The 57,671-nt window shown below is 51.3% G+C and carries 55 protein-coding genes (2 of these 55 cut by a window edge); 16 read left to right on the top strand and 39 right to left on the bottom strand.

Annotated features, from left to right (window positions below):
- The 6 genes from NST69_RS15630 to NST69_RS15655 form a co-directional block, all read right to left on the bottom strand.
- Positions 1-199: the beginning of a class I adenylate-forming enzyme family protein gene (locus NST69_RS15630; protein ID WP_342550002.1), read on the bottom strand. 1,265 nt of this gene lie to the left of the window's left edge; only the first 199 of its 1,464 coding nucleotides appear in the window; the start codon lies at positions 197-199; the stop codon falls past the left edge of the window.
- Positions 196-1,572 carry a radical SAM protein gene (locus NST69_RS15635; protein WP_342550003.1) on the bottom strand — a complete coding sequence of 459 codons (1,377 nt, stop codon included), beginning with the start codon at positions 1,570-1,572 and terminating at the stop codon, positions 196-198. Before NST69_RS15635 ends, NST69_RS15630 begins: the two co-directional genes overlap by 4 nt.
- Positions 1,554-2,435, bottom strand: a complete 882-nt coding sequence (locus NST69_RS15640; RefSeq protein WP_340952605.1) for a hypothetical protein — start codon at positions 2,433-2,435, stop codon at positions 1,554-1,556. Before NST69_RS15640 ends, NST69_RS15635 begins: the two co-directional genes overlap by 19 nt.
- Before the next feature lie 93 nt (positions 2,436-2,528).
- Positions 2,529-2,795 carry a hypothetical protein gene (locus tag NST69_RS15645; RefSeq protein WP_342550004.1) on the bottom strand — a complete coding sequence of 89 codons (267 nt, stop codon included), beginning with the start codon at positions 2,793-2,795 and terminating at the stop codon, positions 2,529-2,531.
- Positions 2,796-3,382: 587 nt separating this feature from the next.
- Complete coding sequence (locus NST69_RS15650; protein WP_342550006.1) at positions 3,383-4,570, bottom strand: hypothetical protein; 1,188 nt, start codon at positions 4,568-4,570, stop codon at positions 3,383-3,385.
- Positions 4,571-4,647: 77 nt separating this feature from the next.
- A complete protein-coding gene (locus NST69_RS15655) occupies positions 4,648-5,538 on the bottom strand; it encodes a LysR family transcriptional regulator (protein WP_342550184.1) in 891 nt (296 codons plus the stop codon).
- 127 nt (positions 5,539-5,665) lie between these two features.
- Between NST69_RS15655 and NST69_RS15660 the strand changes: the two genes are divergently transcribed.
- Positions 5,666-6,709, top strand: coding sequence for a YeiH family protein (locus NST69_RS15660; RefSeq protein WP_342550007.1), 1,044 nt, complete (start codon positions 5,666-5,668; stop codon positions 6,707-6,709).
- Positions 6,710-7,365: 656 nt separating this feature from the next.
- Here NST69_RS15660 and NST69_RS15665 read toward each other — a convergent pair.
- The 4 genes from NST69_RS15665 to NST69_RS15680 form a co-directional block, all read right to left on the bottom strand.
- Positions 7,366-8,748 carry an MFS transporter gene (locus NST69_RS15665; protein WP_342550009.1) on the bottom strand — a complete coding sequence of 461 codons (1,383 nt, stop codon included), beginning with the start codon at positions 8,746-8,748 and terminating at the stop codon, positions 7,366-7,368.
- A 122-nt stretch (positions 8,749-8,870) separates the two neighbouring features.
- Positions 8,871-9,296, bottom strand: coding sequence for a MarR family transcriptional regulator (locus NST69_RS15670; RefSeq protein WP_036726721.1), 426 nt, complete (start codon positions 9,294-9,296; stop codon positions 8,871-8,873).
- Between the two features lie 124 nt (positions 9,297-9,420).
- Positions 9,421-9,894: a C40 family peptidase gene (locus tag NST69_RS15675; protein ID WP_342550011.1), complete on the bottom strand. Its 474-nt coding sequence runs from the start codon at positions 9,892-9,894 to the stop codon at positions 9,421-9,423.
- Positions 9,895-10,019: 125 nt separating this feature from the next.
- Entirely contained in the window at positions 10,020-11,810 is a 1,791-nt protein-coding gene (locus NST69_RS15680; RefSeq protein ID WP_342550012.1) for a sugar-binding domain-containing protein, read from the bottom strand.
- A 135-nt stretch (positions 11,811-11,945) separates the two neighbouring features.
- Here NST69_RS15680 and NST69_RS15685 point away from each other — a divergent pair, with 135 nt between their 5' ends.
- Positions 11,946-12,725: an AraC family transcriptional regulator gene (locus NST69_RS15685; protein ID WP_342550013.1), complete on the top strand. Its 780-nt coding sequence runs from the start codon at positions 11,946-11,948 to the stop codon at positions 12,723-12,725.
- A gap of 108 nt (positions 12,726-12,833) precedes the next feature.
- On the opposite strand, the gene NST69_RS15690 is transcribed toward NST69_RS15685, so the two are convergent.
- Positions 12,834-13,025 carry a hypothetical protein gene (locus tag NST69_RS15690; RefSeq protein ID WP_342550014.1) on the bottom strand — a complete coding sequence of 64 codons (192 nt, stop codon included), beginning with the start codon at positions 13,023-13,025 and terminating at the stop codon, positions 12,834-12,836.
- A 153-nt stretch (positions 13,026-13,178) separates the two neighbouring features.
- Here NST69_RS15690 and NST69_RS15695 point away from each other — a divergent pair, with 153 nt between their 5' ends.
- The gene (locus tag NST69_RS15695) at positions 13,179-13,781 is read left to right on the top strand and encodes a TetR/AcrR family transcriptional regulator C-terminal domain-containing protein (RefSeq protein ID WP_342550015.1); all 603 of its coding nucleotides are present in this window, start codon (positions 13,179-13,181) and stop codon (positions 13,779-13,781) included.
- Here NST69_RS15695 and NST69_RS15700 read toward each other — a convergent pair.
- Positions 13,778-14,731, bottom strand: a complete 954-nt coding sequence (locus NST69_RS15700) for an NADP-dependent oxidoreductase (RefSeq protein ID WP_342550016.1) — start codon at positions 14,729-14,731, stop codon at positions 13,778-13,780. The genes NST69_RS15695 and NST69_RS15700 overlap by 4 nt on opposite strands.
- A gap of 203 nt (positions 14,732-14,934) precedes the next feature.
- Here NST69_RS15700 and NST69_RS15705 point away from each other — a divergent pair, with 203 nt between their 5' ends.
- On the top strand, positions 14,935-15,297 hold the full coding sequence (locus NST69_RS15705; RefSeq protein ID WP_342550018.1) for a ribosomal protein L7/L12: 363 nt from the start codon (positions 14,935-14,937) through the stop codon (positions 15,295-15,297).
- Positions 15,298-15,394: 97 nt separating this feature from the next.
- Here NST69_RS15705 and NST69_RS15710 read toward each other — a convergent pair whose 3' ends face one another.
- The 5 genes from NST69_RS15710 to NST69_RS15730 all read right to left on the bottom strand — a co-directional run bounded on the left by NST69_RS15710 (position 15,395) and on the right by NST69_RS15730 (position 20,869).
- Positions 15,395-16,033: an ABC-2 transporter permease gene (locus tag NST69_RS15710; protein ID WP_339314505.1), complete on the bottom strand. Its 639-nt coding sequence runs from the start codon at positions 16,031-16,033 to the stop codon at positions 15,395-15,397.
- A complete protein-coding gene (locus NST69_RS15715) occupies positions 16,026-16,895 on the bottom strand; it encodes an ABC transporter ATP-binding protein (RefSeq protein ID WP_342550019.1) in 870 nt (289 codons plus the stop codon). The genes NST69_RS15710 and NST69_RS15715 overlap by 8 nt, the downstream gene beginning before the upstream one ends.
- Positions 16,892-17,272 carry a GntR family transcriptional regulator gene (locus NST69_RS15720; protein WP_209873956.1) on the bottom strand — a complete coding sequence of 127 codons (381 nt, stop codon included), beginning with the start codon at positions 17,270-17,272 and terminating at the stop codon, positions 16,892-16,894. Before NST69_RS15720 ends, NST69_RS15715 begins: the two co-directional genes overlap by 4 nt.
- Positions 17,273-17,371: 99 nt before the next feature.
- Positions 17,372-18,052: a succinylglutamate desuccinylase/aspartoacylase family protein gene (locus NST69_RS15725; protein ID WP_339314509.1), complete on the bottom strand. Its 681-nt coding sequence runs from the start codon at positions 18,050-18,052 to the stop codon at positions 17,372-17,374.
- A 270-nt stretch (positions 18,053-18,322) separates the two neighbouring features.
- Positions 18,323-20,869: a diguanylate cyclase gene (locus tag NST69_RS15730; protein ID WP_342550020.1), complete on the bottom strand. Its 2,547-nt coding sequence runs from the start codon at positions 20,867-20,869 to the stop codon at positions 18,323-18,325.
- A 211-nt stretch (positions 20,870-21,080) separates the two neighbouring features.
- On the opposite strand from NST69_RS15730, the gene NST69_RS15735 reads away from it, so the two are divergent.
- Positions 21,081-21,203: a hypothetical protein gene (locus tag NST69_RS15735; protein ID WP_268748454.1), complete on the top strand. Its 123-nt coding sequence runs from the start codon at positions 21,081-21,083 to the stop codon at positions 21,201-21,203.
- Positions 21,204-21,510: 307 nt separating this feature from the next.
- Positions 21,511-22,671 carry a C45 family peptidase gene (locus NST69_RS15740; RefSeq protein WP_342550021.1) on the top strand — a complete coding sequence of 387 codons (1,161 nt, stop codon included), beginning with the start codon at positions 21,511-21,513 and terminating at the stop codon, positions 22,669-22,671.
- Positions 22,672-22,679: 8 nt separating this feature from the next.
- Here NST69_RS15740 and NST69_RS15745 read toward each other — a convergent pair whose 3' ends face one another.
- The gene (locus NST69_RS15745; RefSeq protein ID WP_342550022.1) at positions 22,680-23,207 is read right to left on the bottom strand and encodes a GrpB family protein; all 528 of its coding nucleotides are present in this window, start codon (positions 23,205-23,207) and stop codon (positions 22,680-22,682) included.
- 96 nt (positions 23,208-23,303) lie between these two features.
- Between NST69_RS15745 and NST69_RS15750 the strand changes: the two genes are divergently transcribed.
- The 4 genes from NST69_RS15750 (at position 23,304) to NST69_RS15765 (ending at position 26,406) form a co-directional block, all read left to right on the top strand.
- Positions 23,304-23,474, top strand: a complete 171-nt coding sequence (locus NST69_RS15750; protein WP_200869561.1) for a hypothetical protein — start codon at positions 23,304-23,306, stop codon at positions 23,472-23,474.
- Positions 23,475-23,824: 350 nt separating this feature from the next.
- Positions 23,825-24,640: a glutamate racemase gene (gene murI, locus NST69_RS15755; RefSeq protein ID WP_342550023.1), complete on the top strand. Its 816-nt coding sequence runs from the start codon at positions 23,825-23,827 to the stop codon at positions 24,638-24,640.
- Complete coding sequence (locus NST69_RS15760) at positions 24,637-25,410, top strand: GNAT family N-acetyltransferase (protein WP_342550024.1); 774 nt, start codon at positions 24,637-24,639, stop codon at positions 25,408-25,410. The genes murI and NST69_RS15760 overlap by 4 nt, the downstream gene beginning before the upstream one ends.
- 399 nt (positions 25,411-25,809) lie before the next feature.
- Positions 25,810-26,406 carry a DUF2441 domain-containing protein gene (locus tag NST69_RS15765; protein ID WP_339314525.1) on the top strand — a complete coding sequence of 199 codons (597 nt, stop codon included), beginning with the start codon at positions 25,810-25,812 and terminating at the stop codon, positions 26,404-26,406.
- On the opposite strand, the gene NST69_RS15770 is transcribed toward NST69_RS15765, so the two are convergent.
- The 10 genes from NST69_RS15770 to NST69_RS15815 all read right to left on the bottom strand — a co-directional run bounded on the left by NST69_RS15770 (position 26,384) and on the right by NST69_RS15815 (position 39,875).
- Positions 26,384-27,586 (bottom strand): response regulator, encoded by a 1,203-nt coding sequence (locus NST69_RS15770; protein WP_342550026.1) that lies wholly within the window; start codon positions 27,584-27,586, stop codon positions 26,384-26,386. The two genes, NST69_RS15765 and NST69_RS15770, sit on opposite strands and share 23 nt — an antisense overlap.
- Positions 27,583-29,370, bottom strand: coding sequence for a sensor histidine kinase (locus NST69_RS15775; RefSeq protein ID WP_342550028.1), 1,788 nt, complete (start codon positions 29,368-29,370; stop codon positions 27,583-27,585). The genes NST69_RS15770 and NST69_RS15775 overlap by 4 nt, the downstream gene beginning before the upstream one ends.
- 90 nt (positions 29,371-29,460) lie before the next feature.
- Complete coding sequence (locus NST69_RS15780; RefSeq protein WP_036726674.1) at positions 29,461-30,285, bottom strand: carbohydrate ABC transporter permease; 825 nt, start codon at positions 30,283-30,285, stop codon at positions 29,461-29,463.
- A gap of 18 nt (positions 30,286-30,303) precedes the next feature.
- Positions 30,304-31,194 (bottom strand): sugar ABC transporter permease, encoded by an 891-nt coding sequence (locus NST69_RS15785; RefSeq protein ID WP_036726672.1) that lies wholly within the window; start codon positions 31,192-31,194, stop codon positions 30,304-30,306.
- A gap of 220 nt (positions 31,195-31,414) precedes the next feature.
- Complete coding sequence (locus NST69_RS15790) at positions 31,415-32,791, bottom strand: extracellular solute-binding protein (protein ID WP_342550030.1); 1,377 nt, start codon at positions 32,789-32,791, stop codon at positions 31,415-31,417.
- A 490-nt stretch (positions 32,792-33,281) separates the two neighbouring features.
- Positions 33,282-33,923: a hypothetical protein gene (locus NST69_RS15795; RefSeq protein WP_339314531.1), complete on the bottom strand. Its 642-nt coding sequence runs from the start codon at positions 33,921-33,923 to the stop codon at positions 33,282-33,284.
- Positions 33,924-34,178: 255 nt separating this feature from the next.
- Positions 34,179-34,505: an antibiotic biosynthesis monooxygenase gene (locus tag NST69_RS15800; RefSeq protein WP_342550031.1), complete on the bottom strand. Its 327-nt coding sequence runs from the start codon at positions 34,503-34,505 to the stop codon at positions 34,179-34,181.
- Between the two features lie 36 nt (positions 34,506-34,541).
- Positions 34,542-36,746, bottom strand: a complete 2,205-nt coding sequence (locus NST69_RS15805) for a DEAD/DEAH box helicase (protein ID WP_342550032.1) — start codon at positions 36,744-36,746, stop codon at positions 34,542-34,544.
- A complete protein-coding gene (locus NST69_RS15810; RefSeq protein ID WP_340952540.1) occupies positions 36,743-38,062 on the bottom strand; it encodes an ATP-binding protein in 1,320 nt (439 codons plus the stop codon). The genes NST69_RS15805 and NST69_RS15810 overlap by 4 nt, the downstream gene beginning before the upstream one ends.
- Positions 38,063-38,072: 10 nt before the next feature.
- Complete coding sequence (locus tag NST69_RS15815; protein WP_342550033.1) at positions 38,073-39,875, bottom strand: TerB N-terminal domain-containing protein; 1,803 nt, start codon at positions 39,873-39,875, stop codon at positions 38,073-38,075.
- A 437-nt stretch (positions 39,876-40,312) separates the two neighbouring features.
- Here NST69_RS15815 and NST69_RS15820 point away from each other — a divergent pair, with 437 nt between their 5' ends.
- Together NST69_RS15820 and NST69_RS15825 are read left to right on the top strand one after the other, a co-directional pair.
- Positions 40,313-40,630, top strand: coding sequence for a transposase (locus tag NST69_RS15820; protein WP_036725045.1), 318 nt, complete (start codon positions 40,313-40,315; stop codon positions 40,628-40,630).
- Between the two features lie 11 nt (positions 40,631-40,641).
- The gene (locus NST69_RS15825; protein WP_342550034.1) at positions 40,642-41,505 is read left to right on the top strand and encodes an IS3 family transposase; all 864 of its coding nucleotides are present in this window, start codon (positions 40,642-40,644) and stop codon (positions 41,503-41,505) included.
- A gap of 406 nt (positions 41,506-41,911) precedes the next feature.
- On the opposite strand, the gene NST69_RS15830 is transcribed toward NST69_RS15825, so the two are convergent.
- The 7 genes from NST69_RS15830 to NST69_RS15860 all read right to left on the bottom strand — a co-directional run bounded on the left by NST69_RS15830 (position 41,912) and on the right by NST69_RS15860 (position 50,794).
- Positions 41,912-43,531 (bottom strand): response regulator, encoded by a 1,620-nt coding sequence (locus tag NST69_RS15830; protein WP_342550035.1) that lies wholly within the window; start codon positions 43,529-43,531, stop codon positions 41,912-41,914.
- The gene (locus NST69_RS15835; RefSeq protein WP_342550036.1) at positions 43,528-45,342 is read right to left on the bottom strand and encodes a sensor histidine kinase; all 1,815 of its coding nucleotides are present in this window, start codon (positions 45,340-45,342) and stop codon (positions 43,528-43,530) included. The genes NST69_RS15830 and NST69_RS15835 overlap by 4 nt, the downstream gene beginning before the upstream one ends.
- 30 nt (positions 45,343-45,372) lie before the next feature.
- Positions 45,373-46,221, bottom strand: coding sequence for a carbohydrate ABC transporter permease (locus tag NST69_RS15840; protein ID WP_076086200.1), 849 nt, complete (start codon positions 46,219-46,221; stop codon positions 45,373-45,375).
- Between the two features lie 4 nt (positions 46,222-46,225).
- The gene (locus NST69_RS15845; protein ID WP_339257505.1) at positions 46,226-47,134 is read right to left on the bottom strand and encodes a sugar ABC transporter permease; all 909 of its coding nucleotides are present in this window, start codon (positions 47,132-47,134) and stop codon (positions 46,226-46,228) included.
- A gap of 61 nt (positions 47,135-47,195) precedes the next feature.
- Entirely contained in the window at positions 47,196-48,539 is a 1,344-nt protein-coding gene (locus NST69_RS15850; protein ID WP_342550037.1) for an extracellular solute-binding protein, read from the bottom strand.
- 187 nt (positions 48,540-48,726) lie between these two features.
- Positions 48,727-49,944, bottom strand: coding sequence for an MFS transporter (locus tag NST69_RS15855; RefSeq protein ID WP_036726620.1), 1,218 nt, complete (start codon positions 49,942-49,944; stop codon positions 48,727-48,729).
- 82 nt (positions 49,945-50,026) lie between these two features.
- Entirely contained in the window at positions 50,027-50,794 is a 768-nt protein-coding gene (locus NST69_RS15860; RefSeq protein ID WP_339257187.1) for a DUF1836 domain-containing protein, read from the bottom strand.
- A gap of 115 nt (positions 50,795-50,909) precedes the next feature.
- Between NST69_RS15860 and NST69_RS15865 the strand changes: the two genes are divergently transcribed.
- Positions 50,910-52,232, top strand: a complete 1,323-nt coding sequence (locus NST69_RS15865) for a hemolysin family protein (RefSeq protein ID WP_342550038.1) — start codon at positions 50,910-50,912, stop codon at positions 52,230-52,232.
- Between the two features lie 538 nt (positions 52,233-52,770).
- On the opposite strand, the gene NST69_RS15870 is transcribed toward NST69_RS15865, so the two are convergent.
- The 3 genes from NST69_RS15870 to NST69_RS15880 are packed head-to-tail and all read right to left on the bottom strand — an operon-like array spanning position 52,771 to position 54,156.
- The gene (locus tag NST69_RS15870) at positions 52,771-53,277 is read right to left on the bottom strand and encodes a GNAT family N-acetyltransferase (RefSeq protein ID WP_036726610.1); all 507 of its coding nucleotides are present in this window, start codon (positions 53,275-53,277) and stop codon (positions 52,771-52,773) included.
- A gap of 6 nt (positions 53,278-53,283) precedes the next feature.
- Positions 53,284-53,736 carry a GNAT family N-acetyltransferase gene (locus NST69_RS15875; protein WP_342550039.1) on the bottom strand — a complete coding sequence of 151 codons (453 nt, stop codon included), beginning with the start codon at positions 53,734-53,736 and terminating at the stop codon, positions 53,284-53,286.
- A gap of 60 nt (positions 53,737-53,796) precedes the next feature.
- Positions 53,797-54,156, bottom strand: a complete 360-nt coding sequence (locus NST69_RS15880) for a VOC family protein (protein WP_036726607.1) — start codon at positions 54,154-54,156, stop codon at positions 53,797-53,799.
- A gap of 148 nt (positions 54,157-54,304) precedes the next feature.
- On the opposite strand from NST69_RS15880, the gene NST69_RS15885 reads away from it, so the two are divergent.
- Entirely contained in the window at positions 54,305-55,657 is a 1,353-nt protein-coding gene (locus tag NST69_RS15885) for a TrkH family potassium uptake protein (RefSeq protein WP_340979518.1), read from the top strand.
- 84 nt (positions 55,658-55,741) lie between these two features.
- Here NST69_RS15885 and NST69_RS15890 read toward each other — a convergent pair whose 3' ends face one another.
- On the bottom strand, positions 55,742-56,023 hold the full coding sequence (locus NST69_RS15890) for a hypothetical protein (RefSeq protein WP_036726604.1): 282 nt from the start codon (positions 56,021-56,023) through the stop codon (positions 55,742-55,744).
- 162 nt (positions 56,024-56,185) lie between these two features.
- Between NST69_RS15890 and NST69_RS15895 the strand changes: the two genes are divergently transcribed.
- Both NST69_RS15895 and NST69_RS15900 read left to right on the top strand, forming a co-directional pair.
- Positions 56,186-57,430 (top strand): aminopeptidase, encoded by a 1,245-nt coding sequence (locus NST69_RS15895; protein WP_340827171.1) that lies wholly within the window; start codon positions 56,186-56,188, stop codon positions 57,428-57,430.
- Positions 57,431-57,482: 52 nt separating this feature from the next.
- Positions 57,483-57,671, top strand: partial view of an aminopeptidase gene (locus NST69_RS15900; protein ID WP_339314883.1) — the beginning only. It continues 1,041 nt past the right edge of the window; 189 of the gene's 1,230 nt are visible here — the first part of the coding sequence; its start codon is at positions 57,483-57,485; its stop codon lies beyond the right edge, outside the window.

Consider the following 57,671-nt stretch of genomic DNA (forward strand, 5'->3'; position numbering starts at 1 on the left):
ACACACAGCGGGGGCTGGATATACCGACCGTATCGCCTGTACGTAGCCCAATCTCTTCATAGAAATATCCTTGCAAGCTCCGTACCCGGTTCAGCAGCTCCCTAAAAGTCAGCTCACCCTCTGCATCGGCTAAGGCAACCAGCTTACTTCTATGTAAGGCCCAATGCTCCAGATAGTCATTGAACGTATAATTAATCATAAAATCTCCTCTTTAACCGGGGCTGAAACTTCAGCATGCACAACTGACAGATGGGGATGATTGGTTTTCTTGTAATGCATTTTTTTATAGGAGGCGCGCCATTTGCTGATTTTAAGCAGTAGATTCATAGATACGAATCTTCCATCCAAATAGGTTAGGACATAGTCAAAGATTCGGTCGTCAAAGCTCAAGAAATGAGGAATGACCAGTTCCGTTCTGGACTGTCCCAGCAAGACCTCCAGCCCGCTTCCAGGTGAAATCCGTATGCCGAAGGAGAAAAACAGCTGCCCCGGCTCAAGATAGCGGTTGGCGAACTCGCAGGTCTCCCGGATCGTCAGCTGGGTCTCCTCCGGGCCGCCAAACAGCAGTAGGCCGACAACAGGCAATTCATATTTCTTGCACAGCTCCAGAAATTTCTGAACAGCCTCCAGCGTGAAGCCTTTCTTCAGACTAATCAGCATGCTAGGGGAGAAGGTATCAAAGGATACACTGAGCATCCTGCACCCAGAACGAGCAGCCAACCTGATAAATTCTTCATTCCCTGTAGGTCTTGCATAGGCAGACCATCTGAGGCCCGGAAGGTTCAATTCAATTAGCAGCTTGCAAATGTCTCTGGCGTGGCCCAGTGAAATATTAATCAGAGAATCTGTAAAGAACAGCTCTCTGACGCCGGTCTTGTACAAACTCAGAATTTCACTGCGGATATGCTCCAGTGATCTTGTATAATTAGTATTCTGATCAAGCAGACCATAAGAGCAATAGATACATTGCATAGGGCAACGCCCGCCGCAGCGAGTTGGGATGCCGATCTGTGTGGCCCCAATTCTCAAATAAGCCTGGACAAGCGCCTCGTCATAACCGATTTCGAAGGAAAAGCGGAAAGGACAGGGACTCAGCATCTGAACAGCCTGCCCTTCATCCTGCAGCTCATGAATATGTGCGCTAATGAAGCTGAACAACTGCTGTTCAGTATCATTCTCTATTACAGCATCAAAGGGAAACTTCTCGGTGAACCCCTCGGGATAGGCGGTTATGGCGCTGCCTCCCAGCAGAATCTTTACTGCTGGATTATGTTTCTTGGCCCGGGCAATTATGACTTTTGTAATTTCTAGATAGTACTCGAACAAATACTCGCCATCCAATTCCATAGAGTCCAGGTTGCGTATAGAGAAAGCAATACAGTCGAATTCCCAGCTGCAAAATTCCAGACTTTCAAACAGATCAGGACGCTCTACAAAATCGATAAAAGCTGCTTCAGTGTTCATCTCCAGGAGCAATGATCGGACATAGTTGCCACCGACCGGAAATACCGGACTGAAGCCCAGATTGGGTAGAGAATTCAGATTGACTACGGTCAGTTTGTATTTTCGCATGGAAGAGTTCCTTTGATTATTTTGGAGAGATAGCCTGTTTCATGACCACGTTCATTGGTATATGGTGAATATCCTGACAAACGCAGAAGTGTCATTTTACGCTGATATTCCAGATTCACTCTGTAAGTGTTGATATTATCCAAATTGACCAGACTCAGCAATTTAATTACTGCAGGAGTAATGTCCAGTTCGGGGACTACTGAGAGACTGAACATTAGGAATAAGGTGTCTCCGTAAATGAACCATCTGATGGCAGCAGCCACCTCCCTGCCATTCTCTCCAACTAACCAGCCGGAGCGGCTATCAAAGTCGCGGAAATCAGCATGGGCAACAATCGAATTGACAAAAGAGCTATTATATCGCCCCAGGTCTTCAATAAAAGGACAGTCCTGGGGTACCGCCATCCGCCAGTGCAGTGATTCTTCCTTCGATTCGGACCGCAGCAGATTCTGAAGTCCCTTATCTTGGAAGAAAATCCTGTATACCGGGGACGGAGAAGCTGTAAAATCCAATCTTTTCATCATTACTGATTTCCAGGAAGGCTGATCGTCAATCCATGTTATGAAGCCTTCCGTTATTTGGCCGGACAGATCTCCCACAGTATGCTGAACTAGCTTATAGCAGGTCCAGATATTACTGTCTGAAGGACGAACATACACTCCGTACAAAAACCCCCAACCTGACAGCAGTACTGTACGGTGGCAACCTGTAATTACACCATCGTCCTTAAGCACATCCCACCGTATAAGCCCGGAACGCTGTGCTTCAATTTCCGCATTCAATTCCTTCATAAACGGAACATTCAGCAGGGACATTTCTTCCAGATCAGATTGCGAAGCTATACTGAGCATTTCCTCATTCATTGGTTCCCGGTCTCCTTAACTGCCTCTACAAATTTATTAAAAGCTGAGTACGGCTTGGGGGCGCATACTCAGCTTGCTGGTTAAGTATTTAGATCATTTAGGCGTATCACATGAACTCAATGCCATATTCGATCTGTTAATGAACTCCACATTGTTGGACAATTTATCAACTACAGCTGAAAATAATTGCTGGTCTTGTCCTAACTGCTGGGTCAATTCGGCCAGACTGATTTCCAGGCCGGCTTCTCTCAACGCTGCATCAGGATTACTGGCAAATTGCTTGACAAAGTCAATATTATCCATACGTTCAAGCAAGTCGGCGAACAGGTATTCCGATTGTACTGAAGCAGTTGCTCTCATAACTATCACCTCCTTCCTTATATTAAATATAAAGAAATTGAGTGTCTGTCTATGCTAGTCCCTTTATTTTACATATACCTATTTAAAATGTCAATTGTTGCTAATTATTTTTATTTTTAGATAAATTTCAACAAAATAAAATATTAGCTTTCTTTACTCTATTAAAAAAGAAAATAAGATTGCGGCTGTCCAGATCGTCTTCGAAGTAAGCGTCAAATAGCCCACACCTTGTAATCAGATGCAGGCAGGAACTCCTATGAAATTAAGAAGTCTGGACGCGGCAGTGCGGAGGAAGATCGGCAGACCAAGGCAAGAAGGGAGTCACGGTCTGGGGATCGTTCACATTCTTCAGTTGCGGAAGCTGCTCGAATAAAAACGTCAATATGTTATGTCACAATATATACAGATCAACATTTAATTGAATAAATCAAGAGTTTATTTGAACTAAAAGAAATACGGGTTTTGTGAAGAAGTTATAAGATAACTTTATAATTGACTACAAAAATAACTACCGCTGCATCATCAGCGGTAGTTTCATTAATGGCTATTAATATTAACTTTTAACGATAAAAATGCTCTCCATTTAGCTACTTTGAATTTGTTACCTTGTCTAATTTAAACTGAAATAATTGGTAACCATTTTTTAATAAATAAAGATATCCATCTCCGGCATAATAATACGTCATTTGTTTCTCATCATACGGAATATGATACATAATGTTAAGTGTAATTGGATCAAGAATGTCCATCCAATTTTCAGAGTGAATTCTAATCTTATTATCTGTAGTTTTTAAGACCAAATTCATAGGATCACCTAATTGAATTGGCTTTTTTACAATGAGTCCTTTTGCTCCAAAAACACTTAACTCATTATTCTCATATACTGCATAATTCTCGCCTATGGATTGAACCGAAGCGTCTCCAGCTATATTTTTTCCCCACAACGTCTTGCCTTTTGAATCTATTGCGATTAACCGGTTTCCTGTTTTTGGTAAGTTCATTCGCAGAAGAATATCACTTTTATTTATACGCCAGGACATTTCGTCAACGTATAACACTGCTCCTGCAGGAGGCGTATAAGTAAACAATCGATTTAACGTTGGGCCAAACACTTCAAGTTTGGATTTTCCAAATGGCCCGGTTTGCGTGACAAGATATTGTCCGTCTATAACCGAGTACATTTGTGTTAGTGATTTCTCCCCCATCTTTTTTCCGTTTTGACTATATGCATAAGCCCATGGTGTGCGGTTACCTTTTGAATCTACTTTATCGGAGTTTATTAACAACACTGTACCATTGTTCATTGCGTATAGGTCCTGGGCATCCGGAACGTTTATCACCCAATTCTGCTTTCCGGAGGAGTTAACAGAATATAATCTTGATCCACCCCCGTCTTTCACCAATGCATAAATAGAACCGCTTTGACTGTATGCGAAGTCAGAAGTCGTCCATGGATAAGGCATCCCTTTTTTATAAAACTCAAATGACCATTTTTTCTTACCTGTAGTCTTATCTACCGCTGAAACTACACTAACTATCCAGCTTTTTGTCTCCGAATTAACCGAAGTGTTGGTGTGAAGATAAACTATATTGGTATTTGGCACATGGTAAGGTGCTTGTAGGAACATATCCAGTTCAGATTCATTTGAGATGTTCCATAATGGTTTGAAGTCACTACTTGGTGAGATGCTGTTAGCAGCCGATACTCCACTAAATAAATAGAATACTGCAAAAATAGTGATTAAAAAGGTGCTGGTTACTCTCCGTTTACGCAATTGCTTTTCCCCCAATTAATTTGATAAAGTTAACTTTCTCATTATTATCCATCTTTTCTCTTGTTTCAATCTTTTATTTAAAATGTACTATCCAGCTTAACCAATCTCTCCACGAACACCTCGTTCGCCCGGCTGGGAACATGACCGGGCAGCCGCACAATTGAGAAGTCTCTTACAAGGCTCAGGCCTTGCACAGGAATTTCTATGAGCTTACCGGTCTCGATCTCCCTGCGGACCACCCACTTAGAGAGAATGGAAATCCCAAGTCCGGCTGCGACAGCCTCCTTCACGCCCTGACTGCTGTTGATCTCATACGAGCGCTTCATTCTTAGAGCAGCCTGTGCCACAAAATGATTGCTGAACGAACGCGTCCCTGAACCGCTCTCACGCAGCACCCATATCTGATCCTGGAGTACGCCCACCTCCACCGCACCCGTTCGTGAGAGCGGGTGATTCTCAGCAGCGATGATAATCAGTTCGTCTTTCATAAAATGAACAACCTGCAGATCCGCCGCCTCGATGCTTCCTTCGATCAAACCCACTTCAATCTTATTCTCCCGCAAGGCAGAGACAATCTCTGTTGAATTCGCAATCGTCATCTCCATGTCTACATCGGGATATTGCTTGGCGAAGGATGAGAACAGCCGGGGCAACACATATTCGCCAATTGTAAAGCTAGCCCCAATATGTAAGCTTCCACTGACGGTATCATGCAGCCGGGCCAGATCGAGCTTAACAGACTCATAGAGATTCAGCATTTCCTTCGCCCGTCTATAGAACAGCTCGCCTGCTTCCGTTAGCTTCACCCATTTGGGCGAACGGTTCATGAGCTTCACACCGAGTTCCTTCTCCAGATTACGGATCTGCAGACTGACTCCAGGCTGTGACAGATGCAGAAGCTCTGCCGCTCTGGAAAAGTTCCGCTGCTCCACAACCGTTACATACACCACCAGGGATTCAAGCATGATCGATCGCACGCCCCTTTTAAAATAACAATTTATTATGATATAGATTTAAAATCCGTATTTCCCTAATCAATCATAACTTACTATAGTGGTTAAAGGAACTAAATCCAACCTATTGGACGTGACTTCGATGAATCCACAACTCGCGGTACACATGGAGGAAAAGAAAAAACTGGGGTTTGCGCTCGGTATCGCTTTGCCTCTAATGCTGGCCCTGTTCGCCAAATACGTATCTATCTTCCCTTTCCTGAGCATTATGGGGCAATTAGTAATAGCCATCCTGCTCGGAATGATCTGGAGAGCAACGCTAGGCGTTCCAAGTTATTTAACACCCGGCATCTCCTTTACCTCCAAAAAGCTCCTGCGGTATGGCATCATTTTGCTGGGCATGCGGCTTAGCCTGAAGGATATCCTTCAGGCTGGCCCCAAGGTGCTGCTGATCGCCATGGTTTGTATTGGGTTTACAATCTGTACGGTGCTTGTGCTTGCGAGACTGTTCAGGGTAGAAAACAGACTGGGACTGCTGACGGCCTGCGGCACGGCGATCTGCGGAGCGGCAGCGGTAGTAGCCATCGCCCCGCAGCTCAAAGCAAGTGACGAGGAGACGGCGGTCAGCGCGGCAACCGTTGCGATTTTAGGCACCCTTTTTACACTGGCGTATACCCTTCTTTACCCTTTCCTTAACTTGACTCCACTGGGCTACGGCATCTTCTCAGGGGCCACCCTCCATGAAATTGCTCATGTCATTGCAGCAACCGGGCCAGCCGGCAAGCAGGCAGTTGATCTGGCAGTCATCGTCAAATTAACGCGTGTCACCATGCTGGTGCCGATCGCTGTAATCATCGGAATCTGGGCCAACCGCAAGGAGCGGCAGGCGAACCCGGAGACCGGACCATCCAATTGGAGATCTGTACCGGTTCCTTGGTTTATCCTGGGGTTCCTGCTAATGAGCACCGTCAATACTTTGCAGATCATCCCTGAAGCAATCACGGATAAGCTTATACTTGCTGCGTACTTCCTCATTGCAATGGCTATGGCGGGCCTCGGCCTGAACGTAGATTTAGCTGCTTTTAGACGCATGGGCCTCAAGGCCTTCGGAGCCGGCTTGATCGGATCGGTCCTGCTATCCGGGTTAGGTTTCCTGCTTGTGAAGGTTTTGAACTTATGTTATTAAAAGAGATGCTTACGAGGAATTCCTGCTGGATGAGATCGTTATAAAGCATCCGGAGGATTATTTGGTGCGGGTGATGGTGCATATCGAGGAGCCAGGGCACACTATGAGCTACACACCCTAACAAAAACGGCGACTCCCCCCGGTGGATTCCAGGGCAACGTCGCCGTCTGATTATAGAGTAGAGATCAGGCTAATTCCCGGTCATCTACATGCCCATGGGATCAGTCGCATTGGACTTAGGCGGGATGCAGTATGTTGGGTTAGTTCTGACAGGTTCATAGTTGTGTCCTTTCGGAAAACACACCCAGCCACCTCATGAAGGGTGGCCGGGCGGTTCTAGATTCCCCCTGTAAATGATTAGTTAACAGTAGGGGATACTCTGATTCTGCTTGCATGAAATGTCCAGGTTGCCGGCATCTGCATACACCACCTTAGATGGATTCCATTGTATTATCTCAGTCTACAGGAAAGATGTCCAATCCATGCCGCAGCTGTTCGACACTGGTAATGAAGGAGTCCACGCCACCGGAAGGAGTAAACTACTCTCCATGGAATCCGAAGATGATCATTGAATCGGCTGCGATGATGCGCCGTATTTCTTTCAGGTATTTTTATAAGAAATACTTATATCGATCTGGAGTTTGTTAATCTTTCTGTTAGAAGAAGCCCTTCGCCTGCTTAATACGGAAGGAAAGCATAAAACTTAAAAGAACGAAAAACAATTGAAGAGACAGAGCCAATATAATCCCAGTCAACAACCCCAAATCCAGTGATTGACTGACGGCGATAAGGCCTCCGCCGATTCCAATGCTTAACCCCGGACTAAATGCGTCTGTAAACTGAAGGCTGGCGGCTATCTCTCCTTCCTCACCTGTTGTGGTATGCTGCAGTGCAATCGCTCCGGTCGTAGGATGTGCCAAACCGATGCCGAAGCCAGTGAAAAGCTGTGAAATCACTGCAAATGCGATCCCTCCTTCGGGAAGGCCAACAGCGAGAATGACCGCAGCCACTCCAATAATCATAAATCCAATACCAACGGTTACCCGCTTCTTCCGTCCCGTCCCATGATCCTTGGCATCTAACTTGGACTGGATCCAGGCTGCCGCTGACCAGCTTAATGCACCTGCGGCTACAATTAATCCCGCCATATCCGCAGGAAGCTTTTTCACATCTGTCAAAGCCAGGACAACATAGCTCTCGGTCGCATTATAACTGGCCACAAAGAATCCTCTGGAAGCAATCGTAGCCGGCAAACCTCTTCTGGCACTTAAGGTGCCCTCTGGCAGCAGCTTCCGCAAGGGCTGAATCATGATAAGCAAGCCTGCTGCCGACAGCACCATGCCTTTCCAATCGGTTATAAAGCCCAGCCCAGCCAGCAGCATTCCCGCTCCAATAGTCAGGAGTACAGCAAAACCTTCTTTTCGGTTACTGTGGGAAGGGTTGCTCTCTCTAACTGTAAATTTGCGGAACGCGGGAAGCGTCAACATGACAGCCAAACCTATGAAGGGAAGCACAAGCCAAAAAACAATTCTCCAGGAGATATGCTCCGCTATAAGCCCGGCAATATAAGGGCCGATTAATGCTGGCAGAATATATGCGCCGGAAAACAAAGCAAGTATTCTCGTTCTCAGCTTATCGGGATAACCTACAGTAATGCTGTAATACACACATGTAATGATAGCACCTCCACCAAAACCTTGAAACACCCTCCCTATGATTAGGGTAATCATATTCACGGAAGTCGCCGCAATCACGATGCCGATCACAAAAAATAGTATGGATAGGCCAAACGATGCAAATACGCCGTTTTTGTTAATCCGCGCTCCTATGATCATCGTCCCCAGGATTTGTGCCAACAGAAAAGAGCTAAATATCCAGCCGTATAAATGTAGCCCGTTCAATTTTTGTGCCAGGCTTGGAGCAATCGTAACCACTGCTAAACCTTCAAACGCAACGGTAGTTACAGCAAGAATAATTCCAATGGTTAATGCTCTATACTTGGCGTCGAAGACCCCTGCTTCTTTTGCTGATAGTTCCATCTGACAATTCTCCTTTTAAGAATAAGTTTTGGAATTATAATAGTCACAGCTATAGTTGCCGCAGCAAGTATATAACCGAGAAAACTCTCTTCCCTTTGATTATAGAGAGTCTCCTCTTAAGACTATAGATCTTTTACGTTGTTGTAGATTACAGTAAGAACCCTGCGAAACGTCTCAACTTCCTCTTTGGATAACCCCTGGATCGTTTTGTTATATGCCTCATTGGAAGGGGTAAGGATTTCTTCTTTGATATCCCGTCCTTTAGGCGTTAAATATACACGCAAAGACCTTCGATCCGTCTCATGAACCACACGATAAATGAATTCCTTCTTCTCCAGCTTGAACAGCATTCGTGCAACATTAGTCTGGTCCTTGTGCAGTCTCTCGGCAAGTTCTTTTTGCGTAATCCCTTCCTTTTCCCATAGTACGATGAGGATTTCCCACTGATCTACAGTGATGTCGAACGGATTGACTACCTTTTGATAGTAATTATTCAATTTAAGTGCCGCGCGCTGCACATTCACACCAATATATTGTTCTAACTCCAAGGTCGGCCTCCTTTATAACAGTCATGACTATAGTTGCTACGACCATTATAATCACACTTCTTTTGCGTGTCAAATCATATAAATAAAGCCTCTAGAAAGTCTAGAGGCTCTTCGTCTTACATATTTAATTGCCAGTCATCTTCTGATAAGTGCTCTCAGAAATGGTTCTTCTGGCGGTAACATAGCGTTCCTTATAGTAACCTGATGACAGGCTGGTGATCGTAACGCCCTTGTTGCTTGAGGAATGTGCAAATTTGTTGTCGCCCACATAGATGCCTGCATGCGAGATGCCGTTGCCCCCGGTTTCGAAAAAGACAAGATCTCCCGGACGTAAATCGGACTTGGCTACATATTCGCCTGCACTTGCCTGCGACTTGGATGTTCTCGGAAGATCTAAGTTGAACTTGCCAAATATGTATATGATAAATCCGGAACAGTCAAACCCTTCAGATGCCTTGGTTCCTCCCCATTTATATGGAGTTCCCATCACATCATTAACCTCTTGATCAAGTCTGGAGCTGTCATCCGCAGATGCTTTTTCAGATCCAAACGATAGCAATAGCACAATACTCAGTAGCCATACGATTCCTTTCTTCAAAAAGAACTCAGTCTCCTTTCTTGCCGGCTAATGCTGCCTGACAAATATTAATTTTTTGTAACTATTATGAATGATAGTTTAATATTCTCCTTTCGTCAACCCCTTCTATGATTTTTTGAAAGAGTTTACATCCCCCGGCCCAGGTTAATCTCTCTAATCCGCTCCAGCGGCACCTTCGGCTCGCGATCCGCAGTCATTAACCCGTTAACCTCATCCTGAACGTCTGTAACCTGCGTATAACAGTACCCAGAGATGAATGGAATGGCCTGAATCGCCCGGGTCAAGCTGCCGAACCGCTCCAGAAAAGCTTCCTCGCTATCCACCTGATGGCCATAGCCCCAGCCGTGTTCGCTTTTGAAGGCAATCCCCCCATATTCGCTGATGATGATTGGCTGCCCCTTATAGCTGTAACCTTCTGCAAAAGCAAACTTCCACTCGTTATACGTACCGCTGCTGCCGGTAATAGAGTCTTTATCCTTGTAGGTTTCATATAGTGCTTCTCCCCGCTCTACATAATCATGCAGGGTCAGAATGTCAGATACCGTATGCTCCCAGCCGTCATTCGTAATCACCGGACGGTAAGGATCGATAGACTTAGTCAAATAATAGATGCCCTCCGTGAATGTCTGCTGCCGGACGTCATGAAGGATATTCTGCACCCCCCACGATTCGTTAAAAGGCACCCAGGTGATGATGCACGGATGATTATACTGCTGCCGCACGACCTCCAGCCATTCGTTGGTGAACCGCTCCAGCGCCTCGTCGTTATATTCATAAGCGGCCGCCATCTCCGACCAGACCAATACCCCTCTGACGTCACACCAGTACAGGAACCGGGCGTCCTCCACCTTCATATGCTTGCGCAGCCCATTGTAGCCCATCTCCAGAATCGCTTCAATATCTTGAATCAGCGCTTCTTCTGACGGCGGGGTCAGATGACTATCGGTCCAGTAGCCCTGGTCCAGGATCAGTCTTTGATACAGCGGGAGGTTGTTCAGCAGGATCTGGCCGCCCTTGATCGAGATATTGCGCATACCGAAATACGAGCCGACCCGGTCTATCTCCTGTTCACCCGCATACAGCACGAACTCGATGTCAAAAAGATTCGGGTTCCCCGGAGACCACAGGTTCTGCAGCCAAGGCCCGTTAATGCCTTCCATCATGCTGACCTCCACGGTCATCGAAGCTCTATCTACCGGCAGGCTAAGCTTATTCACTCTTTCCCCTTGAAACGTAATTTCCGTCTCCAGCCGGAGATCCTGTGCTTCATTTAAGCCTTGCAAGCAGTAGTCCAGCCGGAGCATTTGGCGGTTAATGTCGGGCGTCATTTTCACGGAATCCAGCCGGGTAGCGTGGACATGCTCCAGCCAGACGCTTTTCCAGATGCCGGTGGTCTGCACATAGAATGAGTCGTGGTTCCGGCCCGCCCAGCGCTGCTTGCCCCGGGGCTGGAGACAGCTGTCGCTGTCGGTCACCATCAGCACAATCTCGTTCACGCCATCCTGCCTGAGCAGATCGGTAATATCGAAGGAGAACTGCGCATACGCCCCCTCATGCTCTCCGGCATAGCCGCCGTTTACCCAGCAGACCGCCTTATAATCCACGCCTTCAAAATGCAGCACCGTCCGCTTCCCTTCTATCGCCGGGGACAGGACGAGTTGCTTGCGGTACCAGATCCGTGGGTGGAAGGTCTCCTCACCGATGCCGCTGGCCGCTGTCTCGTAGGCGAATGGAACGTTAATGGTATGTGTGGCCGGAAAATGATCCATCCAGCGCGCCGCAATGCCTGCGTGATCATCATCAAAGCTAAAGTCCCATGCTCCGTTCAGATCCAGCCACTGGCTGCGGACAAATTGGGGTCTCGGGTAGTTCGGGGTATAGAATTTCGTAGCTGCTTTCGTCGTTGTTCCAGTCATATTAGAATTAACCCTCTTTCTCATTACTGAAGTATTCTCCATATTCACTATCACAGAGTACTCCCTTGTCCCGGGAAAGAAAATGAATTATTCTATTGATTGACTGATCTATCCTCCAAAAAGGTGGAATTGTGTATGATCACCCTAAAGCGGTGCGGTTCGAATGTTATTCATCCAGAGGGCATGACGATTGACCGCCCGGAAGGCTCCGGCGATTACGTCTTTGTATTCTTTCGGAGCAAGATGGAGCTGAGGCTTCAGACGCGGAGCGTCTACGCTGAACCGAATACTTACATCATCTATAACAGAAACAGCCACTACTTCTACAGAGACGCAGAGCTGCCGCTGGTGCATGACTGGTTTCACTTCGAGCTGGAGGGGGCGAATGCTTGGTTTGAACGCTTGAAGCTGCCGCTGGACACCTTAATGAAGGCCCATGACCCTCTCTATATCACTAGAAAAGTGAATGAGCTTCACTGGGAGAATCTGCAGAACGGCAGCTTCCGCCAGAATATTATCGACTCCATTATTCGTTGCCTGTTCATGAAGCTTAGCGATATGCGGCATCATGTGGAGTCTAGCCAGCCGGTCAGCAAATACTATGATTCATTCCTGAACCTGAGAAATGAAGTGCTCAGCTCCCCCTCCACCTGGTACTCTGTCGAACAGCTTGCAGAGCGGATGAACATGAGCCCGTCCTATTTTCAGCAGATCTATAAGCAAATCTTCGGCATTCCGGCCGTCAGCGACATCATCCTTAACCGCGTGGGCCATGCGTCCTATTTACTGAAGAGCACCACCTATACCATCTGCCAGATCTCTGCAAGTTGCGGTTATGAGAACGATGTCCATTTCATGCGGCAGTTCAAGAAGTTCACCGGCCAAACCCCGAGTGAATATCGAGGGAAGGGCTGATGGCGAAGGAAGAGTGGCTCGGGGTTATTGGCTTAGATGAGCATAAAAAAAGCAGCACTCCAGAAACTACATACCTGTTCCAGACCACCGCTCATTTGGAGATGTTAATCAAAAAATCCACATGATCACAACAATAATCAAAGCAATAACACCTACTGCAATTAACAGATCAGAGATCTGCCGCCATAATCCCTGAGGCCCTTCTTTATGAAGCTTTTGTTCATTAACGTCATGATTGGCTTTGTGCCCGCCGGGATCAGTCGAATTCGCATGAGGTCCCGGATTGAAGAAATCAGACATAAAATCGCCTCCCTTTCCTTTAATTATACACCATTTTATCTCATTAATGGTAAACAGAAAGACTTTGGCTTAGCTAACATTTGAATTTTGGCTTTAAATATCCTATTTTAAAAAGATAGAGTTTCAGCAGCTAACGGAAGAGGCGAACACAGTATGGGCGATATACATGAGAGGATGTCAGCGGGAACCCGGGCTTTGATCGAGGATAACTTCCTCCAGCTCATGGAGCAGGAAGGATTTCACAAGGTGAGCGTACGCCAGCTGGCGCTTAGAACACATATTAACAGGGGAACGTTCTATCTGCATTTTACAGATAAATACGATCTGCTGGAGCAGCTGCAGCGGGAAATACTGACAGGTCTGGAGCAGGTGATGGTTGTCAAAATCGTACGCGAAGAGATGTCGGAGCATTATCTGAAGGGCATACCCTATCCGCCTCTGGTGCATATTCTTGAGTATCTGCAGCAGCACGGCGAGCGGCTCCGGTTATTTCTCGGGGCTAAAGGGGACACGGTATTTCCGGGGCAATTCAAGGAGGTTGTCAAACGCAGCTTCTACCGGAAGCTGGAGATGAATGGCGTATTTGCCGAACACCCGGCGGTTCCTCCAGAGTATCTCGCTGCGCATTCCGCGTCTATTTTCCTCGGAATTACGGAAGAATGGCTGCACAGCGGGATGCCTTATACTCCGGAGGAGCTGGCGGTGATCTATAATGAGGTCTTATTTATGCAGTCGACTCTGATCGCTAATGCTTAAATTGTAATCAGTACCTTACCACGGAGCTTACCGGCCTCGCTCATGGCATGGGAGGCAGCCAGCTCGGCCAGCGGCAGACGCTCAGTAATCCAGAGCTTCAGCTTGCCCGCATCCACCAGCTCTGCAACCCGCGTCAGCAGCGTACGATCCTCTTGTGCAAACAGCCGGTGTGCCTTAACGCCAAGCTGCGCTGCCAGCGCTTCGTCCGCAGGATTCACTGCCGAGATCAGCGCTCCTCCCTCTTTTAGCAGCGGCAGCCATGTGTTGAGTACCTCAGTGCTCTCAGGGGACAGATTGAGGATCAGATCCACCTTGTCCGTCAGCTTGTCCGTGACGCTCTCCTTGGTGTAATCAATAATCTCGTCAATCCCCAGCTCCTGAAGCATCGGCATACTGGCCGCTGAGGAAGTCCCTATAACATACGCTCCATGCTGCTTGGCGAATTGCACCGCATAGATGCCTACCCCGCCAGCGGCTCCGGCAATCAGCACACGCCCACCCTGCGGCAAGTTACCGTGATCGAATAACCCCTGCCATGCGGTTAAGACACCAATCGGCAGCGCAGCTGCATCGGATAGCTCCAGGGAGACTGGCGCCAGCGCAGCATACTGCGCTTTGGTGACCACATACTCTGCGGCAGCACCGTCCCGGGACATATCGAGTGCAGCATAGACTCTGTCCCCCGGCTGAAAGTCCGTAACCTCTGCTCCTACTGCCTCCACCGTACCCGACACCTCAAAGTTAGGAATGTAAGGAAATTCATGCGGGAAAATAGCTTGCAGGTATCCCTTGCGGATTTTGACATCTGCCTGATTGAATGCGGTCCCTGCCACCTTAATCAGAATCTCGTCCGCTGCGGGAACGGGGATCGGTGCATCCTCATACCTTAACTCTTCTAGCCCTCCAAATTGATGTATCCGAATCGCCTTCATATGTGTAGCTTCGTTCACTGCGATCACTCCTCCAGATGAATTGGGAATCCGCGTACCGTTGAAGCAAGATGTGTACTGTTCCTGTAACTCATTGTAGGGTCCCGCCCAAGCGGATACAATCAACAATCAGGCCTGAAGTGTTCATTCTTCTCTCTAAGGGGTAGTAGAGTATAATGGCACTGGCATCCTTGATGAAACCTGCTACTGAAAGGAGACTACCTATGGACAATATGGATACGATCGATCTCGTCGCCATTCTGGCGCTGGTGCTGGTATTATTGCTCATGCTTAGCGTGTTCAGCCTGAAGCGGCGTGTGAACGAGCTGGAAGCCCGGCTCAATCAAAGAGATCCTTACGGAGGAATGCCCGCTGACCCCTCCTTCAGCCGAACCAGCCATATTCCTGCGCCGATGTTCGTGCAGAACCCGGAGCTGGCACCGGACCTCGAGCGGAGAATCCGCCTGCTGTTAGCCGAGGGCAAGAAGATCCAGGCAATAAAGGTCATGCGTGAAGCGCGGAATCTGGGCCTGAAGGAAGCCAAGGACTTCGTAGAGAACCTGGAACGGGGCGGAACCTTCCGCTAAGCGAACCATGAGTGAATGATCAAGAATGACCTCAGACTGCCACTGGACAGTGGAAGCTGAGGTCATTCTTGGGATGAGGCTGATACCAGCAATGAAGCTAGATATCCTTGTGCACATAAATCCGGGTCGAAATCAGATAAGAGCTATAGATCATGACGAGGTATGCCAGCACGCCGATGGCAATAAGCAAGACATTATCCAATCTGCCAGTGCTAATCCATTCGGCAAGTGCCGGAAACCGTTTAGACAAGCTGGTAATTGCCGTGAAATTCAGCATGATCACCATTATAAAGATGAAGTTGACGATCTGCATCCCTTTTTGTCCAAGCCAGTAATACATCGGCAGATAAATTGAGGCTAATAAAGGGAACGCGGCAGTAGCTATTCCCAGCTCTCTCCAGCGCAGCGGTTCATCCAACTTGCCCATCGTAAAAGCAACCAGATACAGCAGAATCGTACAGGTCAGGCTGAACAAGGAGAATGGAATCAGCGTCATATATTTAGCCTGAATCAGCCGTTGCCTTGGCACCGGGAGCGTGGCCAAAAACTTCTGGTTGTTATGCTGCATATCGATGGTACAGGAGTTAATGAGCAGCAGCATAGCTGGGAACAGCGAGAACACCGTATAGGCTTCAGCGCTCATATAACCCATAATCAGATAATAGGGAATCAGCAGGAGGATGAACTTCCGGGTGAGCATGAAGTCTTTACGGATCAGCGCAATGGAATTATGCATGAGCTTCGTCCCCTTTTACCGTATAATACATAATCTCTTCCAGCGTAGGTGTCTCGCAGATTGCGGTGTCCCTGAAATAACGTTCACCTTCCGCGCGGTTGCTGATCAGCCCCTCGAATCCCAGCCCGTTCTCCCGCAACCCCACGAACCACTGGCGTACATCCCGGTCCAGCAGTTCTTTCCCGCCTTTGACCAGCAAATAGCGCTCGCTCAGACTCTCCTTCATCTCATTGAATACAATCCGTCCCTCATTAATGAATACAATATAGTCGGCAATCCGGTCCAGATCTGTGGTGTTATGAGTCGAGAACAGAATCGACTTCTTCTCATCCTGAATATGCTCACTGAGCAGCTCCAGCATCTCCCGGCGGAAGATCGGATCAAGCCCCGAAGTAGGCTCATCCATAATCAGCAGATCGGCACCATGGGACAGAGCGATGGCGAGCGAGAACTTGATCTTCATCCCCTTCGACAGATCCTTAATTCTCTTACCCGGCGACAGCTTGAACTGCTCCTGAAATCTCAGATATGTATCGTTGTCCCAGCCTGGATAGAACGGAGCAATAATATTCTTCATCTGCTTCACGGTCATATTCTCATAATAAAAGCTCTCATCCGAGACGTAGCCGATCCGCCCCCGAATCGCTGCCTGCTCCTGATGGTTGTTCTGGCCGAAGACCCGGATGTCCCCTTGGTCCTGCGAGATCAAGCCCATTATCATCTTGATCATTGAGGTCTTACCTGCGCCATTCGGGCCGATCAGCCCGGTAATGTAACCCTCCTTAATCGATAACGAAATATCCTTCAGCTCAAAACGGTCGTAGCTCTTCGTTACATGGTCTAGCTCAATTACAGTACTCATTCCTGTTCCTCCTCATAGAGCAGCTTCAGCATCTCCGCGAGTTCAGCGTATTCCATGCCCAGCTGTCTGCTCTCGTCAATAATCTCCTTCAGCTTGCCCTCTACCATCCGCAGCCGCTGTTCCCGGATATATTCCTGATCGGCCCCGGAGACAAAAGATCCCTTGCCGACAATCGAGTTGATCAGCCCCTCCCGCTCCAGCTCCTCATAAGCCCGCTTTGTGGTAATGACGCTAATCTGCAGCTCCTTCGCCAGTAAGCGGATCGATGGCAGCGGCGTACCCGAGAGTAGCTCGCCTTGGAGAATCATCTGGCGGACCTGCCCCACAATCTGGGCGTAGATCGGTTCGCCAGATGTACTTGATATCACGATATTCATGCAGCAGCATCAGCTTCCTTTGTGTTTGTTGTAACTAGTGTATATATGTAATATATACACTATATTCAGTTGTGTCAATCCCTTGTGTCATCCCCTTAATTAGCCGATCATCCCCTGAGACCGCAGAAAGTGGTAGACGATCTCACTCTGCAGCCTTACTCTTAAGGCATAGTCCAGGCTCCAGCAGGTCTCTACGGTCACCGCCCGGGCACCGAGCAGGCGCTGAAAGGCCATCCGGGAAGTTCCTGCACGCTCCCTATGCCGTATGTTGAAGCGGTAAGCTCTATTCGTGATCGTCTGATTCATCCGCTTCACAATTTGCTTCGCCAGTCCATGCGCCCGGCTGACCGGGCTGATGATCAGGGTCTGGCCGACCCGCTTCGGATTCAGCTCGGACAGCCCGTTCGCCTCATGCAGATCCAGCACCCACGAAGGGCGGTAGCGCAAGGCAAGCTGCCATACGGCTGCCGACAACGGATGACGGGCCGGGGCGCCTTGTCCGCGCGGGAAGGTACGGTTCAGGTCAGGATTCCCGCGAATCCCCTTGCGCCGTGCGATTTGGTTCACCAGCGGGACGATAATCAGCTTCCCTGAGCGCAGCATCAGATCTCCCCGGCTGAGCCGGCTGGCGATGCCTTGCGCTGCACGGCTGCTCGCCGGCTCATTGCCGTGAACACCGGAGATGATCATGAATACAGGTCCGGGGACCCCGCTGCTAATGACATAATAAGGTGTGGCATAGGGCGTTCCTGCCGCCAGCGTATGCTTCTCTACAGACAATGCGGTTCACCTCGCTCTGGATAATGCGGATCATGTGGATGATGGTATACAAGATTCTGGACAGCACCAAAGGTTACTCTGTAATGTATGCGGATTACCTGCGGGGGATTGGACGAATAGGACAGCAAAATAACCCCACAAAGTGGAGCTTTAGCGTAGGTGATGACTCAAAAACTTTGCGGGGACCCCAAAACATATAAACTCTATTAAAAAAAGCCGGACAAGTCCAATATGGACTCATCCGGCTTCTTCTCTGGATGCACGATAGTACTAATAAAACACGACCTGGTTCTTCCCGGCAGACTTCGCCTCATAAAGAGCCTTCTCCGCCTTGGCAATGAAGTCAGACGGGCGGTCAGAGGGAACCGGTACCTTCAACAGGCCGCCTATACTTACAGTGACCACCCCTTCCTCTTCAAAGCGGTCGCGGGGAATCTGCAGATCAGAGACACCTTGACGGACGGACTCGGCTAATTGCTCCGCCTGGGAGGCGGACGCACCCGCCATCGTGAGGATGAAGTTCGCCCCGCTGAAGCGGGCCACGAAGGTGCCGTGCGTGATGCTGATGATATTCAGTACATCGGCTACCGACTGGATGCAAAGATCGCCGCCCTTCAGCCCGTGTACCGCATTATAGGAATGGAAATCATCGATATCAATCGACAGCAGCAGCAAGGGTTCCCGGGTATTCAGCGTATCCTCCCAGCGCTGATCCAGCTCATGCACAAGGGCCTGGCGGTTCGGCAGATCGGTTAGTGAATCGGTCGTCAGATAGCTTTGCATCTGATTGGCCGCATCGATATAGGCTTCACCCTTCGCCTCTGTACCGGTTCCAGTGTTAAGCACCGCCATAATGGATGGTCTGCCGCCATGAATGACCGAAGCCAGACTCAGGCTTACGTCCAGCGGTTGCCCGTCGCTGCTCACGAACTGTCCCTGATCAGATACGAACTGGGTCACATTCTGGCTCAGGTCTATGAAGTGCTGCTCCAGGGCTGGCCGGTAAGACTCCTGCACATAGTTCAGGAACGGCTGCCCGATCAGGGATTTTCCTTTCTCTTCACCTATCAGCTCCACTGCACGGTTATTGCAGTAGGCGATCACATCATCGGTAATCATGAAAAAGGCTACCGGAGACAGATCCATCAGCTGCAGATACCGCTGTTCGTTGTGGCGCAGACTGCGGGCATTCTGCAGGGCCTGTTCTTCCGCCTGACGCAGCTGGTTCTCGGTCTGTCCGCGCAGAATAGATTTGAGCTGAGGCAGAATGTTAAGATGCTGCTCTCTCCACGGAAGTGAGGTGGACTGAACCACCTGCCGCCATTTCTCAAAGGACTTGCGGGGAGACAGGCGCTGTCCGTCATTCTCCTGAATGACAGCCTTAGCCGGATCTCCGGCCCAGTCCACAATCTCGACCACCTCAGGCCTGAACCAGATCATGTAATTCTGATGTCCTGGAGTCAGGGCGAGATAGATGACCCCTGAGGCTTTATTCTTGTAAGCTTTGGCTGATTCATATTCCAGACTGAGCCTGGAGGTGCAGTAGGTGTAATCCTTCGACTTCCCTGCCAGCCAGCCGGCAAGCTCCCGCACCTGCTCCTGGGAGGGTGTTACTCCGAACAGCATCAGCTTGTCCTGATAACACACGGCTGCGCCGGAAGCCTCCATCATACCCAGTAGTGTCTGCTCTTCATCGCCGAGCTGTTCAATCACCCGGGAAGAGCTGACGTTACCTGTGAAAATATCAACAATTCTCATCGCTTTGGTCCGCATCTCCAGCTCCGTCTGATAATTGTCGAGCTGCTGACGCTGGTACAGCTCACTCGAGAAGAAGGCACCCAGGAAATTACACAGATTACGGATACGGTGCGGGACATACTTGGGAGAATAGTGATGACAGGTGATCAGTCCCCAGAGCTTGTTATTATTGATCAGCGAGATGGTGGTCGTTGCGCCGACTCCCATATTCTGCAAATACTCGATATGGAGCGGAGACACACTGCGGAGGATGGACAAGCTAAGGTTCAGGGGCTTACCGGTAAGGGGCTGCAGCACCGGGGTGATCGGAACCGGAAGATAGTTCACATCGACGATTGTCCGCAGCCAGTTGCGCAGATACAGCTCACGTGCCTGCTTCGGAATGTCAGACGCAGGATAATGATGGCCAAGGAACGGTTCCAGTCCTTCTTCCTTGGCTTCCGCAATCACCTTGCCGTTCCACTGTTCATCGAATTCGTAGATCATGACCCGGTCATAACCGAGCATCTCCTTCACCTGCTCGGCGGCGGCCTGGCTGGCTTCGAGACGGTTCGCCGTATGCTTCAGCCGTCCGAAGAACGTGCGGATCCAGTCGAAGTCATTGGAGCTGTCGCTCTGATCGATGGAGGCAGGCTCCAGTTCAACGATCATCAACCCTTCACTTTCGTGAATGATGCAGAAGAAGTCCTCCGGCTGATCTGCCACTTTAATCGTTATAACTATATATTGTAAATCTGCTGTTTCTTTCGCATTCACACTGCGTTCAAGCATCATCTTCAGCTGCTCCGGGCCTACCAGGTCAGCCATAGGCGTTCCTAACAGTGATTCTGCAGCTGTTCCCAATAACTTACCCGTATTCAGACTGGCTTGGACAATCCTAGGAGCTGTGTCCTGAGTTACGGCCAGCAATACACCATGCGGCTGAATAAGTCCGGGAATATGGATGGGCTCCTTCTCGCAGTTATTAAGATCCACGGGTTCCTTGGGGTCCAGCCCGGCTTCATTTAACAGGGTCCGGTTCAGCGGCTGATTCTCATGTTCTGTATTAAAATCTGACATAGGTGCAATGCCTCCATTGAAGTAAATGATTTCTAAGCTGTTTTGGCGTAGGTTCATTCTAACTTACTTTGGGCAGCAATAACAAACATAAGTCTGGTCTGCACAGCCTGTTTTGGCTTGTATTACAGTCTTGGAATAATTATGTATAATATGGATGGATAGAGCATAACCTGTGACGGCTAATCCATTCCTATACTCCGAGGTGACCGTAATGCGGCGAACCAAACGTTCAGGTAGAGAGATTGTTTCTTTTCTGCTAAGCGCCTTCTCCATACTGATCATTGCCTTCTTCCTCATCCGCTATGTGCTTCAGACCGTTTCATTCGCACCTTAACAGCCTGCCCACGCAAAAAGGAGCATTTGGGGGAAATGCTCCTCTTCGGCTTGCATATACCAAGTATTAGGTTGCACTTCCGGAAGATTTGTAATCCGAAAGTCTTACCAATAATTTACCTTAAAAACCTCAATAATACAAGTATTTCCTTCTATTCCAGTGAAAATGTGACTAATTCATAACAGCGCTTCGCCGCTTGGCTGCGCATCCGGGGATTTGGGGTGCAGCAGGCTTTGCCGCCTGATCTATACGCCCGTTATAATGAACCTACTCTGCGCAGAGAATAACCGAGAGAAGGAACATTCACATGGATGCTAATCCCTTGTTACAGCGCAAGACCGCACAATTTACACATCTCGTTACCGAAGGCACTCATTATGAGGTCGGGCGCGCCTTTGGCGCCCATCATAAGAATAACTCCGCCATGCTATCCTTCTTGTCCTCCCCCTTCATGGGAGCCTCCCCGCTGACTCCCTATGCTGCAGACAAAGCCATGGAGAGCTTCGAGCGCTACTGCCCCGGCTTGAATGAAGAAATTCAAGGCTTCGCCGATGAGACCGGCGTAGAGGCCGCCCATGTCGTATTCTATTATTCCTATTTTCAGGCACCGGGCCACTGCACACAGGCAGCCTACCGAACTGGAGCAAGTGGAGAACAGAGCGGACATATCTGTCATATGCGTAATTATGATTTTGGCTGGGAGGATGAGCCGTATAATCAGCTGCTGCTCAGCACTACCCGGGTGAAGGGCAAACCGGCGCATACCGGCTTTGCGCTGCAGCTGTTCGGGCGTTATGACGGGATGAATGAAGCAGGACTTACCGTAACCACCACCTCGGGGAGAGTCCGGCCGGAGATGACCGGGGAGGGCTTTATTTTTCCAGGCGTAGTCCGGGCCTTGCTGGATCAATGTACTACCGCAGAAGAAGCTGTCCAGCTCATGCGCAGCATGCCGGTGGCCGACTACAGAAACTTCCTGATCTCTGACGCCCAGGGGAACATCGCCCTTGTGGAGACGGCTGGTACCGAGAAAGAGATCCAGTACCATCCTGCTACTGCTGCCAGCTTAAGCGTAAGCCAGCTTGTGCTCTCGGCGAACCATTACACCCTGCCCTCCATGCAGCTACACAATCAGCAAGTCATGGAGAACTCATGGACAAGATATGACGCGCTGCGTGCAGCACTTATGGACGATAACACCTCTATCAATCCTGTAGAAGGCATGAAAGCTGCCGCAGGACGCGAATATCCCGAAGGGATCTGCTGTCACCATTACAGCGAAGGCTTAGGCACCTTATGGTCCATGGTCTGTGACAACACAGCCCGCGAGCTGCATATCTGTTTCGGTTCCCCGCAGTTAAACGGCTGGAGAACATTCGGGTTCCTTGACCCGGCGGGAATGCGTGTATACGAGGCAGTGCTGCCGGACAAGTCGTCCGCAGAGGGATTCTGGACCCTTCCCAGCTAAGCTCCCTCTCACTCTTGCTGCTGTGACGCCCTCTGCAAAATAGACTGCACAAACGCGGTCTTCCCGTCACAATACGCATCAATATCATAACGGTACGCTTCAGCCAGCCGCTGCTTGACCGCCTGATATTCCTCCCGGGCAGCGGGATGGCTGCGCAGATAATCACGGAACCGGATATGCTCCACGTAACCTTTGCCGTCTTTGGGACATACATACAGATGGTATTTCATGAATCCGTCATCCTGGTTGCTTTTGAAGGCTTCCCGGCCCTCAATGCCCATATTACCCTGATGCTCATAACCGAACTCCTGCAGTCTGCGGATGATCTCCGGCAGCTGGTCATAGCTCTCCATCACCAGATCGATATCAATCACAGGCTTGGCCCACAGTCCTTCAATCGAGGTGCTGCCCACATGCTCCGCTGCGATAATCAGATCTCCGGCGATCTCCAGCATCCGCTTCTCAATTCTGCTATATTCCGCCTTCCAGGCCGGATCATACGGAACCACCTCTACAACCTTAGTCTTCTCAGCCATAATCCCTCTCCTCCTTCGGCTATAACCTGTACCCGCCACTGGAATAAAATACAAACCTCTATCTCATACTAACCCGCAGAGACGGAGGTGAACAGTATGCCCAAGAATAGTGCAGACCCGAAGCATGACCGTGCAGACAACCGCGCCGATTCAAAAAACAACCAGCAGAATCACGCCAGCATCAGCGAAATCCCCCAGATGGTGACTCCTGATAAAGCGGCAGATGTCGTGCCAAGTCTAAACGGCGTGACCAAGAACGAGAGCTGATTTCAGCTTTGCTATGCTCGTAGACCAGGCTTTCCCCATGGCATGGGCGAACAGCCTGGTCTTTTGCTGGGAAGAGAAGTTATACTATAAATCTAATGATAGAAATAGAAGATATAGATTGAGCTTGAAAACACCCATAAGGATAGTGGCGGAGGGGAATTTTGGAACTGGAGGAGCGGTAGCGTCCGCCTTTGTCACCGGATTTCAACTGCAGAAAGCAGGTTAAATTAAGAAATCTGGGGACAACAGCGGCCGGAAGTCCAAATATTTTCTGGAGTCACGCCCATCCCGTAATGGATACCTTACAAGTATAATCTATGGAATAGAATCATCAAGAAAAGAGTGGACGTATGCGAATTGGATTTTTTGACTCCGGAATTGGCGGGTTAACGGTGCTTCATCAGGCGCTTAAGCTCTTGCCGCAAGAGGACTACCTCTTTTATGCAGATACAGACCATGTTCCCTACGGGGAGAAGACAAAAGACGAAGTCAGGGAGTACATCCTGCAAGCGGTGGATTTCATGGCCAAGCAGCATATCAAAGCGTTGGTTGTCGCTTGTAACACAGCCACCAGCATTGTGATCGAAGAGCTGCGGCAGCGGTATGACTTTCCGGTCCTCGGGATCGAGCCGGCAGTGAAGCCTGCGGTTGAACAATCGGAGGGCAAGCAGAAGAAGGTGCTGGTACTCGCCACCCGCTTAACGCTGCAGGAGAAGAAGTATCATGATTTGGTGCACCGTATCGATCACGGGGAGATTGTAGATAGTCTGCCGCTTCCCGGGCTGGTTCAGTTTGCGGAGCATTTTGATTTTGACGAAGAGAGAATTATTCCCTATCTGAAAAGTGAGCTGGCACACTTGGACCTTAAGCGGTACAGCACAGTGGTTCTTGGATGCACCCATTTCCCCTACTTCGAGGGAAGCCTGCGGAAGATATTCCCCGAAGGGGTGAACTTCATCTCCGGCAGTCTCGGAACCGCCAGGCATCTGAAGCAGATTCTTCAAGCAGGGGGCCGGATCAATGAGGGGACGGGCGATATCCTTTTTTACAGGTCCAGTGTACAGGTAGACGATCCTGCATTGTTATCCAAGTATGAGCGCCTGTTCAAGCGTCTGGATGACATTGAACAATCTATTAATCTGAGCAAAAGGAGTGATCCCGCATGAGTCACTATACAGCCCTAATGGAGAAATTACGCCGGAATCCGCTGAAAAATGTTACGCTGCTCAAAATGATGACGGCGTATCATGCTCAGATCGACAGCGTGCTGATTGAACAGCAGGAGGAGTGGGGCGTGCTGCTACTTATGCCTGCCGCAACCTTCGGCTATGATCACCGGACTTACCCGGAGGCTGACACAGTTGTGCTGATGGACTACAGCAGTCCTCAGGTCTTCCCTGCCCTGCTGAAGCGGTTGCCGCGGGACGCCAACCTGGTCTTCAAGCTTCAGGAGGATGCATACCGCCAGGCGCTGGAACCCTATTTCACGCTGCGGCGGGTCCGTAGTCTCTACTCGTATTCTTCGGCCGAAAGCCAGAAGTTCAGCCCAGATGAGGCCTGCACGGTCAGTGAAGCTATCGATGAACGGCTGCTGCCGCTGTGGATGGCGAATGATTATTCGCTAGAGGAGATCACGCAGTATTTTGAAGACGGGGCGTTCGCTGTGACGTTATTTGACGGGGATACGCCACTCAGCACATGTATGGTGTACCGCAATGAGGAACGAATCTGGGAGATAGGCGGCGTACGTACCATAGAAGCTGCCAGACAGCGGGGATTGGCACAGCGTGTAGTCCATACAGCAGTCTTTCATACCCTGAAACGGGGCTACATTCCCAGGTATCAGGTGCTGGAGAACAACCTCGCCTCCATCCGCCTCGCCGAATCCATTGGCCTTACCCGCGCTGTTACGCTGGAGCACTGGGTTAATTATTGATGCGACCGCCGGACTGGTCTGCGGAATCGTCTCCATCTTTTTACGATGGGGTATGGGTTATGACTAAGTTTATAAAGGTATGAAGCTGCGTTCATAGCTAATATTCAGAGATAAGTGTATTTGGTGCAACTAAAAACAATGAAAACGAAGGCACACCTCTCTTAACTGTATTCCATACAACTAAATTTGGCGGAATGGGCGAAAAGACGGATACAGAAGCATTTTAGTTGTACGAAATACAGCTAAACAGAGATTCAGCGGCACATCCGGTGATTTAGTTGTACAGATTGCAATTAAGCCTATCCCTTGCACCTAATCAGGCACGGCAACCCTCAGCAAGTGATGAGTTAAAAGTAATTTTCACACGTTTAAATCTGATGCTCTACTAGGAGGTAGACAATGCAAGCAAGCGAAAGATACGTTTACCACATTGTAACCCGGAAGAAGATGGCCCTGAATCAAATCATTCATTTTGACAACCAGCAGAAAAACACCTTGTATCGCTTCTTTTTTGAGCAAGAACAGTTGAATTCCAAAGGGGAAGACGTTATTCAAATCCTGCACGGCAATTATACTAATGACGGTTTGAAATTGGATAAAGAGGATGCAGATGTTACGGTTAAGTATGCGGAGCAGACCATCCGAGCGGTTCGAGAGGTGATCGTTGAAATGGTAAGGCTACAGGAACATCCTGAGTATCCTTCACGTTTGTCTTGCTTATACGCAGCGAAGAGCTATGAAGACGCCCTGATGTGGAAAAGCATATTCGATTCGTATCACCGGAAAGTGCTGCAGATCGTGAAACTTAAGGTCACTGGAGCTATTTTTGAAGGTGATGGCAGTCTATTGCCCAAGGAAGACGGGGCCCCATTCTCCCGTAAAATCGAACAAGCCAGAGAATACTGGAAAGGAAATTATAATAATGCGCTCCCAGAGCTGTTGATTAACGGAAGAATCGAAGTCGCAGACATCCTCACAGAGTACCCTTGCTCCTAAGAATGCTGATGCTCTCCTGCTGGCGGTATTCTGTGGGGGTAAGGTTGTATTTCTTGCGGAACATTTGGGTAAAATGGCGCATGTCCTGGTAGCCTACCCGCTCTGCGATATCGGCCAGCTTCAGCCCCGGATTCAGTAGTAGCAGCTTCGCCTGCTCCAGCCGCAGCGAGGTAACATATTCCTTGTACCCCTGCCCCGTCTTCTGCTTGAACAGCTGGCTGAAATAAGCCGGATTCAGGAACACCACCGAAGCGATTCTCTCCAGTGACAGCTCCTCGTAGAAATGCTCCTTAATGTAGTGCAGCGCCACTTCAATCGCCTTCTCCCCACTCCCCTTGAGCGGCTCAAGCGGCGGCCCCTGGAAGGCCGAAGCTTCCCGCATCCGCTTCACGATCTGCGGCACCGTATGGAAGTCACAGCTCCGCCCGGAATAGATCATCTGAAAAGGGATTTTCAAATAATGCGTCAGATGCGTCTTTACCTCCTCCTGGAACTGCTCTACCCGGACGCTCTCGCCCGGTGAGATCAGGCCCAGCAGGTGCTGGCGGTCATAGCTGACCACGAAGCCCCGCCCATACCGCTCAATCAGCTCGGAGAGAACATTCTCGACAATGAAATGCTCCAGCCGGGCTCTCTGATCCCCAGGCTCCAGCTGAACCATCACCAGATAGAAGGAGTGATAATCTTCAATGAACGCGTCGATGTCCAGATTCCCGATATCCAGCCCGGAGGCCAGCCGCTGAAAAACCCCCTCGCGCAGGAACCGCAGACTGGCCTTCAGCCGCTCGCCTTGCCGCGAGATTTGGTTATCCTGCTGGATTTCGCTTGTCAGGCTGTCGATCAGCTCGGTCAGCTTATGCTTGCCGATCGGCTTCAGCAGATAGTCGCGCGCACCCAGCCGGACCGCTTCCTGGGCATAGGAGAATTCGCTGTGGGCAGAGATGACAATCCATTTCACATACGGATACCGGCGTTTCGAGATTTTCATGAATTCCAGCCCGTTCATGCCCGGCATCAGAATATCGGTCAGCACGATATGGATGTGCTGCTCTTCCAGAATCTTCACCGCTTCCTCCGCCCGCTCAGCCACGAACACCTGATGCTCTGCACTAATCTGCTTAATCGTACGCTTGATGCCTTCACGGATGGCCCGTTCATCATCGGCTATAAGAATGTTCATCCCGGTCGCTCTCCTTCCACTGGAATAGGCAGCACGATCGCCACCTGCGTCCCCTCACCGGGGAAGCTCTGAATTTGCAGACCATAGCCCTCCCCGAACATGAACCGCAGGCGGCGGTGCAGGTTCTGGAGTCCGATCCCGCTTTTGCCGCCTTCTCTGCCACTGGAGCCCGAACTATCCGGACCATCCACATTCAGCGACTCCTGTAGCCTTGCAAGCTGCTCCCCGTTCATTCCGTCCCCGTTATCCTCCACAATTAGCTCAAGGTGGTCGTCCTCTTGCCGGGTGTACACCTTAAGAATCCCCTGACGCGAGAGCGGCTCCAGTCCATGCTTGACCGCATTCTCAATGACCGGCTGCACCGTCATCTTCGGGACCCTTATGTTCAGCCAGCGTTCATCGATATCCGTCACGATTACGAGGCGGCCCTCCAGACGGATCGAGATAATCTTCAAGTAATGCCCGATCTGCTCCAGCTCCTCCCTCAGGCTCACCTCAGCCCCGTCTTCCCACTGGCTGCTGTAGCGGAACATTGAGGACAGCGACAGCACCAGCTCGCCAAGCTGTTCATTGCCCTCCTCATCGAGCATCCAGTAGATCATATCCAGCGTATTGTATAGAAAATGCGGGTTCACCTGGGACTGCAAAGCGTGCAGCTCCGCATTCTTTTCGCTGACTGAGGACAGCTTGACCCGCTCAATCAGCTCCTCGATCCGCCGGACCATCCGGTTGAAGGAAGCGACCAGAATGTTAATCTCCTGATACGAAGAGACCTTGACCATGCCGCCGAAGTTCCCCACCTCCACCTGGCGCATCTCGCGGATCAGCTTCTTCAGCGGCGAAGAGATGGTCTGCGATACGATCGAAGCAATCAGCGTGGAGACCAGAATGAGCGCCGAGATCACGATCAAGAGATAACGCTTCATCTCCACCAGCTCCACATTCAGATCCTTGTCCGGCGTAATACTCATCACCCACCAGCCCGAGAAAGACAGCTTAGACGCCACAACCAGCTGCCCGCGCTCCTGCTGAACCATCACATGCTCCGAAGCGGGAAGCTTGGGCAGACGGGCAGCGTCCGGCTGCGGATCTGTGGCCGAGGTGACAAACCGTCCATCCGGGGACATCAGGTAGACCTGGCTGTGCGCGCCCAGCTTCAGATTCTCCAGCGCGTCCAGCACCGGCTGCGGGTCCGTCTCATACAGCACGATGCCTATCGGCTTATGCTCATTCAGGTCATAGAGCTGCCGCCCGAAGGCGAAGACCGGACTATCCTCCACCTGGTCGATCAGGGAGTGCGGGTACACCCCGAGCCAGACCATTTTCCCTGAAGAAGCCTGCAATTGCCGGTACCAGTCCTCCTGCCTATAATTCGGATCGACCACATTCATATAGTTGCCATAGTTGTAGATCTTGCCGCGGTCCGTGATCACATGAATACCCACCAGATCGTCCCGCGAATAAAAGATCGAGCCGATGATATTCGTCACCGTCTGCTCATTGATATAGGCCACCGCCGGCCCGTCCGTCTTCTCATTAATCAAGCGGATCATCTCGAAGTTATTGCTGAGCGATTTGGACAAGGCGTCATACCCCTTATAGAGAAGCGTGAATAAGCCTGCGCTCTGGGCGACGTTTTTTTGCGACAAATCACCGATCTTCTCATGCAATTGGTCTGTAGTCCGGTTATAGTACAGCAGGCTGACAATAAGCAGAATACTGGACATGCAAAAAAGAAACAGCAAGAACAACCGATGATGAATGGAATGAAAGCCGAGCTTCATAAGACTCTCCCCTTTACGCACCTGTTCTGCCGTTTCCTATTATAAAACTTTTCCATTTTTATGCAATGAGGGAATTCAGCACGCCTTACCCTACCCCTTAACCGCTCCGGCCACCATCCCTTTGGTAATCTGATTCGACAGGAAGAAGTAGATCAGAATGACCGGCAGCGCGCCCATCACCAGGAAGGCCCCGATATTCCCGTAGTTGACCGAATACTGGCTCACGAAGGTATAGACCCCGAATGGAAGGGTTTTGAGCTTCTCTGACGAGATGAACGTAGCAGCCAGGATGTACTCGTTCCAGATATTGATGAAGGTTAAGATACATACGGTCATGACAGGCGGAATCGACACCGGCAGGATAATGCTGCGGAAGATCCGGTACACGCTCGCCCCGTCGATGAACGCCGATTCTTCGATCTCATGTGGAATAGCTCTCATGAAGCCGCTCAAGATGAACACGGCGATGGGAGTCGAGAACGCGATGTACGGCAGAATCAGCGACCAGTGGGTGTTGAGAATATGCATGTTTTTGAAAATAATCATCAGCGGCAGCAGCGTGGCCTGCATCGGAATCATCATCCCCATCAGGAAAATGGTCATCACGACATTGCCGTATTTCCACCGGAACCGGGAGATCGCATAGGCTGCCATAGAAGCCAGCAGAATGACACAAATCATCGTAAGGGCGGTAACGAACACGCTGTTCGACAGGTACTTCAGATAACTGCCCGAGGTGTAAGCCTCATAGTAGTTATGCCACTGGAATTTTCGCGGAAAAGAAAAGAAGCTCCCGTCCTGAATCTCCTCATTCGTCTTCAGAGAGTATAGCAGGAGCCACAGTAGCGGGTAGAGCTGGGTAATGACAGGAATGGCAAAAAGAAGATACACGATTCCTTTTTTAAGCTTACGCATGGTCCGCGCACTCCTTTCCTATTCGAATTTTCGCTCAAGCCGGTTGAAGATCATGTTGATGATGCCGGTAAAAATGAGACAGACCACCACGAGGAACGTCGCAATCGCGCTGCCGTAGCCATACTTGAAGGACAAGAAGGAGCTGTTATACATATGGGTGGAGATGACATCGGTTGCATGCGCCGGACCGCCGCCAGTCATGACCATGACCAGGTCGAAGGCTTGCAGGGACCCGATGAACGCCAGGATGATCGAGATTTTGAAAATCGGAATGATCAGCGGAAGCGTAATGTAACGATCCGCCTTGAAGCCGTCTGCCCCGTCAATTCTGGCCGCTTCGTACAGCTCGTCGGGAATGTTCTGCACTCCGGTATACTGAATCAGCAGATGGTAGCCGAAATACTGCCACAGGGACACCAGATACAGAGAATACATGGCGATATTAGGCTCGGTCAGCCAGTTATGCGTCCAGCTCTCCAGCCCCAGGGACACCAGCACACCGTTCAGCATCCCCCCCATCGAAGTAGGGTTATAGATGGTCTTCCAGAGTTGTCCAATAATAACGACTGATAAGATAACCGGCGTGAAGTAGATCGACACCAGCGTGTTGGCTCTGCGCAGATAGCGGTTCAGCAGGATCGCCATCCCCAGACAGAGCGGGATTTCCAGCATGGAAGCCACGGCGTACAGCAGCGTTCTCCGAACAGAGGGCCAGAACACCGGGTCATTCCAGAACATATTCTTGAAGTTGCCGAAGCCGACGAACTGAGAGGTCGTTAGACCGTCCCACTTCAATAAGCCCGTATATAATGAGACCAGTATGGGAACGAAAACCAGGCACACATAGAGCAATAGACATGGCAGTATGAAGGCAGCGATTGTGTATGCCGGAACCTTAAGGACTTTCATCTTTCCCGCCTCCTAATCAAGCAGATTCTTCTTTATCTACTCATTCATATCATTAATGATTAATGCTATTAACTTTAAAAAGTGCATGATAAACCCGATGCGAAGCAGCCTGAATCAGCTGGCTTCGCATCGAGCAGGACGGCTATACGATTGCAGGGAATGCGTTAGATGGCGTAAATTGAGTGAAGCTTAGATTATACGAAACGCTGAAGTCTTAGGCTTATTTATTGGCTTCAAATGCGGCCTGATGCTCTTTGGCTACCGCCTTGGAATCCATCTTTTGAACGAACAGGTTCTGAATGCTGCTGAGGTGGACTTGTGAAGTTGCTGGATTCATCGTGTTGTCGAAGGACAGATCGCCGCCTTTTACTTGGTTGAACAGACCGGCCACAGTGATAGCCAGCTCGGAGTAACCGGCAGCTTTCAGGTCACCGTCTACCTTTTGCCCGATACCTACAGCATTCTTCAGCTCGAACTGTTTTTTAGGATATTCAGAAGCGAAGAAGTTCAGGAAATCCTTCGTTTCCTTCAGATGCTCGCTGTTTGCAGACACGGCAAATGCGCTGCCCGGTGCAAGCATGAATTCGTTCGGATCACCTTTACCGTTAACAGTAGGAAATTGGAAGGCTCCCACTTTACCGGCTACGGAAGAAGCATCATTCGCGCCCGTCTCCCAAGTACCGATAACCCACATTGCTGCCTTACCGGATCTGAAAATATTCCCGCCGGCATTTGCATCGATGGAAGTTGCCCCGTCAGGGAATGCGCCTGCTGCTACCAGTTGCTGGAACGCGTCTACCGCTTCAACAAAGGCAGGATCTTCAAATGTTTTCTTACCATCCACTACGTCTTTCAGGAAGCCAGGACCGCCGTTTGTACGAAGCAGGATGTTCATGAACAGGAACGAGCCGGTCCACGAATCCTTTTCACCGATAGCCAGTGGAGTAATCCCTTTGTCTTTTAAGAGCTTAACGTCCTTCAGTAATTCTTCAAACGTGGTTGGAGGTGCTGCAATTCCGGCTTGGGCGAACAAGTCTTTGTTGTAGTAGACCACTTCGATATTGTTGCCGTCAGGAAGCGCATACACATTGTTATCGAAGCTGTAATAGTCGAGCAGACCCGCTTGGTACGTATCTTTCAGTCCATTCTGATCGAGCACATCATTCAGCGGGGCTAATAATCCTGCATCTACAAAGGGCTTCATTTGAGCGGCAGGGTTAACCATCGTAATATCAGGTATTTCTTTGGAGGCTGCTTGTGTTTTCAGCTTCACCTTCTGTTGATCCGTGTTCAGCGTATCCAGCTCAATCTTTACATTGGGATGCTCTTTCATGTACTGGTCAGTCAGCTCGTGAATCATTTTGTAAGACGGTGTTGCAGGGTCAGGGTAGATGTTCTGGAAGGTAATAGTTACCTTCTTATCGCTCGGAGCGTCTGTAGCAGCGGCATTGCCGCTGCCTGTGGCGGCGTTCGGTGCGGCGGTGTCCTTAGCCTTGGAATTGGCGTTGTTGTTCGAGTTCCCGCATGCGGCAAGGCTTACTGCCATTAGCGCGGCGAACGCGACGGTGGTGGTTTGCTTCATTTTTCTGTTGACCATTCATTAAAGCCCCCTCTGTCGTGATAAGCTAATTATCATCGCGTAGAGCGCTTCCGGGCAAGGTGGGAACTGCAGAAATGAGGTTTGTTTTTTCTAGGGTATGCTTGGGCGGGCTTATAAAAAGCACTAAAGAATTGAACTCTAAGCTTGGTCGTCACTACGGTGAACATTTGGACTTCCGGCCGCTGTTGTCACCAGATTTCTTGATTTTAACCGCTAATCGCGGTGGAAATCCGGTGACAAAGGCGGACGCTATCGCTCCTACAGTTCCAAATTTCCCCTCCGCTTCTTTTGCTTTTTGTTAATTTCTGAAGTGCATCTTCAGTACAAGCAGCCGATCACGATAGATCGGCTGCTTCCAGATTCAACTATTTTCTAAGCCCGGCTTCGCGTACATTTTATTCAGGATGACTGTCTGCACGATAATGAATATCCCGCCAACAAAGGCAAGGGTGACCGGCCACTCAATTTGCTATCTGGATGAGTTTCACTAACCCCGTGGGCTTAATAAATGTAATTCTTGAAGAACTTCCTTTACATCACAGCTTGAATTCAAGATATGGATCATCTCTTCCGTAATGGGGACATCATCGTAGATTTTTGCAACAACCTCTAAGGATAGGGGTAAATCAAAATAATCTGATGCAAATTCCTCAAAATCCTCTGGTGTATGGAATATACAGCCCAGTAAAAAATCAGAACCATCGCTTGCACCTTCTGGAATCTCAACGTTTCCCTTGTGCCAGTTCGTGTCACTGTTTTTACGCCAAATACAAAAAGTCACATCGTCTTTTTCAATTGCAGCATCATCAAGTAAAGATAATAGTTCCATTGGGACGTCATCATAAATCCCTTGCCATACTTTATGTTCATCCTGCGCATATGGGCTTAATCCGGATTCATGATCGAAGCCTTTTATGATGGAGCCTTCAGGGGAAAACAAAATAAACAGATGATCCCCTGATCCATTATCTATTTTCGCCATAGAAACACCCTCATTCCAATCTTGAACATAGCTATGGTAACGAAGCCATTCCTCCTGACAAAGAATAATATTCAGTGATGCTTGGATTTTCATTAGCTTTTGTAACATTGTTGGATCTGGTAAACGCTCTAACATATTTGCTTCCATGAATTCTCACCCTTTCTTCTTTCATTGCACAACTAGAGTAACCCTTCATCTGAGCTTACTTTTTCGAATAATTCTCTATAAAGAGTTCAATAGAGAAGCTCCGCTGGTTTATTTAAGCAAGCCAGAGATTCCGCGCTTGATTGTGGAATGAATCCCAGCTATATGGTGCAAAAGTTATAATTCCCGCCGTATAACAAGAAGCAGCCAGTCACTATAGGATCGGCTGCTTCTTGTTGTAGTCCCATACTCGCTTATTCAAGCCTTTTCAAATCCATAATCCCTTTCAACCTTGCAAACCCTTGTTTTATAAGCGAGATACCAATCAGATATCCCTTTGCGCTGGGCTACTAAATGTCGTTCGTTTTGTTTCCATTTGTGTATAGCTTCGAGAGAATCCCAATAAGATACAGTAATACCTACACCTTCTCTGGCACTTTCTACTCCGAGAAATCCAGGTTGGACGGATGCAAGGTTCTCCATTTCATCCGCCATTTCCACATATTTGGTATCCGCATCTGTTCGTTCCGATGTAAAAATCACTGCGTAATAAGGTGTTTGTGGTGTTTTAGCAATCTCGCTCATGATTTCACCTCCGTTATTTGGTTATCCCTATATCCATTATGCCGTAGGCTGCTCCCACTGTTTGATCACGCTGACCAGCCCCGGTACATCAAGACCGTCGAGCGAAAAGGCTTTGCGCAGCAGGTCATGCGGGATGAACTCATCGTATTTGCCGAGGTAAGGGGCTTCATCCGGCTTCAGGAGCGTGAGTGCATCCGTAGCGGCAGCGGTCTCAGCGATAATCTCATCCTCCAGCTTCTCTGCATCCACTTTACCGGCGACTACCATGTAATACGGTTCCATCGGCACGACCGAGCGCAAGCCAAGCGGCTCCTTCAGATTGTTCTTGAGCAGGCGCTCCAGCGTGCGGAACTGGCGGCTGCCAGCCCACGGAAGGATGAACATGGAGTCTCCCCCGGCTGGCAGAACGGAACGCGTCAGCAGTCCGCTCTCCTTCGCGAGCCTGCGGGCCCGTTCCAGTCTGGCGGCCGCGCTTGGTGCAAGGTATGGGTACAGGGCCGTAGATCCTAATACTTCGCGGATCTTCGTCATAATCCGGATATGGACATCTCCGCCTGCACCGAGCCATAAGGTGTCCACTTTGCCGCGTGAGCCTTTGACATAGACGGCCTTATGGCGGTTGTCCACCTCCTCGACCTTCCACAGCTTGCCTGCCAGTGTGAAGCAGTAGCCTGGAGGCGGCACGGTGGTAATGGACCCGATCTCCTCTGTCCCGTTATAGACGACATGCTCTTCATCGTCTTTGAATACCGCATAGAAGCGGAAGCTGTTAACGATCTTCTCGCCTGCCATCCCAATCAGCAGGCTTCCCTCATCCATCTTCTCGATATGGCCCATGCCCAGCATGTACTCCATGAAGTCATCATAATCAGCGGGATCGATGCTGCGGAAGGACGGCAGGCTCAGCACAGCCTCTTTCAGGTCCTCCGGCTCTGCTTCGCCCATGCTCTTCAGAATGCTCATCGTCTGATGATACAGGAGACCGACCGGCAGCTGGCGCACGGCCAGCGGCTCCACCCATTTCTCGCGTACATACAGCTCAATTACGGCTATGGCCCGCAGCAGCGTCCACGGCATGCGCGCCGGGAGCTGCGCCTCCTCGTCCTCCTCCTCGGGCGTGACGAAGATCATCTCGGAGGCGGCGTCCCCGCGCCTGCCCGAGCGGCCCAGCCGCTGCACGAAGCTCGCGCAGCTATAAGGCGCGCCGAGCTGGAGTACCCGCTCCAGCTCGCCCAGATCAATCCCCAGCTCCAGCGTCAGCGTCGCTGCAGCAACAGCCGGCCCCGTGCCCTCACGGAGCGTGGCCTCGGTCTCCTCGCGTAGCATCGCGGAGATGCTTCCATGATGCACATGGAAGACATCACGCTCGCCGCGCTTGGCGGCAATGCGCCGCATCTCCAGGATGGCCTCTTCGGCATCGGTGCGGCTGTTCGTGAAGATGAGCGCCTTCTTCACATGCGTGTGATCATAGATGAAGCCATAATAAGCCTGTCGCGCCCGCTCCAGGTGCTCGGCTTCCTCCTCATTCCGCGCATCCGGGAACGAGAAATGCTCCACGCTCAGCCGCAGCTTGCGCCCGCCCTGCGGCGCGCTGACCTCCACGCTCTCGCGCGTGCCCGCCGCCAGCCACTCCGTGACGGATGCATAGTCGCTTAAGGTCGCAGAGAGGCCAACCCGCCGCGGATGACAGCCCGCCATCCGCGAGATCCTCGCGAGTTGGCTCAGCACCTGAATGCCGCGGTCTGCGCCCATGAAGGCATGAACTTCATCGATGACGATGAAGCGCAGGTCATGGAACAGGGCCGGGATCGCATTCGGGCGGTTCATCAGCAGGCCCTCCAGCGATTCAGGAGTAATCTGCAGCACGCCGGAAGGGTTCTGCATCAGCTTGGTCTTGTCCGCCTGCGGCACATCGCCATGCCAGTGCCAGACCGGAATGTTCCCTTCACGCAGCAGGTCGTTCAGCCGCGTGAACTGGTCGTTGATCAGCGCCTTCAGCGGCGCGATATACAGAATGCCTACAGATGCAGACGGACGCTGGTGCAGCTCCGTTAGCGCCGGGAAGAAGGCCGCTTCGGTCTTGCCTGAGGCCGTCCCTGAAGCGATCAGCAGATGGTGCGGCGTGTCAAACAGCACACGGCAGGCATCGACCTGCGCCTCGCGCAGCGTATCCCAGCGGTTCTTGTAGATGAATTCCTTGATGAACGGGGCCAGCCGGTAGAACGGGTTATCGTTTTTCATAGGTCGAACTCCGCCAGGAAGCCGTCCAGCTCATTCTGTTCCGTCTCGGCAGGCCGCGAAGTCCGCTCTCCAACCAGCTTCTCGAATGAAAGCTCCGGATGCTGGTGCAGGGTATGCAGCAGATCCATGAAGTCGCGCACCACCTCGCGTGCAGTGAGCAGTTCATCAGCTCCCAGCCGGTTGACCGCCTCTTCCATGAAATGCACCAGCTGCTCCTGTGTCAGTCTTGCTTCATAACCGTAATGGAGCGCATGGATATCCCGCAGCTTCTGGAGCAGAATCAGAATTTCTTCGTGGGAGAGCATGTCCAGCGCGATAATCGGCCCTGTGTAATTGTTCAGTCCGCTGCCTGCATACCGTCCGGCTACCAGCCGGGAGCGCAGGGCCTCATAGCTGAACAGTCCGCGCCGGTGGTCTTCCACGAACTGCGGCGTTCCCCCAACGAAGATGCCCAGCCGCTCGGCTTTGCCTTGCATCGTATCATTGAACATGGTCAGCAGCTTCTCGTAATTGCTCTGCCGCGAGATGCTGTTGGTAATCTTGTAGAGGTTCACCCCTTCATCGATAAACAGCAGCAAGCCCTTATAGCCGATGGCTCCGGTGAATTCCGCCCACAGCTTCATGTAGTCATACCAGTTGTCATCGTCGATGATGACACCAACGCCGAGCGCCTTCCGCGCTTCCGTACGGGTCGGGAACTCTCCACGCAGCCAGCGCAGGGAATCCTGCTTCAGCCCGTCATCGGCCAGCTTGTGCCCGTTCCAGTAAGAGGCCAGCACCTTAGCGAAGTCGAAGCCATGCACCAGCCCGCGCATCTCGGAAGCAACCGAATAGATGCGCTGCTCAACCTCATCTCCCAGTTCCGGCGCGTCAGGGCCGTAGCCTTTCTCCTGCATCACCGCCTGCTGCAGCGTCATGATCCACTTCTGCAGCATAATCTCCAGCGCCCCTCCATCCGGGCGGGTCCGGGTCGAGAGATGGCTCATCAGCTCGCGGTAGGTGGCGAGCCCCTGTCCCTTCGTGCCAACCAGCCGCCGCTCCGGTGACAGGTCAGCATCGGCAACCACGAAGTCGCGGTCCATCGCATAGTTGCGGATGATCTGGAGCAGGAAGCTTTTTCCGCTGCCGAATTTGCCTGTAATCAGCTTGAAGGCAGCTCCGCCATCGGCGATATTCTCCATATCGCGGAGAATCGCCTCCACCTCCGGCCGGCGGCCGACGGCGATATGTTCAAGACCGATACGCGGTACAACTCCCGCTGTCAGCGAATTGACGAGCGCGGTGGTCATCCGCTTCGGTATTTTGAGTGGGTTCATTTTACGAATTTCACCTCTTTATATAGTCCAGCATGGATAGACATTCTTCGGTCAGCTCTTCCCCGTCAATAATGAGGTCTCCCAGACTGTCCATTGCCAGCTCATTAATCTCATCGTATAGCAGCTCTGCCATCGTTCCTGCTCCTGCAGCCAGCCGCTGCACCTTCGCAGGACCGTCCTCTTCTGCCAGCGCCAGCACGGCCTCCCGTTGCAGCAGAGTCAGCTCCGAAGCGAACAATGTCCAGCGGTCCGCTTCCCTATCTGAGGCTGGCGGCTGGGAAACGGTAAGCTTCTGTCCGGCAGACGGGGAATCACCCGGGAGCTCTTCCCGCGTGCCTCCTAACCGCCCACCACTGGTCATCCGGGCCACCTGCTCTTCAGCTTTTGCAGAGTTATCCTCATTTGCCGATACAGCTGATGCAACTCTTGCATTCGCATTCGCAACACTTTCCTCGCCCGCTGATTCAGCGCTTCCATGTGTTTCCGCATCACTTATCACATCTGCTGATCCGGCTCTCCCAGCCGCAGCCGCATCACTTCCAATACCAGCCAATTCGGCTCCTCCATGTGCTCCTTCAGACTCAATTATCCATTCCGCGTCATCCTCTTGACCCGGCTCCCCGGTGTCTTCCACCGTAAGCAAGGAACGCACCACCTCGGAGTCGCTTGCCAACTGCTCCAGCTTCTGCTGGTCAATGACCACTGCCGGTCCCTTCTCTTCCTGCTCCGCCTTGCGGAATTCACGCTCCAGGAACCGGGTGACGAGATCATCCATATCGGCATCAACCCGGACATCCTTCAGTCTTCCCCGGTATCCCATCAGCGCCCGCAGCTTATTCTCGGTCAGCCGGAACAGCCGAGTAATCAGACTGCGCAGCGGCGGGGACTTGCTGACCCGGATAACAGGTACAAGAACAGAATAGCCATACAGGGAGATATCGTATACCGCGCTGCGGAACAAATAACGCTCACGGACGACAGGCGGGGCGGGCGGGAACATCGTGATTAGATTCGAGCCATGCTTCCGCGCGACATAAGCATCAATTAGGGCTACAACCTGGGGAATATAACGATCCGCAGCGATTTTACCCTCGCCGGTATAGAATTTGGACTTGCTGATATCATAGTCCGACATCACACTCAGTACCTCGATCCTAAGCTGCTCCGGGGCAGCCGACAGGCAGCGGACCAATTCAAGCTCAGCCAGATCCCCGGCCAGCCCGCGCGAACGGGCCACAATCTCCGAGAGGGGGATATCCAGCTTATGGACAAAAGAGAAATCCGCAATCCACCCGCCAAGGTACTGATCCAGACGTTTGTAACTATCACGGTAGGCCTCCCACAGCAGACTGAGCTGACGGCAGCCCTCCTGAGGCTCGTCCCAGCCCACACCGTTAATCAGCTCATAGATATGCAGGAAGATGTATGAGAGATCGGTCTTCGGGTATCTCCCCTGCCGGACTTCATCCCGCCAGAAAAAAAACCATCTGCTCTGCGCGCCGGTCATATGCCCGTAGGTGGGCCAATAGCTTTTGAACGGGACGAACAGCGCCGCAGGCTCCTTGTGCTCTACAAGCTCACGTGCACGCTGGACGAACTCGCTCTCTGTAGTGGTTACCGGCTCCACACTCTCTTCCATATCCCAAAGCTGGAGCTGGACTGTATCGTAACCGGACGTTGTCTTCTTAACCGGCTCTGACTTAGGCTTCCGGCTGCCTTCATCTACAGTACCGCGCGGCGGAATCGCCACATTCTGCTCCGTACTCTCCCAGACCAGCTCCGAGAAATGCAGCCCCTGCCTGTCTTTAGCCATGCTTCATCGCCCCACCCGTATGTCTTGGTAATTCTCACATTATATCATATACCCTATGCAGCGGATGCAGCCGCTCCAGTCATGTGCAGGTACGGTTAATGCAGCTACTCTCACTGCTACTTCCTGCTTCTTTCTCGCTACTATTCATTGCAGCTCACTGTTATTTACTGAAACTTACTGTAATTTACTACAACTAACTGTTACTTACAGCTACTCGCTACTATTCACTGCAACTAACTGTTACTTACAGCTACTCGCTACTATTCACTGCAACTCACTGTTACTTACTGCAACTCACATCTACTTACCGCTATCCCTACCACTTCCTGCTACTATTACTCCCCTAGTTATCTCTGCCGGACTGAGTGGGATTAGAATTGAAAGTAGACGACAGTTAACGGACGGAGGGATAATAAGGGCAACGGAGGTGCATCCCTATGGGAGAAAAACGACAACGGTATAACGAAGAATATAAGAAGCAAACGGTAAAGTTCATTCAAGAGCAGACGAAGAGCATAGGGGACATCGCGCAAGAGCTGGACATTCCGAAAAGTACGCTGCACCAGTGGATGGGGCAATACCGGGAGCTAAAGAATGAACCGGTAGCCAGTATGGATCGGGTACGGGAACTCGAAGCCGAGCTCCAAGAGATGCGCCGTCAGCTCCAAGAGAAAGACAGTCGACTTGCCGATACAGAGGAAGAATTAGCAATCGTAAAAAAAGCAGTGCACATCTTCAGCAAACCAAGGAACTAAGATTCCAGTTCATGAAGGACCATCGCTCCGCGTTTCGCTTGGAGAAGATGTGCAGTACCCTACAGGTATCCAGGAGCGGATATTACAAGTGGCTGAACGCCAAAGTCAGTGTGCAAGCCCTCCGCAAGGCTGCCGTTATGGAGCGAATCCGGTACCATTTTGACGACCATCAAAAACGGTATGGAAGTCCGAAGATCACCCGCCTGCTGCATCAGGAAGGCTATACGGTCACGGAACGCACAGTGAGTGTGTACATGCGAGAAATGAAGCTCCGCTCTATTGTATCTAAGCCATACCGTGTGCAGACGACCGATTCCAAGCATAATAATCCCATTGCACCAAACACACTGAACCAAGAGTTTAAGGTGCTTAAGCCCAACACCGTATGGGTCACCGACATCACGTATATCCCTTGTCGTGGAGGTCGCTTATACCTAGCTAGCGTCATGGATTTATGCACGCGAGAAATTGTAGGGTGGCGGCTGTATAACCATATGGAGACGAGCCTGGTCTTAGACGCGCTGCAGGCGGCGTACACGGCGAAGCGACCCGGCGAGGGCCTACTGCACCACTCTGACCGAGGGTCTCAATATACCTCAAAAGAATATGTCGACCAACTAAAGACATACCACATGAAATCCAGCATGAGCCGTAAAGGAAACTGTTACGATAACGCCTGCATTGAGTCTTGGCACAGTATTTTAAAGAAAGAGCTCATCTACTGTAATCCGCGCTTCAAAAACCCGGAACAGGCATATGATGCTATTTTCCAATACATTGAGTTCTATTACAATCGCAAGCGAATGCACAGTTCACTGGGGTATCTTTCCCCCGCCCGCTTTGCTAAGCAATTCACTGGAAAATCCGTTGCGTAACAGTCTACTTTCTTGACAGAAGTCCAGAATCCCTTATTTGAACGATAATGTCTCATTTCAGGGCCGAATAACCCTAATAAGCGCTTCTCAGTCCGCTCGGGGCTCATGAAATAGCTTTTTGAAGAAATAACGGATCCTCAGTCCGCATAACCGCGAAAATATCCGAGGTGCCCACCTATGTAGTCGCACAGGCGCACAGTTGCACAGCAGGAATCCGCCCACCCTCCAGCATCCCGCCATAAATCAATAAAAAGACCTTGAGAGACTGACTCCTCAAGATCTTGGATGAGAGCGTCTGTCACCGCACCGCAACTTGATGTTACCTGACGGGCAATGAGAACGTTCGTTTGTGTCTCCATAAGAATATACTATACTCACCCTGCGGGCTGCAATAGCCCCAGCACCCTCACCCCTTCAAATAATCACTCGGGCTGCGCCCGGTAATCATCTTGAACACCTGACTGAAATAGGCGGGGTTGTTGAAGCCGACCATTTCACTGATCTCATACACCATATGCTGGCCGGATTGCAGGAATTCGATGGCCCGGTCCACCCGGTACTGATTCAGGTAACTGACGAAATTCTCACCGCTGATCCGTTTGAACAGCTGGCTTAGATATTTCGGATGCACATGCAGCTCCTGCGCGAGGCCCATGAAGCTGATCTCCTGGGTGTAGTGGGCTTCCACATAGCTTTTGACGCTCTCTACCAGACGGTTCTTCTTGACATTCATCTCGGTGAACGCTGCGTTCAGGAATGCCGGAATAATCTGCCCCATCCACTCCGTCAAGCTTCTCCAGGTATAGTAGCCCGTCACCGCCTGCAGGAATTCGGACATGCTCATAGGGGGAGTGCGGCCCGGGCAGCAGGCATTCCAGTAATACATCAGCGTAGTGAACAGCCCGACACACACCGTCTGTATGTCCTGAATATTATTCTGATCCTCCTGCCGGAGCCTGCCGAAGATGATCTCCCAGGTCTCCCATACTTTTGAGGAATCCCTGCACAGCAGCACCTCATTCCACTCCTGGAGCAGCCGGGAATAGTCCTCCAGCGTCCACGGGTTGGTGCTTTTGCACGGCTCATAGGCGTAGATGGGACTGGTCTCCTGAAACTCCGCGGAAGCAAGCGCCTCTCTGCTCTCAAGATAAGAATCGATCAGTTCATGGATGGCAGATTTGACCGAACCAATACCGGCATAGGTCTGAAGCTGAATGTAATTTCGGATCTTATCCATCGTCTCCTGCACTACTTCCTTCAGAACCGGGATTGGTTCTCCCGCCTCACGGTCCAGCAGCAGCACCACCAGCAGATCGTCGGAATAGTCCAGCACATGACCTTGCACAGAGGGATGTCCGGCAAGCTTGTGCTGGAGTGTCTCCCGGCAGATATTGCCCGCTCCGAAGCGCAGCAGCTGCCATTCGCGCTCCTTCAGCTTATGCAGCGGCGAAGGCCGGTTCAGCTGGATGCTGGCCGCCGCCAGCCGCTGCGGACGGGTAATCTGGAGATATCCGAGCCGCTCCTCGGAGCATTCCTCCGCGCTGTAGCGGGTAGTCAGCAGCTCCATAAGCAGGCGTTCCCGCAAAAAAGGAAGCGTGCGGCCGAATTCCTGCTGATAACGCTCCTCCAGCCGCTTCTTCTGCTCTCCGGCATTCAGATCCAGCAGCACAACGCGGAGCACAGCTTCGATCTCATCTACCCGGGCCGGCTTCAGCAGGAAATGGCTGACGCCCCAGCGCATCGCCTGCCGGGCATTCTCGAATTCCTCGTAGCCGCTCAGGATAATAACCGGCAGCTCCGGTGCCAGCTCCCTCAGGGCCTCTGTAAGCTCCAGCCCGCCCATGCCCGGCATATAGACATCGGTCATCACCAGATCGGGGGAGAGCCTGCGGAACAGCTCCAGCGCTTCATGGCCGTTGACCGCTGTTCCAGCCAGGGTCAGGCCCAGCTTCTCCCAGCCGACATGTCTCGTAAGGGCTTTCAGAATATGCGGGTCGTCATCCACCAGCAGAATAGAGCGGCTCATAGCTGATCGCGCAGCAGCCGCTCCAGCTGCTCCTCCGTCTCAATGACTGGCAGCGTAATCATAGCCGCAACCCCTTTCTCCGGCCGGTTGGCCAAGTATAGTCCGTACGGTTCCCCGCAATACAGCTGAATCCGGCTCATCACATTCCGGGTGCCGATGCCGCTCACCTGCTCCATCGACCAGCCTTCCGCCAAGCCCCGGCCGTTATCCAGCAGTGTGATTTGCAAGTAAGGCTGGCTTCCCGGCGTTTTGACCTCCCTGACCTCCAGGTGAATTTGTAAAGGGCCGGAGCCAGGCTCCCGGCTGCCATGAATAATTGAATTCTCAATCAGCGGCTGGAGAATGACCTTGGGAATGAAATAACTCCGGACCGCCGGGTCCGCAATCGACTCCGTATACTCGATGGCAATCGGCAGCCGTTCCTGCTGGATGCTCACATAACACCGCGCATGCTCCAGCTCGTCACGCAGACGAATGAGCATTCTGCCGCCGCTGAGGCCGATGCGCAGCATTTTGCCAAGCTGAGTGATCATGTAGCTGATATCCTGGGCGTCGTAATCCATGGCCTTCCAGTGAATCATATCGAGCGTGTTGTACAGGAAATGCGGCTTGATCTGGGCCTCCAGCAGCCCTGCCTGAGCCTCCCGCTTCGCGGCGCTTGCTTCCCGCTCGCTCTGCACCAGCTCCTGCAGCCGGTTCACCATGTGGTTGAAGCCGTAAGACATCTGCGTGTATTCCTCCGTCAGCGACTCACTCATACTGGCCCGGAAATCTCCGCGCTCCAGCTTCCGCATCTCCTGAATCAGCCTGCGCACCGGACGGATCATATTACGGATGAAGAAATACGCCAGCAGCGCCGACAGGAGCAGGCAGAGCAGTCCGATCCCGATCACCTGCCTGTCCGCCTTACGAACCTCCTGCAGCAGCTCACGCGTCGGGATGACCTGGACCAGCCGCCAGGAGATGGTGCTCGGTCTGGAGAACAGGACGAGATAGGACTGCCCGTCTTTTTTCAGCAGCTCATAGCCTTCATTGCCTTCATACGTATGCTGATAGAGCCAGTCTGCCTCCAGTACAGCCTTACCGGCAGAGCCGCTCTCCTTGTTCACCAGCAGCAGGAGATTGCCGCTTGTATCCACCAGATGAATCTGACCGTCCAGCACAGCAGGTATATCCTTGAACTGCTTCAGGATATCGTCTGCGGACAGGCGGATATAGAGGTAGCCGATCGTTTTGCCTTCATTTCCGAACAGATGCTGGATATGGCCGATCAGATAAGGCTCGTCTTCGCCGCCGCTGCCCTCCAGGGGAACCCAGAGCGAATCCGCCTGCTTCAGCTTGGGGTACCAGCTCTCGTTCCTAATTGAAGAGACCGGAAAGACAAGATCCGTCGAGCTTTGCGGCACCCCGCTGAACAAATCGCTGTAAATCTCAATCGAGCTTACCCCTTCGTTCAGCACCAGCGAATGCTGGAGAATCTCCGTAATCTCCCGCCTTCTGGAGATCATCTGATACTTGGAGCCAGGCGTAGTCTCCAGCCCCTCAATCACGCTCTTGTTCGCGGCAATAGAGTAGGCGGTGCCTGACACATTGGTCATGAAGTCGAAGCCGCGCTTCGTGCTCTCATTCAGCAGGGCAAGCCTGGTGGTGCTGATCTCGCTGAAGGTTACATCCGAGAAGGTCCGGTATGCCAGCAGAACAATGAACCCGAGAAAGATCAGATTGAACGTAATAATACTGGCCGCCATCAGCGTGGAGAGCTTGCTCCGCCTGATCCGCAGCAGCCAGGTGCCGAGCATTCTTTTTTGCATCTGCCCCATCCCTATGCTTTTCCCCAGATTCTATCCTTTCAGGCCGGATGTCGCAATTCCTTCCACGAAATACTTTTGCAGCGTGATGAAGAGAATGAAGCACGGCACCAGCGACAATACCGACATGGCGAACATCGGGCCCCAATCCGACTGCGAGCTGGAGTCCAGGAACAGTCTTAGCCCGAGCGGTACGGTGTATTTCCCGATATCGCTAAGGAAGATGAGCTGGCTGAAGAAATCATCCCAGGTCCACATAAAGGTGAAAATCATCGTCGTAATCAGCGCAGGCAGCGCCAGCGGAATAATAATCCGGCTGAAAATTTGAACCGGCCCGCAGCCGTCGATCGTTGCCGCTTCGTCCAGCTCCTTCGGCAAGCCGCGGATGAACTGTACCGTCAGGAAGATAAAGAAGCCGTCCGTTGCCATCCACTTGGGCAGAATAAGCGGCGCGAACGTGTTCACCCAGCCCAGGCTGTTAAAGAGGATGTAACGAGGGATAAGGGTCACATGCAGCGGCAGCATAATCGTCATCAGCATCAGCGCGAATCCCAGTGCCTTGAACCGGAAATTCAGCCGCGCGAACGCATAAGCCGCCATGGAGCAGGTGATCACATTACCGAGCACGGCCCCCAGAGAGACCAGAGCCGAGTTTTGCAGGAACCGGGCGAAGGAGCTGCCCTGGAAGCCGAACCAGCCGCTTACATAATTATGGAAATTCCACTGCCGGGGCCAGAACCAGATTTCCGAGAAAATCATATTCGCCGGCTTGAACGAGCTGCCTACCAGCCACAGCACCGGGTACAGCATGACAAAGGCGATCAGACAGATGATGAAGTGCTTGAGCCATATGGCACTTTTCGACGCGCTGCCTGTATCCATAGCTTTATTTCCCCCCATCTTCATAATGCACCCACAGCTTGCTGCTGCCGAATAGCAGGAGTGTGAATATCCCGATCAGCAGCACCAGTACCCAGGCCATCGCCGAGGCATAGCCCATCTGGAAAAAGGAGAAGCCCTTCTTGTACAGGTACAGCGAATACATCAGGGTGGAATTCACCGGTCCCCCGCTGCCGTTACTGATAATGAAGGCTTGGGTGAACGACTGGAAGGCGGTGATCGTCTGCATGATGACATTGAAAAAGATAACTGGAGACAGCACCGGCAGCGTAATATGCAGGAATTGCCCCACCTTGCCCGCACCGTCCACCGAAGAGGCGTCATAATATTCCGGCGGCACCTGCTTCAGCCCGGACAGGAAGATGATCATCGACGAGCCGAATTGCCATACCGACAGCAGGATCAGCGAATACAGCGAGTATTTGGGATTCGATACCCAGTCAGGTGCCTGTATCCCCACCATGGCCAGCAGCTGATTAAGCAGCCCGTCGCCGCCGAGCATCTTGCGCCACAGCATCGCAATAGCGACACTGCCTCCAAGCAGCGTAGGGATGTAGTAGACCGTCCGATAGATGCTGAGGCCCCGTATTCCTTTGTTAAGAAGCAGAGCGACCGCCAGGGCAAACATCAGCTTCAGCGGCACCGATACGAATACGAAGATAAACGTCACCTTAAGCGATTGGATAAATAACGGATCTGCAGTGAGCATCGTTGTGAAATTATCCAGTCCGATCCATCTGGAGCTCTCCAGAATACTGTAATCTGTAAAAGAAAAATAGAGTGAGGCCGCCATCGGCCCCAGGGTCAGGCACACCAGCCCCAGCAGCCAGGGCGACAGGAACAGGAGGGCAATCCCGTTCTGATTGTAGCGCAGCTTTGTTTTACGCCGCTTCATGCCTGCTGGTCTATCTACTGTCATCAGATCTGCACTCAATGGCTCTCTCGCTCCTCTGTATTTATTTGGCCTTGTCCAGTATGGCGTTAGCACCGGAGATGAACTGCTCGCTTACCTGCGGAATGCCGGCCTGGCCGAAGGAGATCTGCTCGCTGGCGCTCTTGAAGTTCTTATCAATCTCCGAGAAGCCCTGCGGGTAAGGCGGGTCAATATCACTGGAATGCTTGGAGACCACATCGATAAAATCAAAGATTAACTGCTCCTCGGCGGTAAGCGACGGCTTCAGCTGCTCCCGCACTGCGGAATTGACCGGCACTCCCCGTTCAGCCCCCAGAATAGCGGTGCCTTCCGGGTCATTGACCATGAAGTCAATCAGCCTCGCTACCTCCTTGGGATACTTAGTCTTGGCATTCCCGGAGATGAACTGGCCGGGCTTCAGATATTCACCGATCTTCTGCTCCCCTTCCATATGCGGAATCACCTGCATCTTCAGCTTCTGGCTCTGATCCTTCAGCACATTCTGATAGGTAATCAGCTGGTTAGACCAGGCGAAATCAAGGGCAGACTGGCCAACGGACAGCGGCCGGGTCTCCAGAGCATTGGTCATCGCGGCAGTTACCTCTGCCGTTGTAGCGCCGCCACTGTCCCGCAGCCCCTGCCAGTAATTGAACCATTCATCGATGATCTCCCGGGAGACCCCGAGCTTATTCCCGGCGAACAGGCCGCTCCCGTTCTGGCGCACGAATACCTCGAAGATGTTCGTAGTGCCCGAAATATCCGGCGTACCATAGTAGCCGTTGCCTTTCTTCTTAGCAATCGTATTCGCCATCTCCGCAAAATCCTTCCACGTCCATGACTCCTGCGGCTCCGCAATTCCCAGCTCCTGAAGCACGGAAGCATTATAGACAACGCCGGGAGCGTTCACTCCAAGCGTAACGGCGTACAATTTGCCGTCAATGCTTCCTGCCGAGAGCATGCTGCTGTCATGGTCCTCCGTCCGCAGCGTTCCATCCTGGGTATAAGGCGTCAGGTCAAGCAAGGTGCCGCGCTTGGCGTAATCGGACAGGAACGCATAGTCCATCTGAATGATATCCGGAGCATTCGAGCCTGCTACCTGAGTAGACAGCTTATCGAAATAGCCGTCCCAGCCGGAATATTCCGGCTTAATCGTGAGGCCCGGATTCTTCTCCTCGAAGCGCTTGATCATCTTGGTGGTCAGATCGTGGCGTGTCTGCGAGCCCCACCAGGTCATACGCAGCTCAATTGCAGGTGCCGAACCCTCTGTCTTGGAAGAAGCCTTGGCACCGTCCGGTGCATTCGATCCGCCGGATGAGCATGCAGCCGTAGTCATTAGCAATATGGAGCTTAGAAGCAGTACAAGTCCTTTGGTCCCCTTGATTGTCATCTGTTGCCTCCTCAAATTTGTGAAGTAAGCGGTTACATTAATGATTATACGGAACGCCCTGCATAGGGTAAATCCAGAAAAGTAAGGGGTTATATCAAATAAGTAAGACAAAAGCCAGCCGGAATCTTCCGGCTGGCCTGTTAGTTCTGGTTAGTTCTTTTAAGTATAAATCTGTTCCGTAAGCAGTCTACTCTAGCTCCAGTCCCTTCGTTTCCTTCCCCAGGAACAGCACCGCCAGAGCGCCGATTACAATCGTGACGAAGAAGATCATGAAGATGGAGCCGATCCCGACCGCCTTGCCGACCAACAGGCCGACCAGCGTTGGGGCAATAATGCCGCCAATCCGTCCAAAGGAGGTGGCGAGTCCGGCGCCTGTGGAACGGATCTTAGTCGGATACAGCTCAGGTGTGTAAGCATACATCCCGCCCCATGCTCCCAGGTTGAAGAACGACAGGCAGATTCCGGCAGCCATCAGCATGCCCTCGGTCGTTGAATTCCCGAACCAGGCAGCACTGACGGCTGTCAGCAGCAGGTAGATGACCAGTACGAACTTGCGGCCGTATTTCTCGATGAAATAAGCGGCGGTGAAGTACCCCGGCAACTGGGCGAGTGTCATGATCAGCACATACTCGAAGCTTTTGACCAGACTGAAGCCCTTCAGCACCATCACCGTCGGCAGCCACAGGAACATTCCATAATAAGAGAACACCACGGTGAACCACAGAATCCACAGCATGATGGTCGAACGCCGGTGCTCTGCTGACCAGACTGCCGCTATACGCTTCTTCAAAGGCACTGGAGGTGCTTTCTTGATCTCCGCGAACTTCGGGGAGTCATCGATCGCCCTGCGCAGATAGAGCGCATATAGCGCCGGTACCGCACCAATGGCGAAGGCGATCCGCCAGCCGTAATCCGGAATGACGAAGTATGCAATCAGCGCCGACAGAATCCAGCCCACCGCCCAGAAGCTCTCCAGCAGCACAACAGCACGGCCTCTTTCCTTAACCGGCATGCTCTCGGATACCAGCGTAGAAGCCACCGGCAGCTCTCCGCCCAGCCCGAAGCCGGCAATGAAGCGCAGCACACATAATACGGCATAACCTGCGGCGAATGCCGACAGTCCGCTTGCAATCGAGAAGATCAGCAGCGTCCAGAGCAGCACCGATTTGCGGCCGAAGCGGTCCGCCATAATTCCGGCTGCGGCTGCACCGACCGCCATCCCTACCGAGTTAATGCTGGTTAAATAGCCGATCTTTTCCGGCCCCAGCGACCATTCCTTGGCTAGTGCAGCCACGACGAACGAGATCATCCCTACATCCATCGCGTCGAACATCCAGCTTAGACCTGCACTGAAGAGCAGCTTCCGCTGCTTCGGATTCTGCAGCAGCGACATTTGATTCCACATGACTTAAGGCCCCTCTCCCCTGATTCCCGCTAATCCAATAGTTTCTGACTAGTATCACTTACACATTCTAGAAGCGGATGATTCAAAAATCAAGGAATAACACGGCATTGAAATATTGCCGGGCCATCGCCTGAAAATAACAGGTCTGCACCGAAATCGCAGCGATCAGCAGCATATTCTGCACCGCATCCCGCTGCCCTCTGCTCAGGTGGCTGAGCCGCTTCATCATTTTGTCCATGGCCGACTTGATTGCGCTGTCCGATTTCCACAGGTATTCCTTGGGATTTCCGGTCAGAGCCTGCCCCTCAGCCGGCACCGGGGAACGGGTCTTGATCTCCTCGAACAGCTCCGCATACCCGTGATACAGCTGTGCCGGCTCTACCAGATCATCGTCATCGCGATCAGGCGCCAGGAACAGCATACGAAAGAGCTGCCTGATGCTCTCGAAATCAAGCGCCGCCTTCAGATCATCTATTATAAATAGAATGGCCGCCTGATTAATGGAGTACTTCTTCCCTTCACGCGGGGACCCGAGATATTCCTTGAAATCGCGCTTCACCCAATTCTGCATAGCAGAGACGGATAAAGTGGAATACTCAATCAGACCGCCAAGCGAAGCAATTTCACCCAGGGACAGCCCTTTGACGCCGCCGCCTTTGATCAGCTTTTGCAAAATCGGGGGGATATCCGTAGACAGAAAAGCGGGCAGGCTTGTCCCCTCCCGCACCTCGTCGCGGTGGAACTTGGTCCAGGCTTCCTGCAGAATATGGAGCGGCTTCCGCTCCGAGTTGGGCCCTAGAGACAGTAATAGTCCGGACATCTCTATCCGGCTAAGTGTAAAAGCTTCCATAGCTGGCAACCCTCCACCATTTGATATTTCACTGAAAAGTTCGTACAATAGGTTCATATGAACTCATAATATGAGTATAACCTATTTTAGGGACGAAAGGGATGGTAAAGATTATATGGGTATAGGACTTAGTTTGACGCTCGTGGCAATTTTGATTATTTTAACCGCATTTTTTGTAGCGACGGAGTTTGCAGTAGTGAGATTACGGGGCAGCCAGGTCAGCCAAATGGTGCTGGACGGCAAGAAGAACGCATTGGCAGTACAGCGGGTAGCCGCTAACCTGGACGGATATCTGTCCGCCTGTCAGCTCGGTATCACGATTACTGCACTCGGGATCGGGGCATTGGCAGAGCCTGCCTTTGAGCAGCTGCTCATTCCACTGTTTGATCTGGCTGGTGTGAGTCACAACGTTAGTAAGCCCATTGCTTTTGCATTGGCCTTCATTATCGCCACCTTCCTCCACGTCGTGGTCGGAGAGCTTGCACCGAAGACCGCCGCTATTAATATTCCGGAGAAAATTGGTCAGATTACCGCACCGCTGATTATTTGGTTCTACAGAATATTGTACCCTTTGATTTGGTTCATGAACGGTTCCGCCAACCTGCTCGTCCGTATGTTCGGCATGAAGCCTGCCAGTGAACACGGCGACGCGCACAGTGAAGACGAGATTCGCCTGATCTTGTCCGAGAGCTATGAGAGCGGCAAAATCAACAAAGCGGAATATGGTTATGTTAACCGGATTTTCACCTTTGATGAGATGCTCGCCAAGGAAATTATGGTTCCCCGGACAGATATGGTATGCCTGTTCACCGATCATTCGCTGCAGGAGAATTTTGAAATTATCCGCAAGGAGCAGTATACCCGCTTCCCTGTAGCTGACGGCAGCAAAGACAATATCATTGGCATGATTAATACCAAGCAGCTCTACCTGCAATACGACAATAATCCTGATTTCGATTTCAAAAGCCTGATCCTGCCTCTGGTGACAGTATCGGAGGTTACGCCAGTAAAGACCCTCCTGACCCGTATGCAGAAGGAGCGTGTGCATATCGCCCTGCTGCTGGATGAATACGGCGGCACCTCCGGTCTGATTACGATTGAGGATATTCTGGAGGAGATCGTCGGTGAGATCCGCGATGAATTCGACGAGGATGAGCGCAGAAATGTGGAGAAGCTGAGCGACACTCATTATCTATTCGACGGCAATGTCTCCCTGCTGGAGGTCAAGGATCTTACCGGACTTGATTTCCATGATGAAGAAGTCACCACAATCGGCGGATGGCTGTACAGCCATATGGAAGAACCGGCTGTCGGCAAAAGCCTCACCTACGAGCATGTCACCCTGACGGCCCGCGAGATGAACCGCCACCGTATCCGCAAGGTGGAGATCCTGATCGATCTTCCGGTCACCGAAGAATCAGATGCACACCACGAGTAAGTCTTATAGATAAGCTGCAACAAGTAAGGCGCTCCCCTTGAGTTACTGGGGAGCGCCTTTGTTCTTATTTAGGAAATTATAGTTTCTTTCTTTTGTGGATAAGGGAGGCACAGAGATCGGGGGCGCCACGTAAGCCGAATGTAATCGAAAAACCGATTACATTCGGACCGGGGGCGCCGCGTAGGCCGAATGTAATCGAAAAACCGATTACATTTGGATCGGGGGCGCCGCGTAAGCCGAATGTAATCGAAAAACCGATTACATTTGGACCGGGGGCGCCACGTAGGCCGAATGTAATCGAAAAACCGATTACATTTGGACCGGGGGCGCCACGTAGGCCGAATGTAATCGAAAAACCGATTACATTAAGCAAATGAGGGGTACTCCTGCCCCTGAATTCACCGGATGCCCCTTGAAGTGAGCGGATGGGGAAGAGCGAGGTTTCCAGATGAGTTGTGAGGACCGCATAAGTTCTTACATCATTCACCCACAGGGTGATTTTGTTCGTGTAGGCTATCTATCCATATAGTTAATGCAATTAATTATAGATCTTACCCATATAATATTCGTCCACCCATTGTCCATCCACCAGCAGTGACTTTCTCTTCAAGCCCTCAATTTCAAAGCCCTGCTTCTTATACAGCGCAACCGCCTGTTCATTATGCTGCATCACGGTAAGCTCCAGTCGCATGATGCCGCTGCGTTTGACCCACAATTCCATCTCACGGAATAATCCGCTGCCGATTCCCATGCCCTGATAAGCCTTAAGAATGCCTATAACAATATAGGCACTGTGTTTGTTGCGGCTGAAGGTTCCGCCTTCGACAGAGAGATATCCTGCAAGCTCACCGTCTGCTTCGGCACCGATCAAGAGTGAGGTTTCCGCCTTAGTGTAGTCTGCAATTCTCTCCTCCACCTGAGGAATACCCGTCCGTCTCTCCCCTGGAGCAAACATCATGTAGGAGGTCTCCTGATCCAGCCTGTGTTGCAGGCACAAGAGCGCAGCGGCATCTTTCGGGATGAGCTCCCTTAGGGTTACGTTCATTCCCGTTCAGTTCCTCCCGTAGGTTGAAGCGATATGTATTTTTTTGAAAAGCTTGCTTCCCTCTCCGTCGTACCCCAGACGCTCATAGAACCGGTGAGCATCCTTACGGATGCTCTTGCTTGACAGCATCACCTTAAGTGCACCTCTGGCTGCGGCAGCCTCTTCTGCGAACCGCAGCATGGAGGCTCCTATTCCCTTGCCTCGCAGCTTCTCGATGATGACAAAACGCTCTATCACTGCGAACGGACGATCACCGCTAAGCGCATCCATACACAGATGCAGATGAACCGTGCCGGCAACTTCCCCGCCCTCTACATAGACAAACAGCAGACTGTCCGGATTATCGGCAATTTGACTTATTCTTTGGGGGGACACATGAATATCGCTGGAATCCGGCAGCAGAATCCGGTATAAGCCCTCTATGCCGGCAGCGTCCTCCGCCCGTGCTTCTCTTATCATCTATAATCCTCCTCTTGTACAATAATTAATGAGATTAACCTTTATAATTAATCTCATTAATTAACTGATATAACGGCAGATCATTAACACGTTTCCGTCCGGGTCCTTGAAGTTAAACCAATGGTCATTCTCTATATCGGTAAGGATCTCAGCTCCGCTGGCTTTGACATAATCATAAGCGGCATCAATGTCGTCGGTAAGCAGATGGAAGGACGGCACCTTCAGCACGGCTTCGGCTGTGAATATTTTGCTGTCCAGTACAATCCCCGGCCCCTGCATCGGCACCTCATACAGATGCCCGAATAATACTTCGCCTTCAAGCGGCAGTCCGAGCAGACTGCAATACCAGTTCTTGGACCTTTCGATATCACTAACCGGGATGAAGACAGCACCAATCTGATTGCGTATCGGACTTGTCACAGCAGTATAGCCTCCTCATAGAGTGCAAGTTGTTGAATCCTACAGCCTTTAATGATTTCGATAAAATATGTCAATTTCCTGCCTGTTTAGGGATGAGAATATAAGTTATGCTATAATCTTGTCAGATCCTATCCCTATTGTCAGGAGAATGAACTTGGCTAACCTTTTCTTTGGGCATTTGAAGCTAACGCCGCCCAAAATACTGTCCCTCGGCTTCGTGATCCTGATCGCTGCCGGAACCCTGCTGTTATCGCTGCCCGCTGCTTCCACCGGCGGAAGAATCTCATTCATTGATGCGCTGTTCATGGCAACCTCGGCGACCTGCGTAACCGGTCTTGCCGTTGTCGATACGGGAACACAGCTCTCGACGTTCGGACAGATCGTACTGCTGGTGCTGTTCCAGTTCGGCGGTCTCGGCTTCGTAACAATGGCTACGCTGATTACGCTGGTCCTGAACAAACGAATCTCATTGAAGGAACGCCTTTTACTGCAGGAATCCATGAACCAGAATTCCATGCAGGGGATCGTGAAGCTGATCCGCCGGGTTCTGATCTATTCCCTGGTGATTCAATTAACCGGGGCCATTCTGCTGGCTGCCCGCTTTGTAGTGGATATGCCTATAGGCAAAGCAGCTTATTACGGACTATTCCATAGCATCTCCATCTTCAACAATGCGGGCTTCGACTTGTTCGGCGATATTCATGGACCGTTCAGCGGATTAACCCGTTATGTAGAAGATCCCGTTGTGAATATTACCTCCATGCTGCTGATCTTCCTGGGCGGAATCGGCTTCATCGTCTTATCTGATGTGATCGATTATCCCAAGCGCAAGCGGCTGATGCTGCACTCGAAGGTCGTGCTGGCGACTTCAGCCGTGCTGATTCTGGTCGGAGCCATTGTCTTCTTCTGGCTGGAGCTGAATGCTACACTGAAGCCGCTGCATGCCGGAGGCAAAATCATGGCCTCCTTCCTGCAAGCTATTACGCCACGGTCCGGCGGGGTGACCACCATTGAGATTCCGCTGCTGCGGGAATCTACCCAATTCCTGATGATTCTGCTGATGTTCATCGGGGCGGCTCCCGGCTCTACGGGCGGCGGAATCAAGATTACCACCTTTGCCATTCTGGCCAGTACCGCCTACGCCAAGCTGCGGGGCAAAGAGGATATCGTCATGTTCCGCCACCGGATCTCGAAGGAGAATGTCTACAGGGCTATTACTATGACCTTGCTCTCCTTAATGCTGGTGGTCATCTCCACCATGCTCCTGTCCGTAACGGAGAGCGCCGATTTCCTGAGTGTATTGTTCGAGGCGGTGTCCGCCTTCGGTACCTCAGGCATCACCATGGGACTGACCACAGAGCTCACCACGATCGGCAAGGTGCTGGTGATCATTCTTATGTTCGTTGGCCGGACCGGACCGCTTACCCTGGCCTATGCCCTCAAGCCTAAGAACAGCAAGGAGTTATACCGTTACCCGGAAGGCAATATCACCATCGGTTAAGGGCCGGCAACTATAAAAAATGCGACCCTGCTCGTCCAAGGCAATCAGACGGGACGGGGTCGCATTGTTATATCCGGAATAAGCTTAAGCTTCCTCTTCCGGGATCTCCTGGGTATCCAGCGCTGCATCCAACAGCTGATTGTACAGATCATCGTCATTCTCCAGCAGCGCATCCACTTCCAGGAACTGCTCCTCACTCCCCGGTTCACCGGCGAAGCTCAGACTGTAATCCCATTCGGTTCCACGAGAGCTGAAGAATGTAATCTCATAAGGGGAACGGTGATTCTCTAATGTAAATACCGTTCTCCCCACAAAACTTCTATCCTCTACGCGTTTCATTTCTGCTTTGGTGATTTCCAGGTTCATCCTCTTTCCTTCCTTTCATCTGATCATGCCCACAATATTCAGTATAACATTGATATGTCAGCATTTCTCTTTCCTTTTGCGCTGTAATTGACTTTTTTCATCCGGCGGTTAATAATTTAGTACAATGCTTATACAGAGCTAAAAATTATGGTAATGGAGGAAATGTCAATGACTGAAACAGAGCTTCAGGACAAGCTAAGTAAATACGCTGATTTAGCAGTACAAATCGGTGTGAATGTTCAGCCGGGACAAATCCTGGTTGTGAACGCTCCGATCACTGCGGCTGAGTTCGTCCGCCTGATTACGGCCAAGGCTTATGCCATTGGCGCCAGCCAGGTGAAGGTGAACTGGAGTGACGAGTTCATTACCCGCCAGCAGTTCGAGCATGCCGCACCCGAAGTATTCACCAAGGCCCCAACCTGGTTTGCCGGTGAAATGACTGAGCTTGCAGAGAACGGTGCCGCCTTCCTGTCGGTCATTGCCGAGAACCCGGATGCCCTCAAAGGCATTGATCCTGAGCGGATTGCGAGCTTCCAGAAGACACGGGGCGCAGCACTTACGAAATACCGTGAATTGCAGATGTCCGACAAAGTCAGCTGGAGCATTGTAGCGATCCCGTCCCAGCCTTGGGCAGACAAGGTGTTCCCTGAGGTCCCTGCTGACCAGCGCGTAGACAAGCTGTGGGAGGCCATCTTCCATACCGTCCGTCTGGACCGTGAGGACCCTGTTGCCGCCTGGCAGGAGCATCTGGACACGCTGGAGTCGAAGGCCAATGTTCTTAACGCGAAGAAGTACGCGAGTCTGCACTACATAGCACCCGGAACTGACCTTAGCATTGAGCTGCCTGAAGGCCATTTATGGGCGCAAGGGGACAGCATCAATGCCAAAGGTCATTCTTTTGTCGCCAACATGCCAACGGAAGAAGTGTTCACAGCTCCGCTGAAAACAGGCGTGAACGGTACGGTCCGCAGCACGAAGCCGCTCAGCTACGGCGGGAATGTAATTGACGGCTTCTCGATCACTTTTGAACAGGGCCGGATTACCAGTGTGAGCGCTGAGCAGGGCCAGGAAGCCCTCGAATATCTGATCAGCCTGGATGAAGGCGCCAAGTATCTCGGGGAAGTTGCACTTGTGCCGCATCAGTCGCCGATCTCGGAATCAGGGATTCTCTACTTCAATACCTTGTTCGACGAGAATGCCTCCAACCATCTGGCTATTGGCACTGCCTATGCCTTCTGTCTGGAAGGCGGCAAAGAAATGAACCAGGATGAACTGACCGCCCGCGGCCTCAATAACAGTGTGACTCACGTTGACTTCATGATCGGCTCGGCCGAGATGGATATCTACGGAATTACCGCTGACGGTACGCGCGAGCCGGTCTTCCAGAAGGGCAACTGGGCATTCTAACCCCCTTTATAAGCTATTGCATTTCATTAGATAATGAATGGAGCTGAAGCTATTGCTGGATTTCAACCAAAAGCTGGAGAATTACGCACTGCTCGCTGTAAAGATCGGCGTTAATATTCAACCCGGCCAGACCCTTGTCGTGAATGCGGATATCGTATCGGCTGAGCTGGTCCGCCTGATTGTACGCCAGGCCTATGAAGCAGGTGCGAAGCTCGTCAAGGTTAACTATTCCGATGAATTC

It is taken from the genome of Paenibacillus sp. FSL P2-0089, from assembly GCF_038595095.1.
In the GTDB taxonomy this organism is placed as follows: domain Bacteria; phylum Bacillota; class Bacilli; order Paenibacillales; family Paenibacillaceae; genus Paenibacillus_AQ; species Paenibacillus_AQ silagei.

Bases quoted from the DNA above. Each gene is read 5' to 3' on its own strand.
- NST69_RS15635 (WP_342550003.1), bottom strand. From the start codon at position 1,572: ATGCGAAAATACAAACTGACCGTAGTCAATCTGAATTCTCTACCCAAT.
- NST69_RS15640 (WP_340952605.1), bottom strand. From the start codon at position 2,435: ATGAATGAGGAAATGCTCAGTATAGCTTCGCAATCTGATCTGGAAGAA.
- NST69_RS15645 (WP_342550004.1), bottom strand. From the start codon at position 2,795: ATGAGAGCAACTGCTTCAGTACAATCGGAATACCTGTTCGCCGACTTG.
- NST69_RS15660 (WP_342550007.1), top strand. From the start codon at position 5,666: ATGAATCCACAACTCGCGGTACACATGGAGGAAAAGAAAAAACTGGGG.
- NST69_RS15665 (WP_342550009.1), bottom strand. From the start codon at position 8,748: ATGGAACTATCAGCAAAAGAAGCAGGGGTCTTCGACGCCAAGTATAGA.
- NST69_RS15680 (WP_342550012.1), bottom strand. From the start codon at position 11,810: ATGACTGGAACAACGACGAAAGCAGCTACGAAATTCTATACCCCGAAC.
- NST69_RS15685 (WP_342550013.1), top strand. From the start codon at position 11,946: ATGATCACCCTAAAGCGGTGCGGTTCGAATGTTATTCATCCAGAGGGC.
- NST69_RS15690 (WP_342550014.1), bottom strand. From the start codon at position 13,025: ATGTCTGATTTCTTCAATCCGGGACCTCATGCGAATTCGACTGATCCC.
- NST69_RS15695 (WP_342550015.1), top strand. From the start codon at position 13,179: ATGGGCGATATACATGAGAGGATGTCAGCGGGAACCCGGGCTTTGATC.
- NST69_RS15705 (WP_342550018.1), top strand. From the start codon at position 14,935: ATGGACAATATGGATACGATCGATCTCGTCGCCATTCTGGCGCTGGTG.
- NST69_RS15710 (WP_339314505.1), bottom strand. From the start codon at position 16,033: ATGCATAATTCCATTGCGCTGATCCGTAAAGACTTCATGCTCACCCGG.
- NST69_RS15715 (WP_342550019.1), bottom strand. From the start codon at position 16,895: ATGAGTACTGTAATTGAGCTAGACCATGTAACGAAGAGCTACGACCGT.
- NST69_RS15720 (WP_209873956.1), bottom strand. From the start codon at position 17,272: ATGAATATCGTGATATCAAGTACATCTGGCGAACCGATCTACGCCCAG.
- NST69_RS15730 (WP_342550020.1), bottom strand. From the start codon at position 20,869: ATGTCAGATTTTAATACAGAACATGAGAATCAGCCGCTGAACCGGACC.
- NST69_RS15735 (WP_268748454.1), top strand. From the start codon at position 21,081: ATGCGGCGAACCAAACGTTCAGGTAGAGAGATTGTTTCTTTTCTGCTA.
- NST69_RS15740 (WP_342550021.1), top strand. From the start codon at position 21,511: ATGGATGCTAATCCCTTGTTACAGCGCAAGACCGCACAATTTACACAT.
- NST69_RS15745 (WP_342550022.1), bottom strand. From the start codon at position 23,207: ATGGCTGAGAAGACTAAGGTTGTAGAGGTGGTTCCGTATGATCCGGCC.
- NST69_RS15750 (WP_200869561.1), top strand. From the start codon at position 23,304: ATGCCCAAGAATAGTGCAGACCCGAAGCATGACCGTGCAGACAACCGC.
- murI (WP_342550023.1), top strand. From the start codon at position 23,825: ATGCGAATTGGATTTTTTGACTCCGGAATTGGCGGGTTAACGGTGCTT.
- NST69_RS15760 (WP_342550024.1), top strand. From the start codon at position 24,637: ATGAGTCACTATACAGCCCTAATGGAGAAATTACGCCGGAATCCGCTG.
- NST69_RS15765 (WP_339314525.1), top strand. From the start codon at position 25,810: ATGCAAGCAAGCGAAAGATACGTTTACCACATTGTAACCCGGAAGAAG.
- NST69_RS15770 (WP_342550026.1), bottom strand. From the start codon at position 27,586: ATGAACATTCTTATAGCCGATGATGAACGGGCCATCCGTGAAGGCATC.
- NST69_RS15775 (WP_342550028.1), bottom strand. From the start codon at position 29,370: ATGAAGCTCGGCTTTCATTCCATTCATCATCGGTTGTTCTTGCTGTTT.
- NST69_RS15780 (WP_036726674.1), bottom strand. From the start codon at position 30,285: ATGCGTAAGCTTAAAAAAGGAATCGTGTATCTTCTTTTTGCCATTCCT.
- NST69_RS15785 (WP_036726672.1), bottom strand. From the start codon at position 31,194: ATGAAAGTCCTTAAGGTTCCGGCATACACAATCGCTGCCTTCATACTG.
- NST69_RS15790 (WP_342550030.1), bottom strand. From the start codon at position 32,791: ATGGTCAACAGAAAAATGAAGCAAACCACCACCGTCGCGTTCGCCGCG.
- NST69_RS15795 (WP_339314531.1), bottom strand. From the start codon at position 33,923: ATGGAAGCAAATATGTTAGAGCGTTTACCAGATCCAACAATGTTACAA.
- NST69_RS15800 (WP_342550031.1), bottom strand. From the start codon at position 34,505: ATGAGCGAGATTGCTAAAACACCACAAACACCTTATTACGCAGTGATT.
- NST69_RS15805 (WP_342550032.1), bottom strand. From the start codon at position 36,746: ATGAAAAACGATAACCCGTTCTACCGGCTGGCCCCGTTCATCAAGGAA.
- NST69_RS15810 (WP_340952540.1), bottom strand. From the start codon at position 38,062: ATGAACCCACTCAAAATACCGAAGCGGATGACCACCGCGCTCGTCAAT.
- NST69_RS15815 (WP_342550033.1), bottom strand. From the start codon at position 39,875: ATGGCTAAAGACAGGCAGGGGCTGCATTTCTCGGAGCTGGTCTGGGAG.
- NST69_RS15820 (WP_036725045.1), top strand. From the start codon at position 40,313: ATGGGAGAAAAACGACAACGGTATAACGAAGAATATAAGAAGCAAACG.
- NST69_RS15825 (WP_342550034.1), top strand. From the start codon at position 40,642: ATGAAGGACCATCGCTCCGCGTTTCGCTTGGAGAAGATGTGCAGTACC.
- NST69_RS15830 (WP_342550035.1), bottom strand. From the start codon at position 43,531: ATGAGCCGCTCTATTCTGCTGGTGGATGACGACCCGCATATTCTGAAA.
- NST69_RS15835 (WP_342550036.1), bottom strand. From the start codon at position 45,342: ATGCAAAAAAGAATGCTCGGCACCTGGCTGCTGCGGATCAGGCGGAGC.
- NST69_RS15840 (WP_076086200.1), bottom strand. From the start codon at position 46,221: ATGGATACAGGCAGCGCGTCGAAAAGTGCCATATGGCTCAAGCACTTC.
- NST69_RS15845 (WP_339257505.1), bottom strand. From the start codon at position 47,134: ATGAAGCGGCGTAAAACAAAGCTGCGCTACAATCAGAACGGGATTGCC.
- NST69_RS15850 (WP_342550037.1), bottom strand. From the start codon at position 48,539: ATGACAATCAAGGGGACCAAAGGACTTGTACTGCTTCTAAGCTCCATA.
- NST69_RS15855 (WP_036726620.1), bottom strand. From the start codon at position 49,944: ATGTGGAATCAAATGTCGCTGCTGCAGAATCCGAAGCAGCGGAAGCTG.
- NST69_RS15860 (WP_339257187.1), bottom strand. From the start codon at position 50,794: ATGGAAGCTTTTACACTTAGCCGGATAGAGATGTCCGGACTATTACTG.
- NST69_RS15865 (WP_342550038.1), top strand. From the start codon at position 50,910: ATGGGTATAGGACTTAGTTTGACGCTCGTGGCAATTTTGATTATTTTA.
- NST69_RS15870 (WP_036726610.1), bottom strand. From the start codon at position 53,277: ATGAACGTAACCCTAAGGGAGCTCATCCCGAAAGATGCCGCTGCGCTC.
- NST69_RS15875 (WP_342550039.1), bottom strand. From the start codon at position 53,736: ATGATAAGAGAAGCACGGGCGGAGGACGCTGCCGGCATAGAGGGCTTA.
- NST69_RS15885 (WP_340979518.1), top strand. From the start codon at position 54,305: ATGAACTTGGCTAACCTTTTCTTTGGGCATTTGAAGCTAACGCCGCCC.
- NST69_RS15890 (WP_036726604.1), bottom strand. From the start codon at position 56,023: ATGAACCTGGAAATCACCAAAGCAGAAATGAAACGCGTAGAGGATAGA.
- NST69_RS15895 (WP_340827171.1), top strand. From the start codon at position 56,186: ATGTCAATGACTGAAACAGAGCTTCAGGACAAGCTAAGTAAATACGCT.